44 protein-coding genes (2 of these 44 running past the window's edge) are annotated in these 57,671 nt (G+C 68.7%); 31 read left to right on the top strand and 13 right to left on the bottom strand.

All coding sequences use genetic code 11. The features are described from left to right. On the top strand, positions 1–684 hold the 3' portion of the coding sequence (locus G4D83_RS15930; RefSeq protein WP_163865611.1) for a serine/threonine-protein kinase. The gene continues 309 nt to the left of window position 1, outside the view; only the last 684 of its 993 coding nucleotides appear in the window; its start codon lies off the left edge, out of view; the stop codon is at positions 682–684. A gap of 110 nt (positions 685–794) precedes the next feature. Next, complete coding sequence (locus tag G4D83_RS15925; RefSeq protein WP_163865610.1) at positions 795–980, top strand: hypothetical protein; 186 nt, start codon at positions 795–797, stop codon at positions 978–980. Here G4D83_RS15925 and G4D83_RS15920 read toward each other — a convergent pair. From G4D83_RS15920 to G4D83_RS15885, 8 genes are all read right to left on the bottom strand, one after another. Further along, positions 957–2,546, bottom strand: a complete 1,590-nt coding sequence (locus G4D83_RS15920; RefSeq protein ID WP_163865609.1) for a right-handed parallel beta-helix repeat-containing protein — start codon at positions 2,544–2,546, stop codon at positions 957–959. The two genes, G4D83_RS15925 and G4D83_RS15920, sit on opposite strands and share 24 nt — an antisense overlap. 180 nt (positions 2,547–2,726) lie before the next feature. After that, entirely contained in the window at positions 2,727–3,872 is a 1,146-nt protein-coding gene (locus tag G4D83_RS15915; RefSeq protein ID WP_163865608.1) for a cysteine desulfurase family protein, read from the bottom strand. After that, positions 3,869–4,990, bottom strand: coding sequence for a DHH family phosphoesterase (locus G4D83_RS15910; protein ID WP_163865607.1), 1,122 nt, complete (start codon positions 4,988–4,990; stop codon positions 3,869–3,871). Before G4D83_RS15910 ends, G4D83_RS15915 begins: the two co-directional genes overlap by 4 nt. Positions 4,991–5,178: 188 nt before the next feature. Then, positions 5,179–6,021 carry a Fic family protein gene (locus G4D83_RS15905; protein WP_163865606.1) on the bottom strand — a complete coding sequence of 281 codons (843 nt, stop codon included), beginning with the start codon at positions 6,019–6,021 and terminating at the stop codon, positions 5,179–5,181. A 116-nt stretch (positions 6,022–6,137) separates the two neighbouring features. Further along, a complete protein-coding gene (locus G4D83_RS15900; RefSeq protein WP_163865605.1) occupies positions 6,138–7,475 on the bottom strand; it encodes an AAA family ATPase in 1,338 nt (445 codons plus the stop codon). A 126-nt stretch (positions 7,476–7,601) separates the two neighbouring features. Beyond that, positions 7,602–8,552, bottom strand: coding sequence for a branched-chain amino acid transaminase (locus G4D83_RS15895; RefSeq protein WP_163865604.1), 951 nt, complete (start codon positions 8,550–8,552; stop codon positions 7,602–7,604). A 95-nt stretch (positions 8,553–8,647) separates the two neighbouring features. Next, positions 8,648–10,102 (bottom strand): patatin-like phospholipase family protein, encoded by a 1,455-nt coding sequence (locus G4D83_RS15890; RefSeq protein ID WP_163865603.1) that lies wholly within the window; start codon positions 10,100–10,102, stop codon positions 8,648–8,650. Between the two features lie 58 nt (positions 10,103–10,160). After that, positions 10,161–11,099, bottom strand: a complete 939-nt coding sequence (locus tag G4D83_RS15885) for an AAA family ATPase (protein ID WP_163865602.1) — start codon at positions 11,097–11,099, stop codon at positions 10,161–10,163. A 223-nt stretch (positions 11,100–11,322) separates the two neighbouring features. On the opposite strand from G4D83_RS15885, the gene G4D83_RS15880 reads away from it, so the two are divergent. After that, positions 11,323–11,517 (top strand): hypothetical protein, encoded by a 195-nt coding sequence (locus tag G4D83_RS15880; protein ID WP_407667154.1) that lies wholly within the window; start codon positions 11,323–11,325, stop codon positions 11,515–11,517. 169 nt (positions 11,518–11,686) lie between these two features. Here the strand turns inward: G4D83_RS15880 and G4D83_RS15875 are convergent, their stop codons facing one another. Continuing rightward, the gene (locus G4D83_RS15875; RefSeq protein ID WP_163865601.1) at positions 11,687–15,910 is read right to left on the bottom strand and encodes a response regulator; all 4,224 of its coding nucleotides are present in this window, start codon (positions 15,908–15,910) and stop codon (positions 11,687–11,689) included. A gap of 99 nt (positions 15,911–16,009) precedes the next feature. Further along, positions 16,010–19,651 carry a glycosyltransferase gene (locus G4D83_RS15870; RefSeq protein WP_163865600.1) on the bottom strand — a complete coding sequence of 1,214 codons (3,642 nt, stop codon included), beginning with the start codon at positions 19,649–19,651 and terminating at the stop codon, positions 16,010–16,012. Between the two features lie 132 nt (positions 19,652–19,783). On the opposite strand from G4D83_RS15870, the gene G4D83_RS15865 reads away from it, so the two are divergent. The 4 genes from G4D83_RS15865 to G4D83_RS15850 all read left to right on the top strand — a co-directional run bounded on the left by G4D83_RS15865 (position 19,784) and on the right by G4D83_RS15850 (position 25,824). Beyond that, positions 19,784–22,036, top strand: coding sequence for a DUF4912 domain-containing protein (locus G4D83_RS15865; protein ID WP_163865599.1), 2,253 nt, complete (start codon positions 19,784–19,786; stop codon positions 22,034–22,036). 25 nt (positions 22,037–22,061) lie between these two features. Next, the gene (locus G4D83_RS15860) at positions 22,062–23,651 is read left to right on the top strand and encodes a glycoside hydrolase family 57 protein (RefSeq protein ID WP_163865598.1); all 1,590 of its coding nucleotides are present in this window, start codon (positions 22,062–22,064) and stop codon (positions 23,649–23,651) included. 99 nt (positions 23,652–23,750) lie between these two features. After that, on the top strand, positions 23,751–25,217 hold the full coding sequence (locus tag G4D83_RS15855) for a trypsin-like peptidase domain-containing protein (RefSeq protein WP_163865597.1): 1,467 nt from the start codon (positions 23,751–23,753) through the stop codon (positions 25,215–25,217). Positions 25,218–25,230: 13 nt separating this feature from the next. Beyond that, the gene (locus G4D83_RS15850; protein ID WP_163865596.1) at positions 25,231–25,824 is read left to right on the top strand and encodes an SGNH/GDSL hydrolase family protein; all 594 of its coding nucleotides are present in this window, start codon (positions 25,231–25,233) and stop codon (positions 25,822–25,824) included. Between the two features lie 17 nt (positions 25,825–25,841). On the opposite strand, the gene G4D83_RS15845 is transcribed toward G4D83_RS15850, so the two are convergent. Further along, on the bottom strand, positions 25,842–27,767 hold the full coding sequence (locus tag G4D83_RS15845) for a GGDEF domain-containing protein (RefSeq protein WP_163865595.1): 1,926 nt from the start codon (positions 27,765–27,767) through the stop codon (positions 25,842–25,844). Between the two features lie 193 nt (positions 27,768–27,960). Here G4D83_RS15845 and pgeF point away from each other — a divergent pair, with 193 nt between their 5' ends. The 8 genes from pgeF (at position 27,961) to G4D83_RS15805 (ending at position 36,730) form a co-directional block, all read left to right on the top strand. After that, entirely contained in the window at positions 27,961–28,740 is a 780-nt protein-coding gene (gene pgeF / locus G4D83_RS15840) for a peptidoglycan editing factor PgeF (RefSeq protein ID WP_163865594.1), read from the top strand. Between the two features lie 80 nt (positions 28,741–28,820). Then, positions 28,821–29,687: a tetratricopeptide repeat protein gene (locus tag G4D83_RS15835; RefSeq protein ID WP_163865593.1), complete on the top strand. Its 867-nt coding sequence runs from the start codon at positions 28,821–28,823 to the stop codon at positions 29,685–29,687. 26 nt (positions 29,688–29,713) lie between these two features. Next, complete coding sequence (locus G4D83_RS15830; protein ID WP_176437234.1) at positions 29,714–30,931, top strand: LysM peptidoglycan-binding domain-containing protein; 1,218 nt, start codon at positions 29,714–29,716, stop codon at positions 30,929–30,931. Positions 30,932–31,066: 135 nt separating this feature from the next. Then, a complete protein-coding gene (locus G4D83_RS15825; protein ID WP_163865591.1) occupies positions 31,067–32,188 on the top strand; it encodes a DNA-processing protein DprA in 1,122 nt (373 codons plus the stop codon). Between the two features lie 11 nt (positions 32,189–32,199). After that, positions 32,200–34,782, top strand: a complete 2,583-nt coding sequence (topA, locus tag G4D83_RS15820) for a type I DNA topoisomerase (protein ID WP_163865590.1) — start codon at positions 32,200–32,202, stop codon at positions 34,780–34,782. A gap of 75 nt (positions 34,783–34,857) precedes the next feature. Continuing rightward, positions 34,858–35,598, top strand: a complete 741-nt coding sequence (locus G4D83_RS15815; RefSeq protein WP_163865589.1) for a MotA/TolQ/ExbB proton channel family protein — start codon at positions 34,858–34,860, stop codon at positions 35,596–35,598. Positions 35,599–35,617: 19 nt separating this feature from the next. Then, positions 35,618–36,139 (top strand): ExbD/TolR family protein, encoded by a 522-nt coding sequence (locus tag G4D83_RS15810; RefSeq protein ID WP_163865588.1) that lies wholly within the window; start codon positions 35,618–35,620, stop codon positions 36,137–36,139. Between the two features lie 3 nt (positions 36,140–36,142). Continuing rightward, positions 36,143–36,730, top strand: coding sequence for an ExbD/TolR family protein (locus G4D83_RS15805; RefSeq protein WP_240356349.1), 588 nt, complete (start codon positions 36,143–36,145; stop codon positions 36,728–36,730). A 60-nt stretch (positions 36,731–36,790) separates the two neighbouring features. On the opposite strand, the gene G4D83_RS15800 is transcribed toward G4D83_RS15805, so the two are convergent. Further along, positions 36,791–37,177 (bottom strand): TraR/DksA family transcriptional regulator, encoded by a 387-nt coding sequence (locus G4D83_RS15800; protein ID WP_163865587.1) that lies wholly within the window; start codon positions 37,175–37,177, stop codon positions 36,791–36,793. Between the two features lie 282 nt (positions 37,178–37,459). Here G4D83_RS15800 and trmFO point away from each other — a divergent pair, with 282 nt between their 5' ends. Then, positions 37,460–38,836, top strand: a complete 1,377-nt coding sequence (gene trmFO / locus G4D83_RS15795; RefSeq protein WP_163865586.1) for a methylenetetrahydrofolate--tRNA-(uracil(54)-C(5))-methyltransferase (FADH(2)-oxidizing) TrmFO — start codon at positions 37,460–37,462, stop codon at positions 38,834–38,836. Continuing rightward, the gene (locus G4D83_RS15790; protein WP_420826640.1) at positions 38,836–40,503 is read left to right on the top strand and encodes a gliding motility protein; all 1,668 of its coding nucleotides are present in this window, start codon (positions 38,836–38,838) and stop codon (positions 40,501–40,503) included. The genes trmFO and G4D83_RS15790 overlap by 1 nt, the downstream gene beginning before the upstream one ends. A gap of 18 nt (positions 40,504–40,521) precedes the next feature. On the opposite strand, the gene G4D83_RS15785 is transcribed toward G4D83_RS15790, so the two are convergent. Beyond that, complete coding sequence (locus G4D83_RS15785; RefSeq protein ID WP_163865584.1) at positions 40,522–40,827, bottom strand: hypothetical protein; 306 nt, start codon at positions 40,825–40,827, stop codon at positions 40,522–40,524. Between the two features lie 217 nt (positions 40,828–41,044). On the opposite strand from G4D83_RS15785, the gene G4D83_RS15780 reads away from it, so the two are divergent. The 14 genes from G4D83_RS15780 to G4D83_RS15715 form a co-directional block, all read left to right on the top strand. Beyond that, a complete protein-coding gene (locus tag G4D83_RS15780; protein WP_176437378.1) occupies positions 41,045–43,285 on the top strand; it encodes a kinesin in 2,241 nt (746 codons plus the stop codon). A 59-nt stretch (positions 43,286–43,344) separates the two neighbouring features. Next, complete coding sequence (locus G4D83_RS15775) at positions 43,345–44,247, top strand: tyrosine recombinase XerC (RefSeq protein ID WP_163865582.1); 903 nt, start codon at positions 43,345–43,347, stop codon at positions 44,245–44,247. Positions 44,248–44,346: 99 nt separating this feature from the next. Then, positions 44,347–44,874 (top strand): ATP-dependent protease subunit HslV, encoded by a 528-nt coding sequence (gene hslV, locus G4D83_RS15770; protein WP_163865581.1) that lies wholly within the window; start codon positions 44,347–44,349, stop codon positions 44,872–44,874. Positions 44,875–44,884: 10 nt separating this feature from the next. Beyond that, positions 44,885–46,288 (top strand): ATP-dependent protease ATPase subunit HslU, encoded by a 1,404-nt coding sequence (gene hslU, locus G4D83_RS15765; protein ID WP_163865580.1) that lies wholly within the window; start codon positions 44,885–44,887, stop codon positions 46,286–46,288. Between the two features lie 56 nt (positions 46,289–46,344). Continuing rightward, complete coding sequence (locus tag G4D83_RS15760) at positions 46,345–47,574, top strand: aspartate aminotransferase family protein (protein WP_163865579.1); 1,230 nt, start codon at positions 46,345–46,347, stop codon at positions 47,572–47,574. Between the two features lie 109 nt (positions 47,575–47,683). After that, on the top strand, positions 47,684–49,009 hold the full coding sequence (locus G4D83_RS15755) for a DnaJ domain-containing protein (RefSeq protein WP_163865578.1): 1,326 nt from the start codon (positions 47,684–47,686) through the stop codon (positions 49,007–49,009). Positions 49,010–49,026: 17 nt separating this feature from the next. Next, positions 49,027–50,868: a molecular chaperone DnaK gene (gene dnaK, locus G4D83_RS15750; RefSeq protein WP_163865577.1), complete on the top strand. Its 1,842-nt coding sequence runs from the start codon at positions 49,027–49,029 to the stop codon at positions 50,866–50,868. Further along, positions 50,869–51,687 (top strand): tetratricopeptide repeat protein, encoded by an 819-nt coding sequence (locus G4D83_RS15745; protein ID WP_163865576.1) that lies wholly within the window; start codon positions 50,869–50,871, stop codon positions 51,685–51,687. Positions 51,688–51,822: 135 nt separating this feature from the next. After that, the gene (locus tag G4D83_RS15740) at positions 51,823–52,530 is read left to right on the top strand and encodes a VOC family protein (protein ID WP_163865575.1); all 708 of its coding nucleotides are present in this window, start codon (positions 51,823–51,825) and stop codon (positions 52,528–52,530) included. A 179-nt stretch (positions 52,531–52,709) separates the two neighbouring features. After that, positions 52,710–54,017 (top strand): TIGR02270 family protein, encoded by a 1,308-nt coding sequence (locus tag G4D83_RS15735; protein ID WP_163865574.1) that lies wholly within the window; start codon positions 52,710–52,712, stop codon positions 54,015–54,017. 8 nt (positions 54,018–54,025) lie between these two features. Continuing rightward, positions 54,026–55,063 (top strand): DUF2169 family type VI secretion system accessory protein, encoded by a 1,038-nt coding sequence (locus G4D83_RS15730; protein ID WP_163865573.1) that lies wholly within the window; start codon positions 54,026–54,028, stop codon positions 55,061–55,063. Then, positions 55,060–56,172, top strand: a complete 1,113-nt coding sequence (locus G4D83_RS15725) for a beta-ketoacyl synthase N-terminal-like domain-containing protein (protein ID WP_163865572.1) — start codon at positions 55,060–55,062, stop codon at positions 56,170–56,172. The genes G4D83_RS15730 and G4D83_RS15725 overlap by 4 nt, the downstream gene beginning before the upstream one ends. Further along, positions 56,133–57,158, top strand: a complete 1,026-nt coding sequence (locus tag G4D83_RS15720) for a PAAR-like domain-containing protein (RefSeq protein WP_163865571.1) — start codon at positions 56,133–56,135, stop codon at positions 57,156–57,158. The genes G4D83_RS15725 and G4D83_RS15720 overlap by 40 nt, the downstream gene beginning before the upstream one ends. Before the next feature lie 15 nt (positions 57,159–57,173). Further along, positions 57,174–57,671, top strand: the 5' portion of a protein-coding gene (locus G4D83_RS15715) for a type VI immunity family protein (protein ID WP_163865570.1). It continues 447 nt past the right edge of the window; only the first 498 of its 945 coding nucleotides appear in the window; the start codon lies at positions 57,174–57,176; its stop codon lies off the right edge, out of view.

The following is a 57,671-nucleotide window of genomic DNA, read 5'->3' as shown; positions in this document are numbered from 1 at the left end:
GACCTTGGCCAGATTCTCCGCCGCTGCAAGGTGCGAGGAATCCCCCTGCCGTTGGACTTCGCGGTGTACCTGGGCAAGGTGCTGCTGGAGGCGCTCGCATACGCGCACGCCGCCACCGGACCGCAGGGTGAGCCGCTGGGCATCGTCCACTGTGACGTGTCCCCCTCCAACCTCTTCATCTCCCGCGTGGGGGAGATCAAGCTGGGCGACTTCGGCGTCTCCCGTGTGCTCGTCGACGGCAAGCTCCAGGAGGGCGAGGTGCTGGGCAAGCCGTACTACCTCTCTCCGGAGTCGCTGCTCGGCCAGGTGAGTCCAGAGGCCGACCTCTGGGCGGCGACGGTGGTGCTCTACGAGCTGTTGACGCTGGAGCGCCCCTTCACCGGCGCCACGCCGGACGAGGTGTTCCAGGCCATCCGCTCCCGGCGCTACCGGCCGTTGCGCGAGCTGCGCCCGGACGTCCCGGAGGCGCTCGAGGACGTGGTTCGACGCGCCTTCTCGGAGCGCCCCGAGGACCGCTTCACCTCCGCCGAGTCCTTCGCCCAGGCGCTCGCGCCGCACTACGACGAGCGCGTGGGGACGCCCCTGGCCATCGCCGCCGTGGTGCGAGGCCTGTTCGGCGCCAGTGACGAAGCGCCCGCGAGCACGCCTCCGGCGGCGCCCACCGGCACCTCGCGCGTGGAGTAGACGAGCGGGCACGTGCCTGCCCGGTGCGTCGCGTCCCCCAGTCCCCTCCGGCCAGGGGGATGGCGAGATTTCCTGTCGAGCGCGCAGGTCCGCGCCCCCGAGGAATCGCCATGGCCACCCAGCCTCAGCCACCGAAGCCCCAGCCCGAAGAGCCCGCCCCCGAGCGCAAGGCGCGCGAGGACCTGCCCCAGCGGCTTCCTCCCAAGCCGGAGGAACCTCGCGAGGATGGAATGCCGGGCTACGGACAGCCGGACGAAGAGGTCCGGGAGAAGTCACTCCCCGACCAGCATTGGTAGGGGTTCTTCGTCCGGGTCGTCTCCCGGGGTGACGCGCACGGAGTTCTTTTCGAAGCCGTAGGGCGTGAGCCGTTCGCGCCAGGCCGTGAAGTCGCCGTCGGACAGGAGCCCGAAGGCGCTGAACCTTCCGGTGGCGCCCTCGTAGCGGTTGCGGTCCATCCGAAGGCCGGGGCGGGCGGTGTCGCGGCCCAGCTTCACGAAGCTGCGCATGTCCCGCAGCGTGTTGTCGAGGACCGTGAGATTCGTGACGACGAGAGGCTCATCCGCGGCCAGCCGCAGGCCCGAGTCCACGGTGCGCTCGATGAGGTTGCCGAGCACGCGCACCCCATGCGCCCTCGCGATGCGGATGCCCTGGCCGTTGCCCCGATTCGCGAAGTTGTAGATGTCCGTCACGACGTTGCCCTGCACCAGCACGTTGACGGGGGTGTCCACCAGGGCCAGCCCTCCGATGGAGATGCCGCGGCCGGCCTGGAAGACGAGGTTGCCGACAATCTGGATGTTCGTCGCGTCCTCGTGGACCAGCACCGCCTCGGCGGCGGACGTCGTGGCCTGCCACGGGTATCGCTCCAGGTTGGGGAAGCCGAAGAGCACGTTCTCGTGGATGGCGACGTCGTCGCAGGCCTTCACGTCGATGCCGTTCTCCCCGCAGTCGTACATCTGGTTGCGCTCGATGAAGACGGTGGACGGCCTGCCCAGGTTGGGCTGGCACTGCACTCCGTCACCCGAGGCATCGTGGATGTTGTTCTCCGTGATGAAGACTTCGCGTGAGACGCCCTTCACCGCGACGCCGTGGGAGTCGAGGCCCGTCCTGGAGAAGTCGAATATCGAATTGCCGTCGATGAGCACCCGGCTCGCGTCACTGACGACGACGCCTCCGCCCGCCCTGCCTCCATGGAGCACGGAGTCGGTCAGCTGCGAGCACGTGGTGCTGTCCTCGAAGAGCGCGGCGAAGGAGGGGCGCTCCTCCACGTCCACCTCGACGGCCTGGACAATCCAGTAGGGCTGGCTCACCACCAGCAAGCTGCCCACGTCGGTGGAGGAGGGGACGATGCGGGGGCGGCGGTACTGCTCTCCACGCAGGACGATGGGCGCCGTGGCCGTGCCGGGGCGCGCCTTCAGCGGATTGATGGCGACCTGCTCGGGATAGGTCCCCTCGCGGACCTGGATGACGTAACCCGGCTGCGCCACCTTCACCGCCGCCATGATGGTGAAGAAGGGGTTGGCCACGGAGCCCAGCGGGGCCTCGAAATCCCGCGGTCCGGTGTTCGCGACGTACAGCGTGGGCCCTTGCGCATCGTCCGCGGAGGGGCAGCGCTGCCGGAAACGCTCCTCCGCGTTGAGCGGCGTCATCTGCTCCTCCCACAGCACCGAGCCCCCGGCAGTGGTGCTCGTGCTCGCGTCACCTGGATGTGACAGGGCTCGCGTTGAGCCCGACTCCGTGGACTCGGGCCGCGCGTCATCGCCACCGCGCTCCTGAGGGCTGGGGCCGCATGCCAGCGCGAGCCCGTACACGAGCACCGCGAACCGATTCCTCAAAAACCCCAGCCCCTTCGAACCCTGACCCATGTGCAGCCCCCCTCGGGTGTGTCGGCAGTGGGGGAGATGCTTTCCACCGGAGGTGGCTTCATCAAGCGCTCATGCCCCCAAGGGGGACGCGGCATTCACAGGAGGATGCTCGGGGTTCGGCGGGCGCGGCCTTCCGTCAAGTGCACCCGGCGTACGTAGCGGCGCGGGCCGGAACGGGCTTCAGCCCGCGAGGGCGCGAACCCGGGGGAGGTGATGACGGAGTGCGTCGACGACGCGGCGCACATCGTCCTCGCGGGTGTCGGGCCCCAGGCTGAAGCGGAGGCTTCCACGCGCCTGGGCCGCGGACAGGCCCATGGCTCGGAGCACGTGCGAGGGGGTCAACGTTCCGGACGCGCAGGCCGCGCCCATCGACACGCAGATGCCATCCAGGTCCAACGCGATGAGCAGCGCCTCGCCCTCCGCGCCGTCGAAGCGCAGGTTGCTGGTGTTGGGCACGCGGGGCACCCCCGCACCGTTCACCGTCACGCCCGTCACCGCCTCCAGCACCGCGCGCTCGAAGTCGTCCCGCAGCGCGCCGACTCGCGCCTCCAACGCGGGCTGCTCCCGCGTCGCCAGCTCCAACGCGAGCGCGAGCGCCTCCGCGTAGGGGATGTTCTGCGTTCCCCCCCGCCGGCCCCCTTCCTGGTGTCCGGGCGTGAGGGCCCGCACGTCCACGCCCTTGCGCACCACCAGCACGCCCACGCCCGCGGGCCCGCCGAACTTGTGCGCCGACAACGAGAGCAGGTCCGCGTCCACCTCGCGCAGCGACAGCGGCACCTTGCCCGCCACCTGCACCGCGTCCGTGTGGAAGAGCACGCCCTGCTTGCGGCACGCCCGAGCGACTTCCGCCACGGGCTGCACCACGCCCGTCTCGTTGTTGGCCCACATCAGCGAGCACAGCGCCGTGTCCGGCGTCAGCGCCGCGAGCACGTCCTCCACGCGCACGCGGCCCTCCGGACCGGGCTCCACGCGCACCACCTGCGCGCCTTCCCGCTCGAGCTGCGCCGCCGCGCCCAGCAGGGCAGGGTGCTCGATGGTGGAGGTCACCACTCGTCGTCGCTCCGGCGAGGGACGCGCATGCCACGCGCCCACCAGGGCCAGCGCGTCCGCCTCGCTGCCCGACGCGGTGAACGTCACTTCCTTCGGCTCGCAGCCCAGCACCCGCGCCACCCGGGCTCGCGCGGCGTCCAGCCGGGCCCGGGCCTCACGTCCGGCGGCGTGCACGCTGGAGGCATTGCCATGGCCACCGTGCACGAGCGCGCGCGCCAGCTCAGTCAGGACTTCCGAGCGCACCGGCGCGGCGGCGTTGTAGTCCCAGTAGATCACGAGTCCTGCGCGGAGAGCAGCGACACGGGCCGCTCGTCCGAGACGCCGAACGCCTCCAGGAAGCGACTCACCAGCTCACGCTTGAGCGCCTTGCGCTGCGCGGCCTTGCCCGACAGCGGAAGCCTCGCGCCCGCCATGCTGCCGTGGCCTCCGGACGAGCCGCCGTAGTCCTCGAAGATTTCGCGGATGAGCCGGCCCGCGTTCATCCGCCGGTCCTTCACGCGCAGGCTGAAGTAGAGCTGGTTGCGGTACGTGCCGAAGGCCAGCGACCACTTCGTGCCCTCCAGGAACATCAGCCGCTCGGCGACCTCCGCCACCATGTCCGGGGAGTAGACCTCCTCCAGGTCGGTGACGATGGCGGTGCCGTAGACTTTCGCCCGCTCGAAGGCCGTGTGGTAGAGCTGGAAGTAGCGCGCCGGCAGCTCCGGGTGCTCGATCTGCGCGAGCATCGACTTGTCCATGCGCGGGAACAGCCACAGGTAGCTGTCGATGTCCGTCTGGGTCGTCTCGCGGCCCAAGTCCCGCGTGTCCGCCTTGATTCCGTAGAACAGCGCGGTGGCCACTTCGACGGAGGGCTCCACGCGCGCGGCGCGCAGGTACTCCACCAGCATCGTGGACGTCGCTCCAAAGTCACCGCCCACGTCCGCGAAGGGCGACGCCAGGCTCTCCTCACGCAGCGGGTGGTGGTCCACCACGAGGTGCGCCTCCAGCCGCGCGGGCAGCGAGTGGTTGCCCACCTTCGGCTGCGTATCCACCAGGCCGAAGAGGTCGTACTCGTCGAAGTCGATCTGCGACACGTGCGAAATCGGCAGCCGCAGCACCTTCACGAAGGCGATGTTCTCCGCCCGGCCGATGATGCCCCCGTAGCCCACGTGGGCCTCCACGTCCGCTCGGCGCTCCAGCAGGTGGGCGAGTGCCACCGCGGCGGCCAGCGAGTCCGGGTCCGGGTTGTCGTGCGTGAGGATGAGCGCCTTGCGGTGCCCCTTGGCCACCTGGAGCAGCCGGTCCAGCTTGTCGCGAGCGGACAGCTGGGCCAGGCGTGGTGGCGGAGGCTCCGTCAGCTCGCCCCCGAGGGTTGCCTGGGCACGGCGGCTGTTGAAGGACTGGGTCACGGGCATGGAGAGTCTTCTTTACTTCCTCCGGCCTCGGGTTTCGAGATGCCGGATGTTGTCTGCTCGACATCGAGGGCGCGGTGTCACCCGCACACCAATGGTGCAAACGCCCCCTCCGACGTTCACGGAGGGGCGGAAGGCCGTGTGCCCGGACGCCTTCCTGCCCCCTTGGGTTCCAACTTGAGGAGGTCCAACTAGTTGTTGATGGCCTTGTACTTGCGGCCGAGGTCCCTGAAGTACTTCACCCCGTTGTCGAGCGAGTTCTCCATGGCGTCCATCAGCACCGTGCGGAACTGCGCCACGGGGCCGCGGAAGCACTCGTAGTAGCGCTGCCGGTCGATGGAGTGGATGACGGCGGGCATGTAGCCGTTGCGCAGCAGGATGAGGTTGCTGCACATGCGCCCCACCTTCCCGCTGTGCTCGGTGAAGGGGAAGATCTGCAGGAAGCTGTGCTGCACGGTGGCGGCCTGCTTTATCGGATGGAACTCGCGGAACTCGGCGCTGGCCGTGTAGTCCACGAGCTTCTCCAGCGCCGGTTGGATCTTCACGGGCTGGTGGATGTCGTGGAAGTACGTGCGGTGCAGCGGCATGTCCTTGCGCAGTCCCGAGCGCTCGCGCTCCTTGGCGAGCTCCTTCTCCGTGCGCTCCCGTCGCTCCATGCGCGCGCGCTCGGCCAGTGCCTCCGGGGTGTTCCCCAGGAAGAGGTCGTGCATCCGCTTGATGGTGGTGAGGGTGATCTGCGCCTGCTTCTTGGCGCCCGCGGCTTCTTCGCGAAGGAAGTCGCAGACCGCCTTGTGATTCCGAATCTCAAGCACCACCGGAATCATGGAGGCCTCGGCGCTGGCCCGTCCGGGGAACAGCGCCGCCTTCAGTTCCTGATGGGTGTAGACCACGCCTTCCAGCGCGGCGTCGTGGTAGATCCACGACATCTCGAACTGCTCGAGGAACTCACGCGCGGGCTGCTTGTCCTTGTAGATGTCGAGGTACTCGCGCAGCGCCTCGTTCTTCTCGTCGATGTCCTGGTAGCGTTCCTTCACGGACTGCGGCTCCTTCTTGCGTCGTATCTTCGCGAGCGAAGACCGAAGCGTGCGGCCGAGCGATACAACGGCATGCGGATTCTAGAAATTCCGCACGGTTGTAACAACGAAATCCACTAGAGATTGACGAGGAAGACCTCGCACGCCTGGTCGAGCAGGTCCTTGGACAGGGCCGGCGGTATCTGCCGGTACCGGGCCGCGTCCTTGATGAGCCCCACCAAATCGCGGGGATGGCACGCGCGAAGCTGCATCGTCCGGGGCTTGTAGTAGTGCTCGACAAGGTACGTGACGGCCTGGTCCACATAGGGGATGCCCGCCGCCTCGCACACCCGGCGGAAGATCTCCCGGTAGGACTCTTCGTCGGGATTGCCCACCTCGATTTTGTACTTGATGCGGCGCAGGAACGCCTCGTCGACCAGCTCCTTGGGGTCCAAATTCGTGGAAAAGACGAGAAGCTGATCAAACGGGATTTCGAACTTCTTGCCGGTGTGGAGGGTGAGGAAGTCCACCCGCTTTTCGAGGGGAACGATCCACCGGTTGAGAAGGTCTGTCGGGTGGACCTTCTGGCGGCCGAAGTCGTCGATGAGGAGCATGCCGCCGTTGGCCTTCACCTGGAACGGGGCTTCGTAGAAGCGGGTGCTCTCCGAGTAGATGAGGTCCAGCGTCTCCAGCGTGAGCTCGCCACCGACGACGACGGCGGGGCGGCGGCAGAGCATCCACCGGTTGTCCATCTCGAAGGACTGCCGGCGGCCGGACGCATCTCCGCCCATCTCCAGCTTGACGGGGGTGTGGATGAGGTGGTCGTGCACCTGGATGATCTGATTGCCGATCTCCAGGCAGTGCGGCACGAAGACCTCGCCGCCGAACATGTGTGAGACGGCCTCCGCGAGGCTCGTCTTGCCGTTGCCAGGGGGACCGTAGAGGAAGAGCGAGCGCCCGGAGTTCACCGCGGGGCCCAGCTTGTCCATCAGCTCCGCGGGGACGGTGAGGTGGCTGAGCGCCATCACCAGCTCCTCCTGGCTGACGACGGGCGTCTCCTCGGTCTGGCTGGTGATGAGCGCGTTGTACTGCTCAATCGGCACGGGTGCGGGGCCCACGTACGTCGTGCGGGTGAGCGCGTCGCGCGCGTACTCGCGGCCCTTCTCCGTGAGGATGAACTCCACGGAGGCGCGGCCGAAGCCCTTGCCGCCACGCAGGTCCACCAGCTTCTCCGTGGCGATGAAGTCCACCACGTGCTCGATGACGCCCGACCACGGCAGGCGCATCTCGTCCGCGATGACCATGCCGGTGCCGGTGCCGGTGTAATAGAGGAACTTCAGCGCGATGTCCGCGAGCAGTCCCATCTTGAGCCCCGTCTCCTCCACCGACTTCGGCTCGGCGGGAGCGATGTCGAGGATGGACGGGTTCTCGAGCTTGAACGGATTGTCGTCGTAGGCGTGTCCGGCGGGAGCCATCGGGGCCCTTTCTAGCCCAAAACCCGTCCTGGGAGGGCAGAAGGGATGGTCATTCCCGGGAGACCCGAGGGGCGAGGAGGCAGGCTCCCCACCCCGGGGGCGCCGGAGACCCGGCGCGTAGGGGCATCAGTCGACGTAGGTGAGCCACTCGGCGTAGCGCGGCTCCTGGCCCCGGACGGTGCGGAAGTACATCTCCTGCACGAAGGTGCCGATGGGGCCGGGCTTGCCGGTGCCGACGGCGCGGTCGTCCACTTCGCGCACGGGGGTGATTTCCGCGGCGGTGCCGGTGAAGAAGATCTCGTTGGAGATGTAGAGCGCGTCGCGGGTGAAGGTGACCTCCTCCACGGCGCGGCCGCTGTCGCGCAGAATCTTCAGGACGGTGTCGCGGGTGATGCCGTCGAGGATGGGCGAGGAGAGGGGCGGCGTCTTGATGATGCCCTTCTTGTTCACCATGAAGAGGTTCTCGCCGGACGCTTCCGCCACGAAGCCGCTGATGTCCAGGAGGATGGCCTCGTCGTAGCCCGCCATCACCACCTCGCGCTTGGCGAGGATGGAGTTGACGTACTGGCCGGAAATCTTGCCGCGCACCATGTTGACGTTGACGTGCATGCGCGTGAAGGAACTCACCTTGGCGCGGATGCCCTCGCGGATGCCCTTGTCGCCCAGGTACGCGCCCCAATCCCACGCCGTCACGGCCACGCGTGTGGGGTTCACCGCGCCCAGGCCCATGGCGCCGTCGCCCATGAAGGCCACCGGCCGCAGGTACGCGCCGTTGGCGAACTGCGCCTTCTGCTTGCGCAAGAGGTCCAGGCACGCCTCGACGAGCTCGTCCTCGGAGTACGGCATCTTCAACATGATGATGTGCGCCGAGTCGAGCAGCCGGCGGATGTGCTCGCGCAGGCGGAACACCGCGAGCCGGCCATCATGCGTCTTGTAGGCGCGGATGCCCTCGAAGACGCCCAGCCCGTAGTGGAGGGCGTGCGTCATCACATGCACCTGGCCCTCGTCCCATTTCACCAATTTGCCGTCGAGCCATATCTGGTCGGCACGCAAAACACTGGTCGAGGTCGAGCTCATGCGGGGGTTCCTTCGGCCTGTAAGAAGTGGGACTGCCCGCCCCTTCTAGCCACAGGTCCCTATGAGGTCAAAGCGTGAAAGCCACTTCAGGGAAATCAGAGCACGTGTGGCAGTGGGGCCAGCATGCGTCGAAGGAATGGCAGGTCCTCGGCGAGTGCCTTGCGACCCAAGTGCAGCGCCTTGGAGGCAAGCTCCACGGAGGGCACGACATCCAGTGGTGACAGCGTGCGCGAGAAGCGCTTGATGTGATGCGCGTAGGGCAGGTTGGGCGCCACCGTCATGGCGGCCAGGCGTTGGAGCGGAAGCCAGAACGGCGTGGTGAGCCGGGGCGCGAAGCCATCCAACGCGAGGATGAGCGTGTTGCGCGTGCCGATGCGTCCGCGCGCGACGGCCTTCCACGCGGCCTTCGCCGGCAGGTTGTCCACGAGGCCCCCGTCGATGAGGCGCGCCACGCCGTGGTGGGCGAGCATCCCGTCCAGGAGCGAGTGCATGCGAGGGTCCTCGCGCAGCACGTCGTAGTGGATGACGCCGGGCAGGGCGGAGGAGAAGCCCGCGGCGTCCAGCGCGTCGAATTCGCCGGTGGCGTCGTCTGCGCCCAGGTGCAGGCGCACGGTGATTTCGGGGCGGGTGAACAGCTCTCCAATCGCGCCCATGGCGGCCTGGATTCTGCGCGCCACGCCCGCGGGGTTGAGCAGGCCCAGGGGGCTGGTGCCCAGCAGGCGCTCGTAATACTCGAGCGGGCGGGGGAGCATGCCTCGGCGGATGCCGCCCACGGTGATGATGGTGGGCACCGGAAGGTCCTTGAGGCGCATGCCGCTGCCCTCGGGCCCCGCGCCGAAGAAGCGTCCCAGACCCGCGCGCAGGAACAGGCGCAGCGCCGCGGGCAGGCCGTAGCGGCTCTCCGTGGAGATGAAGCGGAAGAGCTTCCGGAAGGACAGCCCCCGGACGATGTTGGTCATCTCCGTGGGGTCGAAGCGGGCCATGCGCGAGCGCATGATGGCGAGGATGGCGCCCATGGACGCGCCCGCGAGCAGCTTCGGCTCCAGGCCGTGCTCGGCCAGAAGGCTCATCACCCCCAGGTACACGAAGGCGGTGCCGCCGCCGCCGCCCGTCACCATCACCAGCTCCTTGTGACGCAGCTCGCGGTCCAACGCCTCGGGTGGCACGCGTCCGCGCAGCCTCGCCACCACTCCGTCACGCGCCTTCGCGGCGTGCTCGCGCAAGTCCCTCACGTGGGGCACCAGCCTGTCTCTCGTCGGAGGCCGGAGTCCTCCCAGCACGGGCGTGAGGCGGCGCTCCACCTCTTCGCGGAACGGCGTGAGCAGCGCGCCCACGCCCACGTCGAGTCCTCCGTGCTGAACCTTGTAGAGCCGGGCGAGGGATAGCGCCGTGCGAAGGATGGCCTCCTCGCGCGCGTCGAGCAGGCCGGGGGACGCCAGGGAGGCGCGCACGAGCGACAGCTCCAGCTCCTCGAGCGGCCGGGTGATCTGGAAGCGTTCCTTCAGGAGCACGGGTGGGCCAGGGCCTCGGTGGGCGCGAACCCCGAGCATACACCGCGCGTCGGACCTCCTCCCGCCGCCCTCGGGAGGGCGGGCGTCATGAAGGACCTCACGCCTGGGCGATCTGCGGCAGGTTGGCGCGGGCCTTCTCGATGTCGCCCTCGTACTTGAGGACGAGATTGAGCGTGGAGGCCACGACGTCCGAGGTGAGCTGCTCCGCGTTGAGCAGCACCAGGCTCTGCGCCCAGTCCAGCGTCTCGCTGATGGAGGGCGCCTTCTTCAAGTCGAGCGCGCGGATGGCGGCGACGGCTTCCACCACCTGCTCGGCCAGCACCTGCGGCACGTGGGGCAGCCGCGAGCGGACGATGCGCAGCTCCCGCTCCCGGTCCGGGAAGTCGATGTGCAGGTGCAGGCAGCGGCGCTTGAGCGCGTCGGACAGCTCGCGCGCGTTGTTGGACGTCAGCAGCACCCGGGGGATGTGCTTCGCGTGGAAGGTGCCCAGCTCGGGGATGGTGACGGCGTTGTCGGAGAGGACCTCCAGCAGGAAGGCCTCGAACTCCGGGTCCGCCTTGTCGATTTCGTCCACCAGCAGCAGGGCGGGGCGCTCGGAGAGCTGGGCGCGGAGGATGGGACGCGGCAGGAGGAAGCGCTCGGAGAAGAAGACGGCGTCGCTCGAGGCCAGCCGGTCCGCCGCCTCCGACAGCGTGGACGTGCCCTGCACCATCTCCCCAATCTTGTCCTTGAGGAGCTGGGTGTAGAGCAGCTGCTTGGCGTACTCCCACTCGTAGAGAGCCTTGGCCTCGTCCAGGCCCTCGTAGCACTGGAGGCGGATGAGTTCGCGGCCCAGCGCCGTGGCCATGGCCCGCGCCAGCTCCGTCTTGCCCACGCCCGCGGGTCCTTCGACGAGGATGGGCTTGTCCATCCGGTCGGCCAGGAAGGCCGCCGTGGCGATCTCCGGGGAGGGCAGGTATCCCACCTGCTCCAGGTGTTTCTCCGCGTCCGCCACGCTGGTGAAGGTGCGGATTTCTGCCGTCGAAGGGGGGCTCACCCGGCTGAACTTAACCGACGGCCCCCCAGGCGACTGCGGCAAAAATGCCAGGGTCCGTGGACCCGGTCCCCAACCTTCCTGCCCCGCTGCCCTCCAACCCTGCGGAAAAACGCGGGGAAATTATTTGCGCACCGTGGGCACACGTCATGCATCTCTACGGCGCAACTCACGAAGGAAAGCAGCGAGGTCCGTGGTCATGGTGTGGGCGTGGATGAGGATGGTGATGGCGGTGGCAATCATCCTGTTGCCGGGTGGTTTCCCCCTGCTGTTGTCGTACATCGCCGTGCGGACGCTGGTGAGCCGCTGGCGGGAGGCGCAGTCGCAGGCGCACAGCGTCGGCCGCGAGGCTTCCCTCCGCGACGTCCTCGCCACGCTGCACTTCAAGGAGCTGGTGCGCGACGCGCGCGCGGCCCTCTGAGTTTTCCGCCTCGGTAGGGCATGGATGTCGCGGCCGGACGGCTCGCGACGCTGCCCGAGGCACCCCGGCCCCGTGCCGGCCTTCCGGCGGGTGCCGGGATTCCAGACAGCACGAGGTGGGGATTTCCAGCGGAGGGCCGCCACCATGGCGGCGGCCCCCGGGAAGCGGGCTACTTGTCCAGCTCGTCCACCAGCGCCGTCCAGTCGTCGTCTTCCTTCACGCCGCCGACGGGGATCTGCATGACCATGGTGCGGTCGGTGGGCTCCGACTCGTCGCCACCCAGCGGTGCGGGGGCGGGGGCGGCGGCCTTCTTGGCGGCGGGGGCGGGCTTCGCGGCGGCCTTGGCGGCCTTGGCGGGAGCCGCCGCCGCGGCGGGGATGACCTGATTGAGCTGCGGCCTGGTCGCGAGCTCGTCGTCCTCGGGGGCTGGAGCGGCCTTGGCGGCCTTGGCGGCCACCGGGGCGGGCGTGGCGGGTGACTTGCTCTTGAATCGAGCCAGTTCCAGCTCCGCGACCTTGAGCGCCTTGCTCTTCTCCTGCACGGACTGCTGCAGGCGGGTGACTTCCTGCGTCTTGATGGCCTCGCGGCGTTCCAGCTCCGCCTTCTGCTTGGCGCCCAGCTCCTCGATTTCGCGCAGCTGCCGCGTCTCCAGGTCCTTGCGCTCCTTCTGGGCGGTGGCCAGTCGGGCGGCGGCCTCGTTGGCCTTGCCCTCGGCGGCGGCGACCTTGGCGGCCAGGTCCTTCTCCGCGCGGGCCTTGGCGCCCTGGGCGTTCTCCAGTGCCAGCTCCAGGTCCTGCGCCTTCTTGGCGCGGGTGGCGAGCTGGGCCTGCATGTCCTTGGCCTTCGCCTCGGCGTCGGCGGCCTTCGCCTGGGCCTCCTGGGTGAGCTGCGCGACGCGCTGCTCGGACTTGGCCAGCTTCGCCGCCAGCTCGTCGGAGGCGCGCTTCGCCTCGGCGCGCTCCTGCTGCGCCTGCTGTGCCTGCTGCTGGAGGCGGGCCTCGGATTGCTGGAGCTGACCGTTGATGCCGTCGCGCTCCTGCGTCAGCTTCTGGTGCTGGGCACCCGCCGCGCGCAGCTGCTCCTCGCGCTCGCCGAGCGTCTTCTTCGCCAGCTCGAACTGGTTGTTGAGCCCGGCCATCTGCTGGCCGAGTCCGTCCGCGTGGCGCTTGGCGTCGGCGGCCTGGGTCTGGAGCTTGGTCTCCATCGCCTTGAGCTGCTCGGTGCGGGTGGCGACCTCGCGGTTGAGCACCTCGGCCTGACGCATCTTCTCCTGCGTCACCTGGGTGAGCTTGCGCAGCGTGTCCGACAGCTCCTTGCCCTTGGTGGCCAGGTCGTTCTGGAGCAGCTCCTCGCGGCGCTGGGACTCCTCGGTGAGCGCGTCCAGCCGCTCCTTGAGGGTCGCCCGTGTGTCCTCCACCTGCGCGAGCTGGGAGGACAACTGGGTGACTTCCGCCACCCGGGCGCCCAGCTCGTGCTTGGTGATGGTGAGCTGTTCGCCCAGCTCCTCCACCTGGTTGCGCGTTTCGTTGAGGTCCGCTTCCAGCGCGGCCTGGGTGTTGGCGGCCTGCTGACGGCTGTTGGAGTGGGCCTGCTGCTCGCGCGACAGGGCGTCGCTCGTCGCGGCGAGCTGTCCCTGCACCTGCTCCAGCGACTGGCTGGTGGCCTCCAGCTCCGAGCGCAGCCCGTCGCGCTCACCCGTGAGCGCCTCGATGCTCGCGCTCGTCTCGGCGGCGAGCTTCTCGTGCGCGGCCCGCTCCGCCTCGTAGTTGCCCAGCGTCTCCGCGAGCTCTCCGCGCAGATTCCCGATCTGGCCGGTGAGCAGTTGCTCCAGAGCGTCCTTGGCCTCGCTCAGGGCCTGCAGCTCGGCGATGCGCTGGTCCCGCTCGCCCGTCGTCCTGGCCAGCGCGGCCTGGGTCGTCCGCAGCGTCTCGTGCGTGTCATCCAGCTCGACCTTGAGGCCGTCGCGCTGCGCGGTGGTGGTGCCCAGCGCGTCGCGCGTCTCCTCCAGCGTGTTCTGCGTCTGGGTGAGCGTCTGGCTGGTGGCCTCCAGCTCGCCGCGCGTCTCGGCCAGCGTGCCCTCTGTCTGGGCCAGCGTGCCTTGCGTGTCCGCGAGCTGCTGCTCCGTGCGCGACAGCGTGTCCTGCGTCTGCGAGAGCGTCTGGCTGGTGGCCTCCAACTCGCCGCGCGTCGTCGACAGCGCCTCTTCCGTCTGGGCCAGCCGCGTCTGCGTCTCGCTCAGCGACTGGCTGGTGGCCTCCAGCTCGCCCCGCGTCTCGGAGAGCGACTGCTCCGTGCTCGCCAGGGTGTTCTGCGTGTCCGCGAGCTGCTGCTCGGTGCGGGCCAGCGTGTCCTGCGTCTGCGAGAGCGTCTGGCTGGTGGCTTCCAGGTCTCCCGTCAGCTCGGAGATGCGCTGATCCCTCGCCGCGACGTCGCCCTGGAGCCCCTCGATGGTGGACTCGCGCTGGGCGACGGTGTCCTCCAGCGACACGACGCGCGCCTGGAGCTGATCTCCAATGCGCTGCGACTCCTCGAGCTGCGAGGTGAGGGCTTGAATCTGGCCGGTGAGGTCGGCCTCCAGCTCGGCCTTCGCCGCGCGAAGCTCCTCGAGCTGCCGGGTGAGGTCCTCGTCCAGCGCGTCCTTGGCGATTTGAAGCGCCTCGAGACGGCCGGTGAGGTCCTCTTCCAGCGCGTTCTTCGCGTCGGTGAGCGCCTGGAGTTCGCCGGACAGCTCGGCTTCGCGGTCGGCCAGGTGCGCCTTGACGGCCTCGACCTCGCCCTCCAACTCGCCGATGCGCTCCAGTTGCTGCTGGATGTTGGAGTTGAGGTCGGCCTCGGTGCGCTCGTTGCGCTCGATGGCCTCCGCCAGCTCGCGGTCCAGGGAGGAGATCTTCGCGTCGCGGTCATCGACGCGCTGATTGAGCTCCGTCTCCTGCGCGTCCTTGTCCATCCGGAGCTGCTCGCGCTCGCTCGTGGTGCGCGCGAGGTCCGCCTCCAGATCCGCCACCTGCTGACTGAGGCGCGCCTCCAGCGAGTCGCGCTCCGCGTTCAGCCGGATGATCTCCGCGTCGCCCCGGGCGCCGTGCTCCTCGGCGGAGGCGGCCCGGGTCTCCAGGCCGCGGACGGTGGTGTCGCGCTCCTGCTCCGTCTGCTGCAGCCGCTCCTGGAGGGCCTGAATCTCTCCGTCCAGCTCGGCATAGCGCTGATCCCGCTCGCTGACGGTGCGGCCCAGCTCCGACTCGAAGTCGTCGCCGCGCTTGCCCAACTGGGCGATCTCCGCCTCGTTCGCGCGGACGGTGTCCTGGAGCTTCTGCTCCTTGACCTCGAACTCCAGCGTGACGACGTTGTGGAGCTTCTCGAGCTTGTCGAACTCGGCTCGCAGGTGCTCCAGGTCGGTGCCACGCCGCGCGATTTCGTCCTCGCGGTTGTGGACCTCCTTGCGGAGCACGTTGATGTCCTTCTCCTTGGATGCGACGACCTCGATGAGGTCCTTCTCCGAGGAGAACTTCTGCAGCAGCAGGTCATCGACGGTGGCGCCGTGCTCGCGTTCCTTCTGGAGCATGGCTTGCTGCGCTTCATTGAAGCGGCGCAGCAGGTCGTCCACCTGCATCTTGAGGCCTTGCAGCTCCACGTCCTTCTCGTGGAGCCGGTCCTCGCCGGACAGGAGCTCGCGCTCGCGCACGCTCCAGATTTCGGAGAGGCGGGCGAGCTGGGCCTCGCGCGTCTTGAGCTCGTCGCGGAGGATTTGGATCTTCCCCTCCGGCGTGCCCATCAGCTCGCGGCGAGGAGGCGGGCGCTTGAGCTGACGCGACTCCGCCAGCAGCTCCGCCTTGCGGTCGGCGATGGATTGGAACGCGCGGTCGAGGAACGCGCGGTCCTCTTCCGTCATCGCACTGCGTCGTTCGCGCTTGGGGAGCTTGGGTGGGCCGCCGGGACTGGTGCGGATGGCGGGCATCGGAGGCGGAGCCTCGCGCGGGTTGCCGGAGAGCGCGGCGTCGAGGTCCGCGTCGGATTCCTCCGCACCCGTGGGGACGATGCCGGTGCTCAACGAGGCGAGCTCTCCCATTTCGAAGGGGATGACGAGGTAGCCGTCCGCGGCGCCCGGCGTCTGCCGGTGCTGCGTCAAGCCTTCGACTCCCGTGTCGGAGGACAGGAGCAGGACCTTGAGATTCTGGCCCCACTTGCCCTTCTTGATCTGCCCGCACAGCGTGAACCCGGATTGATCCGGCAGCTCGGCTCGGAGGACGACGAGATCCGGCCGGCGTTTCTCCAGCTCGCGCTGCGCATCCGTGGCAGTCGCCGCCATGGCGGTCTGGTAGCCCGCGCTCTTGAGCACGGTCGCCATGCTGAGGGCGAAGTCGTTTTGGCTTTCAACGATGAGGACGCGGCGCTCCATGAAGCCCTTCCACCCGCAAAAAGTGCAGTGAAAACCGCAACATCCTACTGGGCGGGCCCGAGGCTTGGAAAGTTTCCGGAGGGTGCTCGGTTGGCTGCTTCACGAGCCCTTGCCGCGAACGGTGCCTTGTGCACGGGGCGTGGGGGGCAACCTGGACGGATCCGTGTCGTCGTCCCGCCCCGGGAAGGTGGTGGGGGGAGTGTGACGGGCGAACCGAGTGCCTTCCGGCGGACAGTACCCGTGGGCGAGCTGGGCGAACCAGGGGTTGAGCGTCGAGGAGAGCGGCTCGGGGGCGGGGCCGTCTTCTTCCGCCGTCTCCTCGGGGAGGGCCTCGTCGGGTTCGGCCTCCTGGAGGTCGTCCTCGTCTTCGATCAGCTGGGCGGCGCTGCTGACGGAGACCTCGGCCTCCTCGACCTCGTCGCTGCTGATTTCGTCGGGTTCGTCGAGACGTGGGTGCGAGTGGGATGGGGTAGGTCCTGCTTCGTCACCATCCTCGATGGCCTGGGCTTCGTCTTCGGAGATCTCCTCGGGCTCGTCCTCGGGCTCGGCGGGCTTCAGGGAGGGGCGGGCGGCGGCCCCTTCGATGGGTTCCAGCCGGGGCGGCCCGTCCACGGACATCAGGCGAGGCGGACGCTGGCGAGGGGGGACGGGAGGCGGGGCGCTGGCGCGAGGGGGGAGTGCCGGCGGGCGATCAACCTCGCTCGGGCCGCCAGGTCGGAGCATCTGTGGGCCGCGCTCCGTGTCTGGCGCGTGGTCTCCGAGGGCCGGACGATCCGTGATGGCGGGGACGGGGCCTGGGGTCAGGACGGGAGGCGGACGCTCCGGGTCGGAGGCGCTTCCACGGAGCGAGACGGCGCGGCCGGGCTCGGTGGGTGGGGTGGGGCGAACCAGTGGAGGGAGGCGATCGGTGTCCGAGGTCCCTCGCGGGCGTTCGGGCTCGACGACTCCCGAGGGGCGTGGCGTGCGGCGCTCGGGATCCGTGGCTCGTGGCGGAAGCTCGGGGACGGCCGTGCGGCCCGACGGACGCTCGGGGTCGGTGGTCGTACCCGTGTGAGCCGAAGCGCGCTCCGCGTCGACCACGGAAGAGGTCCGGCCCGAGGGCCGCTCGGGTTCGGGGACCGGTGTACCGCGAGCTGACGGACGCTCCGAGTCGGTAGAGGAGCCCGAGCGGGTCGAGGGCCGCTCAGGCTCGGGGACCGGTGTACCGCGCGCCGACGGACGCTCCGAGTCGGTAGAGGAACTCGTGCGACCCGTTGAACGCTCAGCGTCGGAGACCGAGTGCGTACGTCCCGATGGGCGATCCGCGCCGCGTTCCGAGTCGAGGGACTGAGTCCCCTTCGTCGGCGTGGTGAGGGACGACATCCGACGGGACGGTGTCTCCACTCTCGACGAGGTGCTGCGGCTGGCGAGCACAGAGCGCGCTGGGATGATCGGCGTCGGCGCGGGCGCTTCGTCATCGTGCCTCGCCGCGATGGGGCTGCGGACGATGGGCGTAGGCGAAGGCGGCTCGTCCCGCTGAAGCGGCGCGGGTGCCCGGACGATGGGCGTTGGCGAAGGATGCTCGTCGAACGGAAGCGGCGCAGGCGCTCGAACGATGGGGGTAGGCGAGGGCGGCTCTTCGCGAGGAATCGGCGCGGGCGCCCGAACGATGGGCGTAGGTGAAGGAGGTTCTTCGCGAGGAATCGGCGCGGGCGCCCGAACGATGGGCGTAGGCGAAGGCGGCTCGTCCCGCTGAAGGGGCGCGGGCGCCCGAACGATGGGCGTAGGCGAAGGCGGCTCGTCGAGCGGAAGCGGTGCGGGCGTCCGTACAACTGGCGTGGGCGAAGGCGCCTCGTCGATGCCCAGCGCGGCCGGTGCGCGGACGACCGGCGTGGGTGAGGGCGATTCCCCCGTGCGCTCACTCTCCTCCACGGGTGAGCCCGCCTCAGAGCGCGCGCGGGATTCATCAGAGGACTTCGAGGACTGCGGCTCCACCGGCGTCGGGCCAGGGGGCGCATCCTCCAGCAGCGGTGTCGCGGACTTGCTGGACACCTCGTCCTTCTCGTCCTGCGCGCGCTCCTCGCGTGCCTCCACCGGATCCGCGGAAGACTTCTCGTCGGCTCCCACCACCTCGGGCGACACCGCGCGAGTGGGCGTGACAGGTGTCGGATCCGCCGTCATCGCCGGGGTGGCGAGGGGTGTCGGCTCGGAATGCGAGGGCGCCGCCATTCCATTCGACGCCGAGGACTCCGTGCTCGACGTCGTCGCGGCGGGCGGGGCCGCTCGCTCGCGCAGGGGCAGGCCCATCACGACGGGCGGCTCAATGGGACGTGCGTCCGGCTCCGTCTTGACGAGCCGCGTATCGAACCCGTCCTCCAGAACCATCCCCATCACCACGGGCGGGTCGTCGCTGGGGGCGTCGTCCGACGACGGCGCCGTGTTCTCCGCGACGGGCTCCCGCTTCTCCGGCTGGGGAATCTTCACCCGACCGCTGTCCGGAGGCAGCAGCGTCGCGAGCCGGCTGGTCGGCGTCCCCGTCACCATCGTCGCCGCCGGGAGATCGTCCTCGCTCGTGCTTGTCACCGGACCCGTGCGCTTCTCCAGCAGCGAGTCGTAGAGGTCCAGCAACTGACCTCGGATGACGCCGGCGTCGAGCGCGGCCTCGGCATGCTCACGGGCCCGATTGCCCAGCTCGACGCGGCGCGGAATGTCGCGCGCCAGCTCGATGATGCGGTCGGCCATGGCCCGGCTGTCCCCTGCCGGGAAGAAGAGGGCGGCGTCCTCCGGAATCAGCTCCCGGCAGACAGGCAGGTCGGCGGCGATGACCGGGCGGCCCGCGGCGAAGTACTCGGACACCTTCGCCAGGGGTCCTCCCTGGAGCCGGTTGCGCTCCACGTCGTCGAGCGCGAGCACGCCCACGTCCGCCAGCGCGAGCACCTTGGCCACGTCGTCATGGTGCACGGGCGGCTGGAACTCCACCCGGTCCTTGAGCCCCAGCTCCTTCACGAGCTCGTCCAGATGGGGCTGCCAGTCCGGGTGCTGCGCTCCCACCAGGGTGAGGCGCACCTCGACCTGCTTCGCCGCAAGCGCGACCGCGCGCAGCAGCGTCGGCAGGCCCTGCCAGCCCACGTGGCTGCCCAGGTACATCAACCGCAGGGGCTCGCCATCCGGCGCCCCCAGCGCGTCGGGGACGTAGGGCGCCAGGTCCACCGGCGCGCGGACGACCCGGATGAGCTCCTCGCTCGCGCCGAGCGACTGGATGTACGAGCGCGTCGTCTGGGAGCCGGTGACGATGAGGTCCGCGTTCATCAGGCAGAACAGCTCCTGCCTGCGGACCTTCGACAGGAAGCGCCGGTCGCCCTCCGTCTGCGGATGCGTGTAGCGCAGCTCCTGCGAGGGGAACGTCTGCGCCTCATAGATGAGGCGGTAGCCGTAGTCCCCCTTCAGCTCGCACAGGGCATAGCCGCCGAAGGGGTCAGTGAAGTGGCAGAGCGCGTAGTCCTCGCTCTCGAGCTGACGGCGCACGGCCCGCTCGAACGCCTGGATTCGCGAGGCAAGGTCTCCCGAGCCTACTGGGACGCGCAGCAGTCGAGCACCCTGGTACTTCTCGATATGGGAGTGGTCGGGCGTCTTCGCCGACAGCACCACCACGGAGAAGCGATCCGGTAACGCCTTGAGGTACTCGGTCAAACGACGTGACGAGCCGGAAGGGCCGGGGATGACGTCGAAGCTGCACAGGAGCAGTCTGGGCAGGTCGCTCAAAGCGGGAGCAGAATACCGAGGTGCATCCTGGGTGTCATCGGGTGAGGTGGTGGGAAGGGGGTCGGGCGACGAACACAAGCAATGCTGGCACGTTGACCCACCACGGCCGGCGACCTAAAGGCGACCTTGCCCATGGACGACCTCAAGAGCGTCACCGTCGGCTCCCTGAGAGAGCTGGCCCGGAAGCACCTGGGGAGCGGATACAGCAAGCTCAATAAGGAGGAGTTGATTGCCGCCCTGGCCGGGTTCGTGCCCTCGCTCGCCAGGCTTGCCCGGTTGGTCGGCATCGAGCTTCCTCGCAAGGGCCCCGCCGCGAAAAAGTCCTCTTCCGGGCCCGCCCGGCCCGTGACGCCCTCCGCCAGGTCCAAGCAGGTGACCCGGAGCGCGCCCAAGGCCGCTCCCTCGGTGAAAGTCTCCGCGAAGGCTTCCAAGGCCAAGGCCGAACCCACGGTGAAGGGGAGGGCGGCGGCGGCAAAGGCGAAGGGCGCGGCGACGGCTGGGGCGACACCAGCCCGGGCGAAGGCACAGGGCCCGGTGAAAGTTCCGGCCACGCCATCCAGGGAGAAGGCCCCGGCGAAGGTCGCTGCGGCGGCATCCAAGGAGAAGGCCCCGCGCGATTCTCCATCGAAGGTCGTGGCGGCGGCAGCCAAGGCGCTGGGCAAGCTCCCCGCGAAGGTCGCGGCGGCGGCGTCCAGGGCCTTGGGCAAGCTCCCTGGGAAGGTCGCGGCGCCCCCCATCGCCCCCCTCGTCGAGGCGAGAACGTCCTCGGCCCCACTCGCCACGGACACGCCGCGTGCAAAGACTCCACGAAAGGCGGCCACCGAGATGTCGGAGCAGGGACGTGTCACCGCACCCAAGCGCGTGGCGGCCAAGCGCGCCTCAGAGAAGTCCGACAGCTCACCTTCCGCACGCCCGGCCCACATCGTGAACTTCCCTCCCAAGCCTCGTGGTTCGCGCGACACCGTGACGTCGACCGAGCCCGAAGCCGTGCTCGGTTCCAACCCTGACGCGGCGCGGCCCTTCAGCCCGTCCGCCTCCAGCACCGAGGCTCCACCAGACGAGCCCGTGGAACAGCACCCCGCCGAGCCGCTCGTCGAGGGCTTCTTCGTCGCGCGCGTCCGAGGCGAGGCCGAGGCCCGTCGCCATCACCTCCAGCAGCCACCCGCGCCCACGCCGGAAGCGTCCCTCCTCGCCGCGCCGGAGCCCGAAGCGCAGGAGCCGCTTTCCCGCGAGTACCACGACGACACCGCGCTGCTGCTCCCGCGCGACCCGCATACCCTCTTCGCCCTCTGGGATTTCAGCCCCGCGACGAGGTCTCGCGCGATGCAGGGACTGGAGGAGCCGCGGTCCGTCCTGCGTGTCTTCGATGGGGAGTCCCTCGTGCGCGAGGTGGACTGCTCACTGGAGTCACGCAGTTACTACATCCATGGACTTCCACCGGGGCGCCCGTACCGCGTCGAAGCCCATTTCGTCGGCCGCGATGGCAAGGCGCATCGCATCGGCCCCTCCAGCAATCGCGTGGCGCTCCCTCCCTCGGGCGTATCGACGGACACGTCCGTGCGCTTCCTGCGTCGGCCCGTCCCGGTGGAGCCCGAGGCCCCCGTCGCTGTAGCCCCAGTCCCCACGCTGGCGCCGGAGAATCACGAGCGCGAGTACATCACGTGGCACCGGGTCAACCTGCCCGGGAGCGCGGGAGTGAAGGACATCCCCGTGGTCCACCGCGAAGGTGTCGGTCCCGGTGCTCCTCCCTCACCCGAGGGCCCCGGCTCCCAGGCGGGCTCCGGCACCTATCTGCAAGGCATCGAGCGCGCGCCGGGTGCCTCGGACCAGCGCTATCTCGCCTCGCATCGCTACCTGGATGCACAGGAGCGCGCGCCCGGCGCCTCGGACATGCGGTACGGCGAAGGCACGGTGCGCCCCGCGTCGTCGCCGCGTGCGTTCGAATACCTCGAACTCGGGCAGGTGCGTGCACCGGGCTCCTCCGAACAGCGCTATTCGGAAGGCGCGGCACAGGCCTCGCAAAAGGACGCCCGTCCTCCGTACCAGTACCTGGACATCGCTCGCGCGCCGGGCGCCTCGGACATGCGCTACGCCGAGCCTCCTCCCAGGTCCGCCGGACCCATGGACGCAGGTGGCCTCGAGGCACCTCTTCGCCCCACGGGCACCACGGGCTCCACGGAGCTGCACTACTTCGAGGCCCCCGCGCGTGCGCCCGGTGCCTCTGACATGCGCTACTTCGAGTCGCCGCCCCGCGCTCCCGGAGCTTCGGACCGGCGCTACTCGGACCTGGTGGGAGGCTCGAGTCCAGAGCCGGTGACGATGGGGACAGGCAGCTCGGACCAGGACTCGAACCGGAAGCCGCCCTCGGGCGGGGGCCGCTCGTGAACCCGCAAGGACACCTCCACCAACCATGAGCCTGGGCTCCCTCTCACTCGTCCTTCACGCGCATCTCCCGTTCGTCCGACACCCCGAGCACGAGGACTTCCTCGAGGAAGACTGGCTCTACGAGGCCATCTCCGAGACGTACCTCCCGCTGCTCCTCGCCTTCGACTCCCTGGCGGAGGATGGCGTCCCGTTCCGACTGGCGATGACGCTGTCGCCCACGCTCGTCACCATGCTGCGCGACGAGCTTTTGATGACGCGCTACGCACGGAAGCTGGACCAGCTCTGCGAACTGGGCGCGCGCGAGGTCCACCGCACCCGGACCGACGCGACCTTCGGGGCCCTGGCGCGCTTCTATCGGGACCACTTCGAGACGCTGCGCCGCGCCTTCCACGACCGCTACCGCGGAGACCTCGTCGCCGCGTTCCGGCGCCTCCAGGACGCGGGATATCTGGACATCCTCACGTGCAACGCGACGCACGGGTTCCTGCCGCTCATGCAGCAGGTGCCCGAGGCCGTGCGCGCCCAGGTGATGGTGGCCTCCAACCACTACCGTCAGCACTTCGGAAGAGACCCGGCCGGCATCTGGCTGGCCGAGTGTGGCTACTACCCGGGCCTGGAGCGCATCCTCGCCGCCGAGCGCATCCGCTACTTCTTCGTGGACACGCATGGCCTGACGGACGCCACGCCGCGTCCGCTGCACGGCCCCTACGCGCCCATCTTCACCGAGGCCGGTGTCGCCGCCTTCGCGCGGGACCCCGAGAGCAGCCAGCAGGTCTGGAGCTCCGAGTACGGCTATCCCGGCGACCCGGACTACCGCGAGTTCTATCGGGACATCGGCTGGGACCTGGACCTCGACTACATCCGTCCCTTCATCCAGCCGACGGGCGACCGGAAGAACACGGGCTTCAAGTACTACCGCATCACCGGGAAGACGGACGACAAGCGCCCCTATGACCCCGCGCTGGCGCGAGAGCGCGCCGCCGTGCATGCCGGCAACTTCCTCTTCAACCGGCAGCGGCAGATAGAGCACCTGGCCTCGCGCCTTGGCGGTCGCAAGCCCGTGGTCGTCTCGCCCTACGACGCGGAGCTGTTCGGCCACTGGTGGTTCGAGGGGCCGTGGTTCCTGGAGGCCTTCATCCGCAAGGCGGCACGCGAGCAGTCCACCTTCGACCTGGTGACGCCGTTGGATGACCTGCGAGAGAACCCAGAGAACCAGGTGGCCACGCCGCCGATGTCCTCGTGGGGCGCGGGGGGCTATGCCCACATGTGGCTGGATGGCACCAACGACTGGGTCTACCGCCATCTGACCCACTGCGCGCGGAAGATGGTGGAGCTCGCGCGTGACTTTCCGGACGCTCCGGCGCTCCAGCGTCGTGCGCTCAACCAGGCCGCGCGGGAGCTGTTGCTCGCGCAGAGCTCCGACTGGGCCTTCATCCTGAAGACGGGCACCATGGTGGAGTACGCGAAGCGGCGCACCCAGGAGCACGTCCAGCACTTCCTCCGGCTGCATGACGAGCTGAGGGCGGGCACCATCGACGAGGGCTGGCTTGCTCAGTTGGAAGGGCGCGACAATCTCTTCCCGGAGCTCGACTACCGCCTCTATCGACTGGGATGAACTCAGGGGCTCGCGGGTGTCGGGCCCCGATTGTTTCGGTGGATGACCGTCGGCCGTTTCGCTTGCCGGACCGCATTTCGGCTTTAGCTTGGGGAGCATATGACCCGTTCTTCCGTCGCGTTCCGGAGCGCCCTGGCCACCGCGCTGCTCCTCGCCGTCCCGTCGGCTTCGTGGGCGCAGACCGCGGCGCCCGCTCCCGCGCAAGGCCGGCCCGGCAACCTCCAGCCGGCCACGCGCGAGGCGCAGGCGCTTCCGTCGCTGGCGCCGCTGGTGGACTCGGTGAAGTCGGCCGTCGTCAACGTGGACGTGCAGGCGCGCGGCGGTGGAGGCGCGAGGGGCATGGAGGACAACCCGCTCTTCGACCGGTTCTTCGGTGGAGGCGCGGGGGGCAGGGGAGGCAAGGAGCAGCTCCGTCAGGGCGCGGGCTCCGGCTTCATCATCGAGCCGACGGGCATCGTCCTCACCAACAACCACGTGGTGGAGGACGCCGTCTCCATCACCGTGCGACTGGATGACGGGCGCTCGTTCTCCGCTTCGGTGGTGGGAAGAGATCCTCTCACCGACGTCGCGGTGGTGAAGATCAAGGACAAGGTGGAGGGCCTGCCCACGGTGAAGCTGGGCGACTCCGACGGACTGCGCGTGGGGGACTGGGTCGTCGCCATCGGCAATCCCTTCGGACTCGCGTCCAGCGTGAGCCTGGGCATCGTCTCCGCTCGCGCGCGCGACATCGGCGCGGGGCCGTACGACGAGTTCCTCCAGACGGACGCGGCCATCAACCCGGGCAACTCCGGCGGTCCGCTGTTCAACATGCGAGGCGAGGTCGTCGGCATCAACACGGCCATCGTCGGCGGTGGCACGGGCATCGGCTTCGCGGTGCCCAGCAACCTGGTGAAGGCGCTGGTGCCGGCGCTGGAGAAGGAAGGCTCCGTCACGCGCGCGTGGCTGGGCGTGGGCATCCAGGACTTGACGCGGGACCTGGCGAGCGCACTCAAGCTGCCGGTGACGGAGGGGGCCATCCTCACGCAAGTCAATCCGGACTCTCCGGCGGCGAAGGCGGGCCTGAAGTCGGACGACGTCGTCACCGCCATCGACGGGCAGACGGTGACGTCCAGTGGCCAGCTCACGCGCACCGTGGCGCTCAAGCGTCCGGGCAGCACCTCCACGCTGACGTTGTTCCGCGAGGGCAAGAAGCAGGACGTGAAGGTGATGCTCGGCACCCGGCCCGACCTGGAGGGCGTCACCGCGCGCAAGCCGCAGGGGGAGGACTCGCAGGAGAGCTCTCGCCGCGTGGGCGTCAGCCTCCAGAACCTGGATGCGCGCACCGCGCAGCAGGCGGGCTTCAACGAGCGCCAGGGCGCCCTCATCACCGACGTGATTCCGGGCTCTCCGGCGGACCGCGCGCAGCTCGAGCCGGGCATGGTGGTGGTGGAAGCCAACCGCAAGCCGGTGAAGAACGCGGACGACCTGGCCAAGTCGATTCGCGCCGCGCCCGAGGGCAGCACGTTGCTGTTGCGCGTGGCGACTCCCGGAGGCGGTCGCATGCTGCGCGCGCTGCGCATGCCGTAGTGGAGCGACGGACATGAGCGTCAACTACGTCGCGCTCGGAGACAGCACGGCCGTGGGCGTGGGAGCGACGCGCGGCGGCGGCTACCCCGAGCGCCTCGCCTCGCGACTGCGCAAGGACGGGCTCTCCGTGGGCCTCACCAACCTGGGCGTCAGCGGGGCGCGCATCCGCGACGTCTTCACCGGGCAGGTGAAGGCCGCGGTGGCCGCGCACCCCACGCTGGTGACGCTGGGCGTGGGCACCAACGACATCTGGCGTGGCACTGCGGTGGAGGACTTCCAGGAGGACCTGGAGCGCATCGCCCGCCGGCTGAAGCAGACGGGCTCGCCGCTGGTGCTGGTGAACATCGCGGACCTGGCCCTGGCACCCGTCGCGAAGCTGGTGCCCAGTGCCCTCTACGAAGGCCGCATCGAGCCCTTCAACGCCGCCATCGCCCAGGTGGCGCGCACGGAGGGGTTGCACCTGGTGGACCTGTACACCGCGAGCCAGGAGATGTTTCCCCGCGCGCCGCGGTTCTTCTCGGGCGACGGCTTCCACCCGTCCGCGGAAGGTTACGAGGAGTGGGCGGACCTGATGCTTCCCACGGTGCGCACGCTCGTGTCCCGCTGAGCCGTGCGCGGTTCGTCCTACGCCTTGGCCACGCCGCTCGGAGGAACGGGGCCGGTGGCCTCGGCGGGAGGCGTGTGGGGCCCGCGCTCGCGGCCGGGGTGGATTTCCATCCCCATCTCGAACGGCGTGGTGCGGTTGCGGCCCGTGCGCTTGCTGCAATAGAGGGCCGCGTCCGCGCTGTCGACGAGCCCCTCCTGCGTGTTGGCGTCCGTGGGGAAGTGGGACACGCCCACGGACACGGTGACGTGGCCGCCCGGGAGGCCCGGCTGCGAGAGGACGATGGTCTCCGCCACCGCGCGGCGCAGCTTCTCCGCCACCTCCACCGCGTCCTGCTTGGTGGCATGGGGAAGCAGGAGCACGAACTCCTCGCCGCCGTAGCGCGCGAGCGTGTCCACCTTGCGCACGCGCGAGCGGAGGATGTCGCAGACGCGGCGGAGCGTCTCGTCACCCGCCCGGTGGCCGGCCAGGTCGTTGAGGCGCTTGAAGTGGTCCACGTCCACCATGAGCAGCCCCAGCGGCGTGCCGAAGCGCTGCGCGCGCGCCAGCTCCAGCTCCATTCGCTGGAAGAGGTGACGGCGGTTGGGCACCCCCGTCAGCGGGTCCGTCATGGTGAGCTTCACCGTCTCCGCGTGCAGCCGAGCGTTCTTCACCGCCGCCGCCGCGATGTCCGCCACGGCGGTGAGCAGCTCGATTTCCCCCGCGGAGAAGCTGGCGATGAGCGGACGCTGGAAGTTCACCACGCCCATGAGCGTGCCCGCATGCACCATGGGCACCGCGAGCAGCGCGCCCGTGACGAGCGCGTCCTTCTCCAGTCCCCGGCGCGCGAAGATGCTGGTGGGGTCCCCGACGTCCGGCAGGTACACCGCCTTGTGCGTCTGCGCCGCCCGGCCACAGGCGCCTTCGCCCACCGAGAAGATGAGGCCCTCCGAGCCACGCCCCTCCGGCCACGCCTGGCGCACCTCCAGCGTGCCCTCCGCGCTGACGAGCATGATGGAGAACTCCGGAATCTGGAGCCGCTCCACCACCAGCCGCGTGACACCCTCCAGCAGCTCGTCCAGCTCCAGCGTGGAGCTGAGGGAGCGCGTCACGTCGAACAGCAGCGACAGCTCGCGCAGGCGCTCTTCCAGCTCGTCCTTGAGCGCGAGCTTCTCCTTCACCAGCTCCAAGTCCCGGTGGGTGTCGATCTCCTCCGCCTTCATGGTGGTGAGCCGCGCCAGCATCTGGTTGAAGGCCGCGCCCAGGCGCGCGATTTCATCCGTGCCGCGCACGTCCGCGCGCACCAAGAGGTCTCCCGCCTCCGCGCGCCCCATGGCCGCGCTCAGCCGGCGCAGCGGACGCGTCAGGTTGAAGTGCAAGGACAGCGCGATGACGAGCGCGAGGATGACGGCGAACACCGCCATGGACCCCAGCGCGCCACCGAACACCCGCGTCAGTTGCTGGTGCAGCGCGGGCTCCGTCATCCGCATCTGCAGGACACTGGCGCCGGGCACTTCTCCGCGCGAGTGACAGCTCCCGCACTCCGGACCGCCCAGGGGCCGCACCACCTCCGTCACCCCGTCCGCGGAGCGCGCCGTCTCAGGGCCGGGGCGGGTGAGGCGCGAGGCCTCCGGGTGCACGGTGCCAATCTCGGAGGGCGCGCGGGACCAGCGCACCCGTCCATCCGGCGTCAGCACGCGCACATCCGCCACCGAGCGGAACAACCGCGTGTCCGAGTGGAGCACCTCCGTCACCGCGCCATGCGCGTGGGAACCGGGACCCTGCGGCAACAGGAACGTCGAGGCGACGAACTCCGCGAGTGCGAGCGACTCCACCTGTGTGGCGTCCTGCACCGCCACCCGCGCCTCGCGCCAGAAGTGGCCCACGCCCAGCAACGTCACCACCAACCCAGGCAGAGCGATGCTCCAGAGGAGCTTGCGGCCTACGGTGTCGGGACCCAGGGGCATGCGCGCGTTCGCGTCACTTCGTTCGAAAGGATTCAACCCGTTTCACGAAGAGTCAGAGGAATTGTCAATGGGCTGACGCGGACTGTCAAACGTACTTGCATGGGAATTTTATCATTCCGTTGGCGCATCCAGCTGACGCACGTCGACGTCCGCATGCGTCGCGCCAGGCCTGACGGATATGAAGGACCTCCTCATGGCAACCGAGCTGCTCACGTCCTCGCTGCTCCCCGTTCCACACGGCTTCGCGACGCGCGCGGGCGGTGTGTCGGAGGGGCCCTTCGCCTCGCTCAACCTCGGCTTCTCCACGGGAGACGACCGGGAGAAGGTGGAGGAGAACCTCCGCAGGCTCGCCGTGGCGGCGGGCGCTCCGCTGGGCTTGCTGTCGCGCGTGTCCCAGGTGCACGGAGACCGGGTGCTGGAGGCTCGAGTGGAGGAGGCTCTGGTGGCGGAGGAGGGCGCCGACACGCTGCGGCCTCCCGAGGGCGAGGCGGACGCGCTATGGACCGGCGTGCCCGGGACGTGGGTGGCGGTGGGCACGGCGGACTGCGTCCCGGTGTTGCTGGTGGACCCGGACGGGCGGCGCGTGGCCGCGGTGCACTCGGGGTGGAAGGGGACGGACGCGGACATCAGCGCACGTGCCGTGGAGGCGCTGGTGGCGCGGGGGGCCCGGCCGGAGCGGCTGCTCGCCGCCGTGGGGCCGGCGATTCAGCGCTGTTGCTATGAAGTCTCCGCCGAGTTGGGACAGCGCTTCACGGCGCGCTTCGGCTCGGAAGTGGTGGTGGAGGAGGGCGGGCGCATCCGGTTGGACCTGTCACGCGCGGTGCGGCTGACGCTGCTGGGCGCGGGGCTGCGGGCGGCCCATGTGGACGTGCTACAGGTCTGTACCGCGTGTGAGCCCTCGCGGTTCTTCTCCCACCGGCGTGATGCGGGGCGGACCGGACGGCACCTCAACCTGGTGGTAAACCGGTTCTAGAAGGGGAGCGACGGCCGTTTTCTTGACGCTCTCCGACGTGCCTTCCTATCCTCGCAAGGGACTTTCATCCGTCGAGGCCCGTGCTCGAGCGCTCCGCCATCTTCCGATTGCTCGCCGCAGCGCCGCTCTGCGCGCTGTGCGCCTGTGCCACGACTTCCGCCTCCCAGGCGGAGGTCGGGGCCCTGCAGGCGGAGCTTCGCGCGCTGCGCGAGTCGCAGACCCGCCTCGTCGACCGGCTGGAGCGGCTGGAGGCCCATGCCGCCGTCGAGCGCGCACGGACCCCGGGTTCCTCCCCCGCGACGAAGCAGGCCATCCCCGCGTCCGTGCGAGTCGCCGCCCCCGCGCAGGATGAGGCGCTGACGATGACTCCGGAGTTGTCGGTGGTGAAGCTCAAGCCGCGCTTCGAGCCCGCGCCCAGACTGGCCACGCAGGTGGCCGTGGTGGAGCCCGAGTCCGAGCAGGTGGAGATGTTCATCAGCAATGTGCCGGACGGCGCGCCGGAGTCCGGGTCGGGCGGGGCCACGATGGTGACCACGCGCGAGGATGACCCGGCGGATCAGCCGGACCCCGACGTGCTGGAGGCGGACTACGAGAAGTCCGTGTCGCTCCTGCGCACCGGCAACGTGGAGGGCGGCGTGCAGCGCCTGCGCCGCTTCTCCGAGGAGAACCCCCGCCACCCGCGCGCGGACAACGCGCTGTACTTCAGCGGGCTGGGGCAGATGGGGCTCAACGAGTTCAAGGACGCCGCCAGGACGTTCGAGCGGCTGATCGCCACCTATCCCGCCGGGGATGCCATGCTGGACGGCATGCTCCGGCTCGCCGAGTGCCGGATGCGGCTCAACCAGGCCGCGGATGCCCGGGCTCTCTACACGCGCGTCGTCACCCAGTTTCCGGGGACGGCCGCCGCCACGCAGGCGGAGCAGCGGCTCGCCGCGCTCCCGCAGTGAAGTCTTCTTCGAAAGGATGTCGTGCGATGCGCTCCCGGATCCTCACCTCGCTGATGCTGAGCCTCGCCGTCGCCCCCGCCTGGAGCGCACTCGCGCAGCAGGAGGGCGGCGACCCGGACGAGACCGAGGCTGGCAGCGAGACGGAAGGCGCCGAGGTCATGGACGAGGTGGCGCCCGAGCGTCCCTCCGGCACCAACGTGACGCTGCCCCCGGGCGCCGCCAAGGGCCGTGAGAGCGCCCCCGGCGTGGTCCACACCGTCGAGTCCGGTGACACGCTGTGGGATTTGTCCCAGCGCTACCTGGGCAGCCCCTGGTACTGGCCGAAGGTCTGGTCCTACAACCCGGAGATCGCCAACCCGCATTGGATCTACCCGGGCAACCAGGTGAGCTTCTTCGGTGGGGGCGAGGAAGTGCCCCAGCGCGTGGAGACCGACGACACCGTCGACGTGGCCGCGCCCACGGACCTGTCCGGTGGGGACATGGTCACCGTGTCGGGCAAGATTGGCTACGACGTGTCCTCATCGCGGCCGGTGACGACGCAGGGCTTCGTCACCCCGCGCGAGCTGGAGGAGGCGGGCCGCATCGAGGGCTCTCCGAACGGCGCGCTGATGCTGTCCTTCCCGGACAACGTCTACGTGCGGTTCAAGCGCAACGCCACCGCCAAGGTCGGTGACCGCTACGTCGTCTTCCACACCACGCAGGCGGTGAAGCACCCGCGCTCGCACAAGCAGCTCGGCTACCTCACGGACTTCGTGGGCACGCTGCGCGTGGTGCGCGTGGACAAGGGCGTCGTCACCGCGCAGATCGTCGACACCTGGGACGGCATCGAGCGTGGCGACCTGGTGGGCCCCTACGGCGAGAAGCTCAGCGAGCGCGTCGCCCCCCGGCCCAACACGAAGGAGCTCAACGCCACCGTCGTGACGGCGCTGGTGCCCTACCTGTCGCTGCTCGGTGAGCACAACACCGTGGTGCTGGACAAGGGCAGCGCGGACGGCGTCCAGCTGGGCAACACCTTCCTCATCCTCCGCCAGGGCGACCCGTCCCGGCAGGTGCTGGGCAAGCCGGAGCTGCCGCCCCCGCCCGCGTCCGACAAGGCGCTGCCGTGGGAGAACATCGGCATGTGCATGGTCACCGAGGTGAAGGAGCGCACCAACAACTGTCTGATGATGCGCTCCACCGAGGAGATCAACACCGGCGACCGCGCGTACATGCGCGTGAACTCCGCCCCCACCGCCAGCCGGTAGCTCCGGCAGGAAAAGTGCATCCCCTCCCGTCCAGGAGGGGTTGAGTGCTTGACCGGTGGCGGTCCGGTGTTTATGTGTCGCGCCCCTCCCTGCGGACCCCATCTTCTATATAGGCGGGAATCGAGGGGGGTCGGTATGGCGGACGCTGAGACGGACAGCCTCACGGCGGAGCAGCAGGCATGCCTGGCGCTCTGGGCCGTTCCCGGCCTGGGGCCGAGGACGCTGGCCGCCTTGCGCGCATTCGCCGACGGCCGGCTCGCCCCGCTGGCCACGACTCCGGTAGGAGACTGGGTGTCCGAAGCGCCGGTTTCCCCACAGGTCCGTCGACGGCTGGCGACGCTGGAGCGGCTCCCCGTCGTCGCGGAGCGGCTGCAGGAGGCGTGTCGCGGCGGAGGCATGCGGGTGGCGTTCGCCGAGCAACGGGCCTATCCGGAGCGCCTCAGGCAGGTGGAGGACGCGCCGCCCCTGCTCTTCCACCGGGGCCAGCCTGGGCCGCCGCGCAGGCGGGTGGCCATGGTGGGCAGCCGACATCCGGACCAGGGGTTCCTGCCTTTTGCCCGTGCCTTCGCCCGTCAGGTGGCCGAGGGTGGGGTGGGGGTGGTGTCGGGCGCGGCGGCGGGGGTGGACAGGGCGTGCCACTGGGGTGCACTGGACGTGGGCGCGGAGACGTGGGCTTTTCTGGGGTCCGCGCTGGATGCGTTGGATCCGGCGCAAGCCCGCCTGCTGCCTCACTTTTTGGAGAGGGGCGGGGTGTTCTTCAGCGAGCTGCCGCCTGGGGTGCGGGCAAGCACCTCCACGTTTCCCCGGCGCAACCGGCTCATCTCCGGCGCATCGGATGCGGTCCTGGTGATGAGGGCGGGGGCGGAGTCGGGCAGTTTGCACACGGCGAAGGCGGGGCGGGCGCAGGGGCGGCCCGTGCTGGCGATGCCGGGGGATGTACGTCAGGCGGATGCGGCAGGCTGCAACGCCCTGCTGCGAGAGGGGCACGCGAGTGCGTGCCTGGATGCGAAGGACGTCTGGCGGGCGGTGGGTGTTGACCCCGGGTGGATGGTGGCGCCGGGAAAGGTTGATTCGTGGGATGGGCTCTCCCCGGAAGCGCGGGGCGCCTATGCGGTGTTGGACCGGATTCCCCGGACGTTCGATGAGGTGCTGACCGGGAGCACCCTCTCACCCGCGGCGCTCGTCAGCGCGCTGGTGGAGCTGGAGATGACGGGGCTGGTCGTCCAGCACCCGGGCAGGCTGTACGAGAAGATCTAGGTAGGAGAGTCATGGCCACGCGGACGAAGAAGAAGGCGGAAGAGACCGAGGCGACCGAGGAGAAGGCGCCCCGCGAGGCGACCGGTCGCACGGCCGCCAAGAAGAAGACTGCGGCCAAGAAGAAGCCCGCGGCCAAGAAGGCCGCGGCCAAGAAGACCGCGGCCCGCCGGCGCACCACCAAGAAGGGTGATGACGACTCGCTGCCCGCCGTGGACGCGGACGCCGAGGAAGAGGCCACGCCGCGCGGCAAGGGGCCGCACTACCTGGTCGTCGTGGAGTCGCCCGCCAAGGCGAAGACCATCAAGAAGTACCTGGGCTCCGGCTACACGGTGAAGGCGTCCGTGGGGCACGTGAAGGATTTGCCCAAGAGCAAGATTGGCGTCGACGTGGAGCACGACTTCCAGCCCGAGTACGAGGTCATCAAGGGCAAGGAGAAGGTGCTCAACGAGCTGAAGAAGATGGCGAAGTCCGCCGACAAGGTCTTCCTGGCCACGGACCCCGACCGCGAGGGCGAGGCCATTGCGTGGCACATCAAGGAAGAGCTGGCGCATCCGGACGCGATGCGGGTGACCTTCAACGAAATCACCAAGAAGGCCATCCAGGAGGCCATCGCCCAGCCGCGCGAGCTGAACCAGGACAACTACGACTCGCAGCAGACGCGTCGCATCCTGGACCGGCTGGTGGGCTATCAAATCTCGCCGCTGCTCTGGCAGAAGATCCGCCGGGGCCTGTCGGCCGGACGCGTGCAGTCGGTCGCGGTGCGGCTCATCGTGGAGCGCGAGGCGGAGATCAAGGCCTTCGTCCCCGTGGAGTACTGGACGCTGGACGCGCTGTTGGAGGGCCCCTCCGGCCCGCCGCCGTTCAAGGCCAAGCTGTCCAAGGTCGACGGCAAGAAGGTGGAGCTGAAGGACCGGGCCATCACCGAGGGCCTGGTCAACGAGCTGAAGGACGCCGCGTTCTCCGTGTCCAAGGTGGACCGCCGCGAGCGGCGCCGCAACGCGCCCGCGCCCTTCATCACCTCCAAGCTCCAGCAGGAGGCGGCCAACCGGCTGTCCTTCACCGCGAAGAAGACGATGACGCTGGCGCAGAAGCTCTACGAGGGCGTGCCCCTCGGCGAGGAAGGCCAGACGGCGCTCATCACCTATATGCGCACGGACTCCACGCGTCTGTCGGACGACGCCGTGAAGCAGGTGCGGGAGATGATCGGCTCCAAGTACGGCGCGGAGTACCTGCCGGAAGAGGCCGTGGTCTACAAGTCGCGGAAGAGCGCGCAGGACGCGCACGAGGCCATCCGCCCCACGTCGCTGGAGTACCCGCCGGAGCGGGTGCGTCCCTTCTTCGACGCGATGGACGAGCAGGACATGTTCCGGCTCTACGAGCTCATCTACAACCGCTTCGTGGCGTGCCAGATGAAGCCCGCCGTGTATGACCAGACGAGCGCGGACATCGCCGCGGGCCGGGCCACGTTCCGCGCCTCCGGCAGCACGCTGAAGTTCCCCGGCTACCTCGCGGTGTACGGCGCGGGCCTGACGCCGGAAGAGGAGTCGGAGAAGGAGAAGGCCAAGGCCGCGGGCGAAGAGGGCGCGGATGGCGCCGACGCCGTGGGCGACCTGCCGTTGCTCAACGACAACGACAAGCTGGGCCTGCAGAAGATCCTGCACGAGCAGCACTTCACCCAGCCGCCCCCGCGCTTCAGCGAGGCCACGCTGGTGAAGGAGCTGGAAGAGAAGGGCATTGGCCGCCCGTCCACCTACGCGGCGATTCTGTCCACCATCCAGGACAAGAAGTACGTGGAGAAGCTGGAGAGCCGCTTCCGGCCCACGGACCTGGGGCAGATGACCAACGAGATGTTGGTCAAGCACTTCCCCCATGAGCTGGACGTCACCTTCACGGCGACGATGGAGGAGAAGCTCGATCAGATCTCCGAGGGCGAAGCGAAGTGGGTGTCGGTGCTGCGCGACTTCTACGGGCCCTTCAAGGACACGCTCGAGAAGGCGAAGGCGGAGATGCGCGACGTCAAGCGCGAGGAGATCAAGACCGACATCGCCTGTGAGAAGTGCGGCAACCACTTCGTCATCAAGTTCGGAAAGATGGGGCACTTCCTCGCCTGTTCGAACTACCCCGACTGCAAGAACACCAAGGACTTCAAGCGGGACGCCGAGGGGAAGATCGTCATCGTCGAGGAAGAGACGACGGACGAGCTGTGCGAGAAGTGCACCAAGCCCATGGTCATCAAGCGGGGCCGGTTCGGCCGCTTCATGGCGTGCTCGGGCTACCCGGACTGCAAGACGTCCAAGCCCATCTCCATCGGCGTGGGGTGCCCGGAGTGCAAGCAGGGCTACCTGACCGAGCGCCGCAGCGGCCGCGGGAAGATCTTCTTCGGCTGCAACCGCTACCCGGACTGCCGCTTCGCCGCGTGGGACCGGCCCCTGGCGGAGGCGTGCCCGGACTGCGCGTCGCCGTACCTCCTGCAGAAGTTCTCCAAGCGGGACGGCGCGTTCGTCGCCTGCCCGAACAAGGAGTGCGGCTACCGGCGGGAGGTCGCTGAGCAGGCAGGTGCCCCCACGGACCCGGGAACGTCGTCGGCGGCCTGAAAACCCAAGTGTTTACGGGGGGCTGGCCCGTCCGTGGCTTGACAGCTTCGGCGGGCCCGCCCTACAACCCGGGCAATGATTTCCTCGGTGGTCAGCGAGTTGCTGGTCAACGCGAGCCTCGCGGCCGCGGACGCCGGAAAGCTCGGCGTCACGGACTCCGTCATCAAGTTCTTCAAGGATGGCGGTCCGTTCATGTTCGTGAACCTGTTCTGGCTGGCATGCGCGCTGGCGGTGTCCATCGAGCGCATCGTCACGCTGGTGTTCCGTTACAACCTCAACCCGGCGCCCTTCATGGAGCAGATCTCCAAGCTGGTGCGGGGCGGCAACCTGGACCGCGCGGTGAAGGTGTGCGGCATGGCGCCCACCGCGCCCCTGGCCAAGATCATCCGCGCGGGGCTGGTGAACGCGAACCGGGGTGAAATCGAGGTGGCCAAGGCAGTGGAGGAGGCCATCATCGAGCACAGCCCGCATGTCTCGAAGCGCATCCCCTGGCTGTGGTCCCTGGCGAACATCGCCACGCTGGTGGGCCTGGTGGGCACCATCTTCGGCCTCATCGGCACCTTCCAGGCGCTCGGTGACGTGCCGGCGGACCAGAAGCAGCGGCTGCTGTCGGACGGTATCTCCAAGGCGATGAACAACACCGCCTTCGCGCTCTCCATCGCGGTGGTGTGCATCATCTTCCACCTGTTCCTCACGTCGTACGCGAAGAGCATGGTGGAGAGCCTGGAGCTCAACGCGCTGAAGCTGGAGAACCTCCTGTCGCGTCGCGGCAGTGTGGACCCTGCCTCCACGGAGCTCGAAGCCCGCGCGTCGTAGGGCGGGGCGAGCGCGCGCCATGGCGTTCCACTACTCCCGCCGCAAGCTGAAGGTCCGCGAGGAAGAAGAGTCGGGCGAGCTGAACGTCGTCCCGTACCTCGACATCCTCATGAACCTCATCATCTTCATGCTGCTGTCGATCACGGGGCTGACCTCGTTCGGCATCCTCAACGTGAGCGCGCCGGGCTACGGCGCGCCGTCCACGGGGATGACGCCGGACTCGCCTTCCGACGAGCCGAAGCTCACGCTGTCCGTGCTCATCTCCCGCAAGGGCCACTTCGTCAGCAGCGAGAACGCCATCCTCGGTGAGGGCGGCGCGCCCACGGTGCCGACGAACGCGGCGGGCGACTACGACTACGCCGCGCTCAACGCGTGGATGGTGAAGATCAAGACGGAGTTTCCCAAGGAGACGAAGGTCATCGTCGGCGCGGACGCGGACGTGCCCTACGAGGCGCTCATCCAGACGATGGATGCGCTGCGCGAGGAACTGGGCCCCCAGCGCCGGTTGCTGTTCCCCGACGTCACCCTGGCGGGGACCTGAGCCATGTCGTCTTCCGAGCCCATGTCGCCCGTGCCGGACGCCGTCGACGAGGAGGCCCTGGCGCGGCTGCGCTATCGCCGGGCCCTGGCGCGCAAGAAGCGCAAGGAGCGCGACGCGGCGGGGGAGATCAAGGAGCTGAACATCACCGCGATGATGGACATGATGACCATCCTCCTGGTGTTCCTGCTCAAGTCCTTCGCCTCGTCCTCCGCCGCGGTGACGGCGTCCGAGGACGTGCGGCCGCCCATCTCCACCACCCGCGCCACGCCGCAGGACACCATCGCCGTGACGATTACGTCCAAGAGCGTGCTGGTGGGTGAGCGTGAGGTGCTGCGCCTGGTGAACGGTCAGCTCCCCGCCGAGGCCCTCCAGGGCCGGCTGGTGCTCCCGCTCGACGCGCGGTTCAAGAAGGAAGTGGAGAAGCTGAAGTACATCGCCGAGCGCAACCCGCAGGCGCCCTTCAGCAAGGAGCTGTCCGTCATCGCGGACCGAAAGGTCCCCTACGACATGCTCCTGAGCGTGCTCTACACGGCGGGACAGAACGAGCTGGAGAACTACCGCTTCGTCGTCCTCAAGAAAGAGGGCGACTGAACGCGCGGCGCTCCCCGGCGGAACCAGGGAGCGCCCGCCCGTCACGTCAGCGAAGCCGGGCTACAGCGACGGCGTCGCGTAGTGTCCGCCGCGAATGTCCTGCTCGTGCTGCTCGGCGTCCTCCGCGCAGCGGATGGCGAAGGGCATGGCCTCCAGGCGGTCCATGGAGATCTCCAGGCCGCAGTCCACGCACTCACCGAAGACGCCCGTGTCCATGCGCAGCAGCGCGGCGTCGATGAGCATGACCTCTCGGCGCTGGGCCTCCATCAGGCTGGACAGGGTGTAGTCCGCCAGCTCCGACTGGGCGTTCTCCTCGTACTCGGGATCCCTCTCCTGGTCCTTGAGCGCGGTCAGCTCCCGGTGCGTGCCGCTGCTGGTGGTGAGGATGTCCCGCCTGCGGCGCTGAAGAATCTCGCGAACCTTCAGCAAGTCTTGGGCTCGGCTCATGGTGGCCTCGTTTCCGTGTTGCTGTCTTCGAGTGCGTTGTGCGCTCGCTCGGATGAACGCTGCCTCGAGCGATGAACGCGAGAAACGTAGGGGTTCAACCCAGGTGGGGAAACCGCGCCTTCCCACCGGGGGGGAAGGTGGCTCGGGGAGCAGGCTGCCGGACATGGGGCCCTGGACAGGACACCGGGTTGACGCCCATGGCTTCGCGAGTGGGACAGGGCGTGCCAGTCCTGCTAACTGTTCGCTGACGGGCTTGCGCTCGGCGCTCCCGGGAGGAACAGGATGGCGGACGTGAAGCAGCAGCGGGTGACGGTGATTGGCGGCGGCCTGGCCGGTACGGAGTGCGCATACCAGCTTGCCCGCCGGGGCGTGCCGGTGGTGCTGCGCGAGATGAAGCCCCACAAGCGTTCTCCGGCGCACAAGACGGATCAGCTCGCGGAGCTGGTGTGCAGCAACTCGCTGCGCTCGGACAACCCGGAGAGCGCCATTGGCCTGCTGCACGCGGAGCTGCGCTCGCTGGGCTCGCTGATTCTGGGCAGCGCGGATGCCCACCGGGTGCCCGCCGGAGACGCGCTGGCGGTGGAGCGCGAGGGCTTCTCCAAGGCGATTACCGACGCCCTGCTGCGCCAGGCGGGCGTGGAGTTCGTGGCGGGCGAGGTGGAGACGCTGCCGGAGGAGGGCCCCGTCGTCGTGGCCACCGGACCCCTGACGTCGGACGCCCTCACGCGCGAGCTGGAGCGGCACGTGGGGCAGAAGCTCTATTTCTACGACTCCATCGCCCCCATCCTCTCCGGGGACTCCATCGACCTGACGGTGGCCTTCCGGCAGAGCCGCTACGGCAAGGGCGGCGGGGACGACTACCTGAACCTGCCGATGAACCGGGAGGAGTACTACCGCTTCATCGCCGAGCTGAAGGCGGGGCAGAAGGTGGTTCCGCACAGTTTCGAGGAACCGAAGTACTTCGAAGGCTGTCTGCCCATCGAGGTCATGGCGGAACGCGGCGACGACACCCTGGCCTATGGGCCGATGAAGCCGGTGGGACTCCGGGACCCGCGCACGGGCCAGGAGCCCCACGCGGTGGTGCAGTTGCGCATGGAGGACCGCGCTGGCACGTCCTGGAACATGGTGGGCTTCCAGACGCGCCTGACGTGGGGTGAGCAGAAGCGCATCTTCGTCTCCTGCATCCCGGGCCTGCAGAACGCGGAGTTCCTCCGGATGGGGCAGATCCACCGCAATACCTTCATCGACTCGCCCCGGCTGCTGTCGGCTGACTTGTCCCTGAAGACGGAGCCCCGGGTGTTCTTCGCGGGGCAGGTCTCCGGCGTGGAGGGCTATGTGGAGAGCGCGGCGTGCGGCTACCTGGTGGCGCTGGCGCTGCATGCGCGGCTGAGCGGGAAGGAGTGGGTGCCGCCCCCGGCGACGACGGCGCTGGGCTCGCTGTTCCGTCATGTGACGGGCGAAGCGCACCCGCCGGACTACCCGCATCAGCCCTCCAACATCATCTATGGCCTCTTCCCGCCGCTGACCGGGCGGATGAAGAAGGCGGACAAGCGGGCGGCGTACTCGGCCCGCGCGAAGCAGGACCTGGCGGCGTGGCTGCCGCACGCGGGTGTCCCCACGTCGGGCACCCCGGAGCTTGAGGAGCAGAGGAGCGCATGATGCGGCCGAGGCTGGGACGACTTCTGGGCGCGGGGCTGGTGGCCTCGCTCATGCTGGCGGGTACGGGGTGCAAGAAGGGCGAGGACAGCGGCGCGAAGTCGGGTGCGCCCGCCGCCACGCCGGCCTCGAGTGGGTCCGCGGCGCCGAGCCGTGCATCCGCGCCGAGCAGCGCGGGACGGGGCGCGCCCGCTGGGGCGGGGCAGGGCTTGCTGCTGGCCGCGGGTCGCGCGGCGGACCTGAGGCTGACGTCCGATGGCCGCTTCGCCACCTATCTGCTGAACGGGCAGAAGCCCCGGCTGGATGGCGTGCCTCCGCAGATGTTGCTCGGAGCGCTGTACGTGGTGGCCGTGGACGGGGGCGAGCCTCGCAAGCTGGGCGACAGCGTGACGAACGTGCCGGGCGGGCTTCTCTTCTCGACGGACTCGAAGCACGCGCTGTACCTCACGGGCTACAACCCGGCCTCGCAGTCCGGCACGCTCAACGTGGCGGTGCTGGATGACCCGAAGGCGGAGCCGTCGGTGCTGGGCACGGCGGTCAGCTACATGCTGCCGTCCCCGGACGGGACGAAGCTGGCCTTCGTGGACGGCGGCAAGCTGAAGCTGGGGCCGCTGCCCTCGGGGCCGTTCGTCGACGTGGCGGCCGAGGTGAGCACCGCGCAGTTCACCTCCGACAGCAAGACGCTGCTGCTCAAGCGCCGGCTGACCGCGGCGGGTGGACTGGCGGCGGTGTCGGTGGACAAGCCCGAGGAGGCACCGCGCAAGCTGGCGGACCAGGTGGGCGACTATGCCGTGTCTCCGGATGGCCAGCGCGTGGCCTTCCAGGTGCGCAGCGAGTCGGTGCGCGGCCTCTACGACTTGTACCTGGCGGAGCTGCCGGCGCAGAAGCCGAAGCGGCTGGCCGTGGCGGCGCAGGCCTTCGGGTTTTCTCCGGATGGCAAGTGGCTGGCGCGCTCGGAGAACGGCAAGCCGGACGTGCCGGGTGACTTGTACGTGGGCCCCGCCTCCGGTGGCCCCGGCCGCAAGGTGGGCGAGCGCGTGGAGATCTTCTCCTTCTCCCCGGACTCGCAGGCGGTGGGCTTCCTGGACAAGTACGACGTGACGGCGCGCGCGGGGTTGATGGCCGTGGCCTCATTGCCGGATGGCGCGCCGAAGCGGGTCGGGGACCGCGTGCCCAACTTCGTGTGGGGCTCGGACGCGCGCTACGTGGCCTTCCTCTCGCGCTTCCTCAAGCCGGAGTACTCGGTGGACCTGATGCTCTATCCGCTGGGCGCGGAGAAGGCGGAGAAGGTGCACCGGGGTGTCTTCGGCTACGGCTTCGTGCCGGGCAACGGGCAGGTGGTGTTCCGCGCCAACTGCATCCGCAACGGACGCGCGTGCGACTTCAAGGCGCTGGAGCTGCCGCAGAAGGAGGACCCGAAGACGTGGCTCCAGGGCATCTTCAGCTACAAGCTGTCCGCGGATGGGCAGCGCGTGCTGGCGACGTCGGCGCGGATGGACTCGGACACGTACGACATCGCCGTGTACGACGCGAAGACGCAGGCGCGGAAGCCGCTGGACCAGGGCGTCCAGGTGCCGGTGTACTTCGGTGGCAAGGACGACGCGCGCGCCGTGTACATCATCGCCCAGGGCCCCAAGGCCGGTGTCTACAGCGTGTCGGCCCTGCCGTAGTCGTCTGTTGCTGCGGGTTCACCGGAGCGTGAGGTCGAAGCTCACGCCTCCGGGCCCGACGCTGAAGCCCGCGTGGGGCCCGAAGAGGAGCAGGGAGAACAGGGCCAGGCCCAGGCAGGCGAGGGCGACCTTCCGGCCCGTGCGCAGGGAGTGGAAGAACGTCGTCTCGTAGTTCGCCCCCACGAAGCGCAGGGCGAAGAGCAGACCAATGGGCAGCAGCGGCGTCTCGTTCACCGTGAACCAGAGGGTGGAGAGCGCGAGCAGTTGGTAGTAGCGCTTGCGGCTCAGGTGGAAGCGGTCGTCGTATTCGGCGGCGGTGTGCATCGTCTCCCCTTCGGGGTGGAGGGCTGGTGTGCCGCCGCGCCGATTGCAGGGGACTCGCCACTCGCATGGGCGTGTCGTTCCGGTGCCTTGGCTCGCGCCGTCGTCCGGGTGTCGAGACACCCGGTCCCATGTGAAAGCCGAGCGGCTGGCCGCATGAAGTGACGCTGCTGCGGAGCCGTGCGAGGTGACGTCGGGTGTGCTTAGGTCCGCCGCCTGTATGACTTCGACTCCGCTCACCTATCGCCGCTATGGCGGCTCGCTCCAGGTCGACATTCCCTCCTTCGACGTGCTCGTGGAGGCAGCGACCATTCCCGAGACGCAGTGGATCGCCACGGCGTGTCCGTTGGAGGGGCTGAGCTGCGACCCCGCCTTCCTCAAGTTCCTGGACACGGACGGCAATACCCGCATCCGCGTCGCGGAGGTTCGCGCCGCCGTGGCCTGGGCCGCGAAGCACTTGAAGGACAGGCGCGGCGCGGACGCCAGCAGTGACGTGCTGGAGCTGAGCGCGCTGTCCGCGGATGCGGCGTCCCTGCGCGTGGCGGCGGAGATGATTCTGCGCACGGTGGGCGCGCCCGACATGGGACGCATCTCCCTGGCCCAGGTGCGCGCGAGCGACCAGGAGCTGCGCAAGTCCGGGCAGAACGGCGATGGCATCATCGCCCCGGAGCGCCTGCCGGAGTCGCTGCGCCCGCTCGCCAAGGACGTCATGGCGTCCTTCCCCGAGCTGAAGAACCGCTCGGGCGAGGCGGGTGTGGACAAGCCGATGTTGCAGCGCTTCCGTGAGGCTCGCGAGGCCCTGCTGTCCCACGTGGGCAAGCGCGGCGAGGTCTTCGTGTGGGGCGAGGACAGCGAGACGCGCGCGCGTCGCATCCGCGAGGTGGCTCCGCTGCTGGACACCTACTTCCTCCAGTGCCGACTGGTGGCGGTGCAGCCGGAGGCGGCGGCGAGTCTGCGGCTGCGCGCGGAGCGGGTGGAGAGCTCGCTGGGCGACACGGCCGCGCTGGGCAAGGCCGCGGGCGACCTGCCCATCGCCATGCCTGACGCGTCGGGCGTGCTGGAGTGGTCCAAGCTGCTGCGCGGTCCCTCCTACGAGCAGCTCCAGGCCTTCCGTCGCGATGTCGCTACTCCGGTGACGGGTGACTCGGAGCGCTTGTCGGACACGGCGTGGCGCGAACTGGTGGCCAAGGCGGACGCGGTGCTCGCGTGGTTCGCCGCGCGTGACGCCAACCCGGTGCACAAGCTGGCCGACTCACTGGCCACCGTGTCGCCGACGGACCTGGACGCCATCGACGCGGCCTCGCAGGCGGACCTCGCGCTGGCGCCCACGCTGGCCGCCATCGTCGAGTTGGAGCGCCTGGTGCTCTACCAGCGCTGGCTCCTGGTGTTCGCCAACAACTTCATCAGCATGCCCAACCTCTATCTCCCCAAGGCGCCCGCGCTGATGGAGAAGGGGACGCTCATCCTCGGTGGGCGCAAGTACACGCTGTCGGTGCTCGCGAAGAACCGCGCGGAGCACGCGGCGCTGACGAGCCAGGGCACCACGTGCATCCTCTACGTGCTCGTCGCTCCCAAGGATGGCACGCCCGGCTACGAAGTCGCGGTGCCCGTGACGCGCGGTCGGAGCACGGACCTCATCGTGGGCAAGCGCGGCGTCTTCTACGACGTGGAGGGCCAGGAGCACGACGCCACGGTGACGCATATCGTCCGCCAGCCCGTGTCGCTGTGGGAGTCGATGACCATGCCCTTCACGCGCATGGCCTCGTTCATCACCGGCAAGATTGAAGGGCTCGCGTCGGCGGGGGAGAAGACCTTCGACTCGACGCTGGAGCAGGGTTACGCGCAGACCGTGGCGGCGGCTCCCGCTCCGGCTCCTGCCCCGGCGGCGGCCCCGGCCCCGTCTCCCGGTGGACTCGCGGGCGTCATCGCGGCGGGCAGCATCGCGGCGGCGGCGCTGGGCTCGTCCTTCGCGTTCATCGTCACGCAGGTGAAGTCGTTGACGATGGGGGACGTCATCACCGCCACGTCCCTCATCGCCATCGTCGTCATGGCGCCAGCGGGACTGCTCGGCTGGCTGAAGCTGCGTCGGCGCAACCTGGCGCTGCTCCTGGAGGGCTCCGGCTGGGCGCTCAATGACCGCCTGATGTTGACGCACGGACTGTCCACGCTGGTGACTCGGCGTCCCCGGCTCCCCAAGGGCGCGCGCGTGGACCGTCGCGACATGATTCGTCCGGCGATGCTCGCCCAGCAGGACGAGGATGGCGAGACGGAGGGGCTGTCCGGCTGGGCGCGGTTCGGGCTCGGAGCGCTCATCTTCTTCGTGCTGCTCTGGCAGGTGCGCAACCCTGTCCTCACGTGGATGTGTGGGAAGTCCTGGCTGTCGGACGCCACGTGTGTCGCGCTGCTGCCCGCGCCGACGCCCGTTGCTCCCGCCGTGCCACCCGCCGCGCCGACGAAGTAGGGGTTTCGCGGGGCCCGGAATCTTGCGAGCCTCTCCGGGCCCCCTACGCTGGCCTCGCCATGACGACCCTCTCGCCGCTGCTGGAGAAGTTCCGCGTCCACCTGGAGGACGAGAAGGGGTCGTCGCCGCACACGGTGCGCAACTACCTCATCGACCTGGTGGACTACGAGCGCTACCTCGTCGAGCGGATGAAGCTCTCGCTCCTGGCCGGCTCCCACGCCGCCATCCGCGGCTACCTGGGCACGCTGAGCGTGGACCATGCCCCCGCCAGCCGCGCCCGCCGGCTCGCGTCCATCAAGTCCTTCTACAAGTACCTGGTGCGCCAGAAGCTCCTGCCCGCCAGTCCCGCGAAGCTGGTGAAGAGCCCCAAGCTGCCCAAGGCGCTGCCCAAGGTGCTTCCGGTGGAGGAGGTCTTCGCCCTCCTGGACGTGCACGACTTGAAGACGGTGCTGGGCCTTCGCGACAAGGCCATCCTGGAGCTGCTCTACGGCGGCGGGCTTCGCATCAGCGAGCTGTGTGATTTGGACCTGCTCGCCGTGGACCGGAGCGGGCGCATCGTCCGGGTCATGGGCAAGGGGAGCAAGGAGCGCCTCGTGCCCGTCAACGCGCAGGCCATCCGCTCGCTGGAGGCGTACCTCGCCCGGCGCGGAGAGCTGCTCGCGGAGCCGAAGCCGAACCAGGCGCCGGAGGCCATCTTCCTCAACTTCCGAGGGGGACGGCTGACGCCCCGGAGCATCCGGCGGCACCTGGACGCGCACGTGCTCAAGTGCGCGCTGGCGCGCAAGGTGAGTCCGCACGCGCTGCGTCACTCCTTCGCCACGCACCTGCTCGGCGGGGGCGCGGACATCCGCAGCATCCAGGAGCTGCTGGGCCACGCGAGCCTGTCCACCACGCAGCGGTATACCCACGTGAGCTGGGAGCAGCTCCAGCAGGTCTACGACGCCGCCCATCCCCGGGCGTGAGGCGCGCGCCGCTTCCGAAAGCACGAGGAAACGGTGCGGGAGCGGACAGGCAGGCGGTGTTCCTTGGAAACGCGGGGCGCGGCTTGTTAAACCCGCTCCATGTTCCACGGAACCACCATCCTCTGTGTGCGGCGTGACGGGAAGGTCGCCATCGCCAGCGACGGGCAGGTCTCCCTCGACAAGACGGTGATGAAGAACACGGCGAAGAAGGTCCGCAAGCTGGGCGACGGCCAGGTGCTCGCCGGCTTCGCGGGCAGCACCGCCGATGCCTTCACCCTCTTCGAGCGCTTCGAGGGCAAGCTCAAGGAGCACCAGAAGAACATGGCGCGCGCCTGCGTGGAGCTGGGCAAGGACTGGCGCACCGACAGATTCCTGCGCCGCCTGGAGGCCCTGCTCGTCGTCGCGGACAAGGACAAGACGTTCATCCTCTCCGGCGCCGGCGACGTGATTGAGCCCGACTACGGCATCGCCGCGGTGGGCAGCGGAGGCCCGTACGCGCTCGCCGCCGCGCGCGCCCTCATGGCGCACACGCAGATGCCCGCTCGCGACGTGGCGCGGGAGTCGCTCTCCATCGCCGGCGAAATCGACATCTACACCAACTCCAACATCTCCCTCGAAGAGCTCTAGGAGCCACCCCGTGGCCGAATCGCGCAAGCCGTCCGCCTTCACGCCTCGCGAGGTGGTGAGCGAGCTGGACCGTTACATCGTCGGGCAGAACGCCGCCAAGCGCGCGGTGGCCATCGCCCTGCGCAACCGGTGGCGCCGTCAGCAGGTCAACGACGACCTGCGCGACGAAATCCACCCGAAGAACATCATCATGATTGGCCCCACCGGCGTGGGGAAGACGGAGATTGCCCGCCGGCTGGCGAAGCTCGCGCAGGCGCCCTTCGTGAAGGTGGAGGCCTCCAAGTTCACCGAGGTCGGCTACGTGGGCCGCGACGTGGAGTCGATGATTCGCGACCTCGTCGAGAACGCCATCGCCCTGGTGCGCGAGGAGGAGACAGAGAAGGTCCGCCCCCGTGCCGAGGAGCTGGCCGAGGACCGGTTGATGGAGCTGCTCCACAGCGGTTCCCGTCCTCCTCCACCCCCGCCGCCGCCCTTCGGTTTCTCGCCCCCGCCGCCTCCTCCGCCCGCGCCGCAGCGCCTGGGAGAGTCCGAGCGGGAGAAGCTCCGCGCCCAGCTCCGCACGGGCACGTTGGATGACCAGTACGTGGACGTGGAGACGAGCGACAGCGGGCAGACGTTCATGCGCGGCTTCTCCGGCCAGGGCATGGAGGAGATTGGCGTCAACCTGCAGGACCTCTTCAAGAACATGCCGGGCATGAGCAAGACGCGTCGACGTCGCGTGCGCGTGCCAGAGGCACTGCAACTGCTGCGTCAGGAAGAGGCCCAGAAGCTGGTGGACCCGGACCGCGTGCAGCGCGAGGCCGTCGTCCGCGCCGAGTCGAGCGGCATCGTCTTCATCGATGAAATCGACAAGATCGCCAGCCGCGAGGGCGCCAAGGGCAGCGGCGGCCCGGACGTCTCGCGCGAGGGCGTGCAACGCGACATCCTGCCCATCGTCGAGGGCTCCACCGTCAACACCAAGTACGGCATGGTGAAGACGGACCACATGCTCTTCATCGCCGCGGGCGCCTTCCACGTCTCCAAGCCCAGCGACTTGATTCCGGAGCTGCAGGGGCGCTTCCCCATCCGCGTGGAGCTGGAGCCGCTCTCCGGTGACGACCTCATCCGCATCCTCCGCGAGCCGAAGAACTCCCTCCTGCGCCAGTACACCGCGCTGCTCCACACCGAGGGCGTGCGCCTGTCCTTCACCGACGACGCGGTGACGGAGCTGGCGCGCATCGCCCAGCAGGCGAACGAGCGCACGCAGGACATCGGCGCTCGCCGCCTGCACACCGTGCTGGAGCGACTGCTCGACGAGGTGTCCTTCGCCGCCAGTGAGCTGGGGCCTCGAGACTTCCAGGTGGACGGCAATTATGTGCGTGAGCGCTTGAGTTCCATCGTCCAGGACGAGGACCTGTCGCGCTACATCCTCTAGCGCGGTATATGGCGCGTTCGCAGCCGCTCCCTCACCACCAAGGAAGGTAGACAGCCTTGCCGCAGCCCGTGCCCTCCGCCGCCGACTCGACTTCCAACGACACCCTCATCTCCAAGGCCAAGAGCCACCTGCTGCAGAACTACAAGCAGCAGCCCATCGTCCTGGTCAAAGGTCGGGGTACGCGCGTGTGGGACGCGGATGGCCGTGAGTATCTGGACCTCATCGGCGGGGTGGCGACGTGCGCGCTGGGGCATTGTCATCCGGACCTGGTGGCGGCGGCGCACGCGCAGCTGGACTCGCTGTGGCATGTGTCGAACGCGTTCTACTCGCAGCCGCAGATCGACCTGGCGGCGCAGCTGTGTGAGTGGAGTGGGTTCCAGCGCGCCTTCTTCTGCAACTCCGGCGCGGAGGCCAACGAGGCGCTGCTGAAGCTGGCCCGCAAGGTGATGAAGGACCGGGGCACCCCGGAGCGCTATGAGGTCATCACCTTCGAGCGCAGCTTCCACGGCCGCACCCTCGCCACCGTCACCGCGACGGGGCAGCCGAAGTACCATGCGGGCTTCGAGCCGCTGCCGGCGGGCTTCCAGCACGTGCCCTACGGTGACGTGGACGCCGTGCGCCGCGCCATCGGTCCCGCCACCGCCGCCATCCTGGTGGAGCCCATCCAGGGCGAGGGTGGCGTGCGCCTGGCTCCCGCGGGCTTCCTCAAGGGGCTGCGCGCCCTGTGCGACGAGAAGGGCCTGTTGCTCCTCGTCGATGAAATCCAGACGGGCATGGGCCGCACCGGCATCCCCTTCGGCTTCATGCGCGACGGCATCCAGCCGGACGCCATCAGCATGGCGAAGGCGCTCGGCAACGGCCTGCCCATTGGCGCCATGTTGTGCCGCGAGGACGTGGGCGCCAGCCTGTCCCCGGGCAGCCACGGCTCCACGTTCGGTGGCAACCTGGTGGCCGCCGCCGCCGCCAACGCCGCCCTGAAGGTCATCCGTCAGCCGGGCTTCCTGGATGAGGTGACGTCCAAGGGCGCGTACTTCCTGGACCGCCTGCGGGAGATTCAGGGTCGGCTGCCGGCCGGCCGTGTGGTGGAGGTCCGGGGGCAGGGCCTGCTGGTGGGCCTGGAGATGGACCGGGAGGCGCCCCAGGTGCTCGGCAAGCTGCGCGAGGCGGGGGTGCTGGGCAACGCGGCTGGTGAGCGGACGGTCCGCTTCGCCCCTCCGTTCACCATCTCCCGGGAGGAGATGGATCAGAGCCTCGCCATCATCGAGCGGGTGCTGACCGCCCTCTGAGTCTGGATTTTCCCCTGGCAGGGGCCTGGGCGGGGACACTGGGTGTTTGACGCCCCGCGTCCCCAAAACCTAGGCTCGACCTTTCGGCAACCCATCCGTGGACCGTCCTGTGAGCGCGCCAAATACGATTGTCGGCCTGGGGGCCCGGACGGACCACATCGCCACGGTGCCCAACCTGGACTTTGCGCGCCTCCAGCTCTCCTCGGAGGAGTCGTCCGTCCTGTCGCTCGTCGGCCGGGTGGAGCGCATCGACCAGGTGCTGTCACGCTCCACCCTGGGTGAAGCGCGCACCATCGCCGTGCTGCTCGCGCTGCGGGCCAAGGGCGCCATCGTCCCCGCGCGCGTGGTGCAGCGAAACCAGCCCGCTCCCGCGGTGGACGCCGCGCTGGCCGAGGACGTGGACCTGGAGCCGGAGCGGAAGAAGGAGATCATCGACCTGGAGCGGGCGCTGGACGGGATGGACCACTTCGCCGTCCTGGGCTTGCGCCCCGGCGCCCCGGCGGCCGAGGCGAAGCAGGCGTACTACAACGCGTCGCGCCGCTTTCACCCGGACCGCTACTTCGGAAAGAACCTGGGCAGCTTCCGCGCGCGCATGGAGCGCATCTTCCGGAGGCTCACGGACGCCCACAACGTCCTCACCCAGCAGGACAAGCGGGACGCGTACCTCAAGGCGCACCCGGCGCTCGCGACGGCTTCCGCGGCCGCCACGCCTCCCGCCCCCGCGCCCGCGCCCATTCCGACGGCGGACCCGACCCAGGAGCTGATGCCGTTCTCTCCCACGCCGCGACCCTTCCGCCTCGAGTCCCCGTTGCAGGCGCCCGCCCCGTCGATGCCGCCTCCGGTGCAGGACGCGGCGTCCGAGGCGCGGAAGGCGGAGCGGCAGGCGCGCCTCGCCCGGCACCCGTACATGGCGCGCAACGTGCGGCTGTCGGAGCTGGTGGCGCGCGGCAAGGCGGCCGTCGCCCGAGGCGACTGGGAGCGGGCCTACCAGGACTTCAACCAGGTCCAGACGTTGGACCCGAAGAACCGCGAGGTACCGCCGTTGCTGGTGGAGGCGCGCCGCCGCCACGACGAGCAGCGCGCGTCCGTCGAAGTGGCTCGAGGGAAGGAATTGGAGCAGCACGGCGACGACGTCGGGGCGCTCGCGGCCTACCGGCTGGCCTATTCCCTGGATGGACAGAACGCGGAGGCCGCCTTCCGTGCGGCCAGACTGGGACTTCAACAGGGCCAGGATGCGGGCGAGGTGCGCGTCCTGGCACAGCGCGCCGTGGACGTTCAGGGAGGGCGAATCGAGCACCAGTTGTTGCTGGGACGAGTACTCGCCGACTCGGGAGCGAAGAAGCAGGCCAAGCGCGTCTATGAAGACGCGGCGAAGTTGGACCCGGACAACGCCGAGGCCAAGGCGGCGCTCAAGAAGCTGCGCTGGACGTTCTAGGATGAGCACGCTCTCTCATGGCTGAGTCCGAACCCCTCATAGGCATCGACCTGGGGACGACGAACAGCATCGTCGCCACCGTCCAGGACGGCCAGCCCGTCGTCATCAAGAACCGCACGGGCCAGGCGCTGACGCCGTCGGTCATCGCCATGGCCAAGAATGGCAAGCGGCTGGTGGGCGGCATCGCCAAGCGTCAGGCCATCACCAATCCCCAGGAGACGGTGTACGCGGCCAAGCGGCTCATCGGCCGGAAGTTCTCCTCGCACGAGGTGCAGGACGCGCTGCGCTCGCTGCCCTACGAAGTGGTGCCGGGGCAGCACGATGACCTGCGCATCCGCATGGGGGGCAAGGACCTGTCGGTTCCGGAGATCAGCGCCATGATTCTCCAGGAGCTGAAGGCGGACGCGGAGGCGCACTTCGGCAGGCCGGTGAGCAAGGCCGTCGTCACGGTGCCGGCGTACTTCAACGACGCCCAGCGGCAGGCCACCAAGGACGCGGGGCGCATCGCCGGGCTGGACGTGCTGCGCATCATCAACGAGCCCACGGCGGCGGCGCTGGCGTATGGCTTCAGCCGCACCGTGAATGGCCGCGTGGCCGTGCTCGATTTGGGCGGTGGCACCTTCGACGTGTCGGTGCTGGAGATCAACCAGGGCGTCTTCGACGTGGTGGGCACCGGCGGCGACACGTACCTGGGCGGCGAGGACTGGGACAACCGCATCATCGAGTGGCTCGTCTTCGGCTTCGCGAAGGAGCATGGCATCGACCTGCGCAAGGACCGCATGGCGTTGCAGCGGCTCAAGGACGCGGCGGAGAAGGCGAAGGTGGAGCTGTCCAGCGTGAAGGAGACGCAGCTCAACCTGCCGTTCATCAGCACGCCGCCCGGGGGTGGCGCGGCGCTGCACCTCCAGGCCGCGCTGTCGCGCGAGAAGCTGGATGACCTGACGGCGGACCTGGCCGAGCGCGTGGTGGGCATCACCACGGAGGTGCTGGGCGAGGCGGGTGTGCGGGCCTCGGAGCTGAAGGAAGTCATCCTCGTCGGCGGCATGTCGCGCATGCCGAAAATCATCGAGGCGGTGCGCGGCTATTTCCGTCGCGAGCCGTGCAAGGGCGTGCATCCGGACGAGGTGGTGGCGCTGGGCGCCGCGGTGCAGGCACACGCGCTGCTGGCGCAGGAGGGCGAGCTGCTGCTCCTGGACGTCACGCCGCAGAGCCTGGGCGTGGCCATCGCCGGTGGTTACGTGCGGCGCATCATCCCGAAGAACACGACGGTGCCCACGTCGGCGACGGAGGTCTTCGCGACGTCGAAGGACTTCCAGCGACTGGTGAAGATCATGGTGCTCCAGGGCGAGCACGAGCTGGCGCACCAGAACGAGCTGTTGGGCGAGTTCGTCCTCACCGGGCTGCGCGAGGCGCCTCGCGGGCAGGTGGAGATAGAGGTGACGTTCGACATCAACGCGGAGGGCATCGTCTCCGTCTCCGCGCGAGACAGGGAGACGGGCCTTCGCCAGTCCATCACCGTCACCGCATCCAGCGGGCTCACGGAAGAGGAGCTCAAGCGCATCATGGACGAGCAGCGCGGCTACCTCATGGCCGCGCGCATCTCCGAGGACCTCAAGGTCAAGCGCATGGAGCTGGACTCGCTCGCTCGTGACGTCATGGATGCGCTGACGCGAGCGAGGCTGCTGCCGGGTGGGGGAGGCCTTCCCGTCGACGCGGTGCCTCGGGCGGAGCAGGTGCTGGAGCATGCGCGGCAGGTCCGCGCGGGGGAGGATGTGGGGGCGCTGGGGCGCGCGTGTGAGTTGCTGGCGGGGTGCCTGGCCCAGCTCAGGGGGCCGGCGCGCAGTGGCACGGGGCGATAGATGAGCACCCAGCGCGCCAACCAGCTCGTCGAAGCGGGACAGTGGCTGCGCCTGAGTGGCGACGCCCAGGGCGCGCAGAAGCTGTTCGAGCGGGCGCTCGTGTTGGACCCCGACAATGTCCGGGCGCGCGAGAGTCTGGCCGCGCTGGCGACGCCCTCGGGGCGTGGGACTCCCTTCGACGCGTCATCAGCGGGCGCGTCCTCGCGAGGGACACCGCTGCCGTCGCTGGATGGCGACTGGGGGGCGTGGGCGGAAGGCGAGGGCGGTCCGCTGGATGAAGAGGACGAGGAGCGCTCGCCCAGCGTGCTGATTCCGGAGGGAGATGGACCTCCGGCCGAGGGCGACGTGTTGGACCTGCTCTCTCGCGACGAGCCCACCACGCAGGAGTACGGGGTCCCCGAGGGCAACACCGACGAGTACGGTGTCCCCATCACGGAGAGCGAGCTGGAGCGGTTGCTGCGCGGCGCGGCCGACCTGCTGGAGCTGGATGACCACTCGGGCGCGGTGGACTTGTTGTTCAAGGCGCAGGAGCTGGCACCGGGAGACCCGCGCGTGGATGTGCTGCTCATCCGCAGTGAGCGCATGCTGATGGCCATGCTGGAGTCGAAGCTGGGCGACCTGGGCCGCGTGCCCCGCGTGCGCCTCCAGCCGGACGACATCATCTGGCTCAGCCTGGACCACCGCGCGGGCTTCGTGCTCGCGCAGATTGATGGCGCCGTGACGTTCGAGGACCTCTTCTCGCTGTCCGGGATGACGCGGCTGGATACCGCCCGCATCCTCGCTCAGCTCCTCGACGAAGGCGTCATCGCCGCTGCCTGACCTCCCTGCTCACGATGTTCCCTGAGAGGGAGTCATTCCGGTCATATTGACAGGAGGCTGTCATGGTGACAGGTTTTTTCTGTTCGCGAGTGGGTCGAGGCCAGTTTCGGGCCCGTGTCGCGCGGGAGGCACCCCATGAAGCATGACGCCAGCATCCCGGCGCTCCCCTGTGTGGAGTTGGAGCCGACGCTCGAGTTCTATGGCCGGCTGGGCTTCGAGGTGACGTATCGGCAGCGCGCGCCAAACCCATACGCGGCGACGCGCAGAGGGGGTGCCCACCTCCACTTCTTCGGCTTGAAGGAGTTGAAGCCCGAGGAGGTCTATAGCTGCTGCCTCATCATCGTGGAGGAGGTGGAGAAGCTGCATGAGGGCTTCTCGGCCGTGCTGCGCGAGGCATACGGCAAGATCCCCGTGCGAGGCATTCCACGCATCACCCGGATGAAGAAAGGGCAGACGCGCTTCACGCTCGTCGACCCGTCTGGAAACAGCGTCATGTTCATCCGTCGCGATGAGCCGAATGGCTACGGTGACGACGAAGACGCCTCCGCTACGCACCTGGGCAAGGCCCTGAAGACCGCGCGGAGGCTTCGTGACTTCAAGAGTGATGACGCCACCGCCGCGAAGGTTCTCGACGCCGCGCTGAGGAAGCCCGATGCCGGGACGACGCTTGAGCGGGCGAGGGCGCTCGTGGCGCGTGTGGAGCTGGCCGTGGCCCTGGATGAGCCGGCCCGTGCTCGCGAGTGTCTTCATGCCATCGATGGACTCGGGCTCTCCAGACTGGAGTGCGAATCGCTGCGAGAAGAACTGGAAGCCGTCGACAAGCTGGTTCGCGCCCAAGCATGAGGAGCGCCAGCCCGACGTTCATGGGCCTCCCTGTCATTTGACGGACAGTCCGCGGGATGCCAGGGGATGGTCTGACGGCGGCCATCCTAGACTTGTCCGAAGAGGATGGGGGCGAGCCGCAGATGAGCGGGTGAGGTGGGGGGCGCGTCCGTGTCCGGCACTGTCTGGTGGGTGTGCGCATGGAAGCCGTCCTCCTGGATGTTTTTGAGGAGCACCTCAGCGAAGCCGCCTTTCTCTGGACGCAGTGGGAACAGACCCTGGATGCGCCGGATTTCAACTTCGAGGAGAGCCTCTCGCTGGAGGGGCGGCTGCGGGCCCACCTGGATGGCCTTGTTGTCGGTGATGCGCCCGTGGCCGAGTTGTTGTTGACGCCTTCGCTCGACTCAGAAGATCCGTCCCTGATTTTCTCCGCCACCTTCGCTCTGTTGGCGGCCCCTGGAAATACGCGACCGTTAGAGGCCCTGTCCGCGGGGTCCGAGGAGCTTCGGCCTCCGATTCAGCGTGCGTGGGAGTTGAGTGAGGGGGATTCCATGGCGAGGCGCCTGAAGGCGCTGTTGGCCCGCACCAACGCGGATCCTCTGTCCATGTCCCTGGACGTGCTCGCATTCCACCACCTCACGCCCATGACAGACGTCGTGGACGGGCTTCTGGGCGGCACGGATGAGCGGCTTCTCGCCGTGGCCTCGCGCTGTTTGCAGGTGCTCCCGCCGCAGCGGATGCGGATACAGCTTGCACGCTTGTTGAGGGACTCCCGTCCCGAGGTTCTCGATGCGGCCATCGAGGCGGGATTGATGGCGGGCGCTCGCTCGGCCTGGGACCGTTGCCTCGATGGGGCTTCGGTCAAGGCGTCGCCTAGTCGTCATCAATTGCTGTTGCTGGGGTTCGGTGGAGACAGCACGGGACTGTCGCGACTGCTGGGACTGATGGGGGAGGAGCGCCTCCGTGCGGACGTCCTATGGGCACTGGGCTTCAGCGGCCACCCCGCCGCGGCCGAAGCCTGTCTCGAATGGTTGGAGCATCCGCGCTTCGCCCCGCTGGCGGGCGAGTCCTTCAGCGCCATCACCGGCCTGTCGCTGAAGGACGGCTTCGCTCTCGAACGCGAGGAGTCTCCCCGTGAGGAGCCCATCCCGCTGGAAGAGGAGGACCTGGACGCGGACCTGACGCCTCGACCCGAGGATGCCCTGCCCATTCCCAATCCAGGGGCGGTGCGCGCCTGGTGGCAGAACGAGCGCAAGGGATTCACAGCGGGCCAGCGCTACCTCCGAGGCAAGCCATTCTCCGTGGAGCTGCTCCTCTCGGAGCTGGAGGTGGGCCCCATGCGCCGACGCCATGCCCATGCATTGGAGCTGGCCTTGCGCAGTCGCGGGGCCTGCAGGCTTCAGACGCGCGCCTTCTCTCCGAGACAGAACCGCGAGCTGGCCGCGCTGCGAAGCGGGGCCCTGAGCCTGTCGTCCCGCCCGCTTCCTGGGCTGTTGGAAGGGTGGTGAGTCTGGCCATGTGGACTCTCGAAAACCACACCCCGTTCGCGGCGGATCGAACCTGGGTCCTCGACAAGGACGGCGCCAAACGCTGGGTGGTCGTCGTCAAGGGGACCTACGATCTCCAGGAGAATCAGCGCACCTGTCTGAGCGAGACCCAGCCTCCGCCGCTGTTGCTACCGACGTATCGCGGGGAACCTGGTGCTTCCAGCCTGCTTCATGTCATGGACCTGACGGCGCCCAAGCTGGCGACGGATGTCGTCGTCAATGCCCTGGCCCATGCTCCCGGTGGCAAGCCCACCACCGTCCTGGATGTCTCGCTTCAAGTGGGCGCGCTCAAGAAACAACTGCGCGTCTTCGGTGACCGCGAGTGGAAGCGAGCGGTGCTCGGTGGCCCGGCGATGAGTGCTCCGCGGCCCTTCGTCACCCTTCCTGTCTGTTATGAGCGGGCCTTCGGAGGATGGGACAGGAAGGCCGAGGATGCAGCGGAGCATCGCGTCCACCCTGACAATCCCGTGGGCACTGGCTTCGTCACACAGGCCTCCCACTCCGGGGAGGTGGCGCTGCCCAACGTGGAGTCTCCTCGCCACCTCATCCGTTCTTGGAAGGACCGTCCTCCCCTTGCGGGATTGGGAGCCATCCCCAGCGATTGGTCTCCTCGTCGGGAACTGGCGGGCACGTGCGACGAGCGGTGGAAGAAGACGCGTTTCCCATTGCTGCCGGAGGACTTCGACGAGCGCTTCCACCAGTGTGCTCCCGTGGACCAGCAGGTTCCTGGATTCCTGAAGGGAGGCGAGCGCGTCGAGTTGGTCAATCTCTCCCGGTGGTCTCGACTGGGGTTCGAGCTGCCGAAGGTCTGGTTGGCCTTCAAGACCTTCTTCGGGCGGAAGAGCGTGGAGCATCGTGCTCGCCTCCACACGGTCATCCTGGAGCCGGAACTGCCACAGGTCACCCTGGTCTGGCATACCAGCCTCTCGTGTCACCATGACGCGGACAAGCTGGACGTCACGGTCATCAACCAGAAGGAGTACCTGTCCATGCAGAGGTCCGCATGAGTCAGGACATCGGCATCATCACCCTGGGGGCGAGGACCGCGGTGGGACTCAAGGCCCACCATGTGGCGGCGGCCGTGCGAGCCGGCATCAGTCGTCGAGGGGACCACCCCTTCATGGTTGACCAGCGGGGCCAGCCGATGATGGTGGCGAGGGACTCCCTGCTGCCAGCCGAGCTGAGAGGTGTGAAGCGAGTGGAGACGCTGGCGAAGAGCGCCATGGAGGAGGCGCTGGCTCCGGTGAGGCCGTCGCCCCGGGAGCGTTTGTCGCTTGCGGCGATGGTGGCGGTGTCCGAGGCTCGCGCTTCCTTGTCGGGGCTGGAGGCCGAGTCACCGGCCCGCTGGTTGCGCGACGTAGCACCCTCGGGACTTCATCTCACCCAGGTGGAGGTGCTTCCCCAGGGGCATGCCGCTGGATTGATGGCGCTCGAGCGTGGGTGGAAGTGCCTCCAGTCTGGCCGGGCCGACCTCTGCCTGGTGGGCGGCGTGGATTCGTACCTGGATGCCGAGACGCTGGAGTCGCTTGATGCGCGGGGACTCTTGAAGTCGCCTGTCAATCGCTCCGGCTTCACGCCGGGAGAAGGCGCGGGCTTCTGTCTGCTGGCCTCGTCGCGCGTGACGCGTCACCTGGGGCTGACACCGCTGGCTCGGATTGCCTCCGCGGTGACTCGGCGTGAGGAACATCACTTCGGGACGCAGGGCATCAACGTGGGCAGGGGGCTCTCCGACGCCATCGCCGGTGCGACGAGTGTCCTGGGAAGCCCGCCCACTCCGTTGGCGGACACGATGTACTGTGACCTCAACGGTGAACCCCATCGCACCGAGGAGTTCACCTACGCCAGCTTGCGGTGTCAGTTGGCGTTCGCGGACCACTCGGACTACGTGACACCCAGTGATTGCTGGGGGGATGTCGGAGCGGCGACGGGCCCGTTGTTGGCGTGCCTGGCCGTGGCTTCCGGACAAAGGAACTATGCGCGAGGGCCTCGGCCACTGTTGTGGGCCAGCTCGCGCGGAGGAGAGCGCTCCGCGGTGCTCCTCCATCTCGACCACGTCGCTGAAAGGCAGGTGCCAGCATGGGCACGGTCTCGGTCAACTCCCCCAAGACACCCGTGACGGAGGGCAGTGATGGCAAGGCCCCCGCCACGACTCCCAACTTCTGCAAGATGCCCGGGCCCCCCGCGCCCTTCGTACCCGTCGTGCTTCCCAACGTCGGGATGTCCGGAGAGGGGCTCACGAAGGGCACCAAGAAGGTTTTCATCGAAGGCCACAAGGTCGCCATCAAGGGCTCGTACTTCATGAGCAAGGGCGACATGGCGAGCAAGGCTCAAGGAGGCGGTGTCGTCTCGGGGCAGACCCACGGAAAGACCGAGTGGGTCGCGCCCGGCTCGATGGACACCAAGGCGGAGGGGAAGAACATCCAGTTGCTGGGCGATGCGATGACGAATAACGGAGGAAGCCCCGCCAACGCTGCGACGCTTCCCGGAGAAGGGCAGGGGGCTGCGGTTCCTCTTCAGACCGCTGAGGAAAAACTGCGGGAGATTGCGTGTAAGTGCGACAAGGATGTGAAGGCCAACAAGCAGAGCACATGCATGGAGCTCGGCAACAAGAAGCATGACTGCTGCGAGGAGGCGCTGAAGAAACACGCGGGTAGCGGCAATCCCCCCCAACTTTGCGGAGAGCGTGGCTATGACGTGCGTTGCAATCCGCCCCAGTCGCTCGGGATGACGCGCAAGGGACTCGCGCAACGCATCTCGGCGGATGTCAGGGAGGGGGGCTTGTTCCCTGGAGCGTCGGAGGCGACGATAGGACGGAAGGTTTGGGGCCGGTTGATGCAAGCTCTGAGAGGCACTTGTTGGCCCGATGCCTGTTCGCTGGATGCTCGGGGTAACCCATCTCAGTTCTTTGACTTCAAGTTCCGCTGCCCTGAAGGAACACCTATTCGTCGCAAGAAAGGCGGTGGCTGGGTCACCGCTTCGGGAGAGTCTGCTTGCGCTTGGGGTAAAGGACAGCAAGTCAAGTATGTGGCTCTGAGCAGTGCGCTGGGGATCAACGCCAAAACGAATCCGCCCGTCATCATCGGAAATGATCTCTGCCCCTGAGGAATGGCTTCATTCATGGAAATACTCACCCGTACATTGAGATTGAAGGACAAGGATTTCGTGCTCGTCCGTCCAGGGCTCGTCCTCAATTTCTTTCTGGATGCGACGTTGCCAGATTGCGCCCCTGCCTGTGCGGACGCCATCGAGGCCTATCTGACGTACGTTGGGGCGGAGACCTTGCGCACCTACGTCGCGGACAGCGGTCAATTCCGGCCCCTGACGTCTCGGCAGACAGCCAAGGATTTGCGGAACCTGCGGGGCCGTCCGACGGACGAGGACGGCTATCGGGTTCATTACGGCCAGGGCGCGGTTGGAGGAGAGCCGGGAACCCACTCGCTTTTTTTCGAGGGCGATGGCCCTTTGGTGGAACCCGTGGTCCTTCCTGATGCAGTCAACCTGTTGCGTATGGAATTTCCCCCGCCGCCTTCCGATGATGAATCTTGGATGGCCCCTTTTCTCGAGTGGGTCCGGAAGATTGCCAATCTCATTCCGTTCCAGTCAGGGAATGCGGGA

Origin of the sequence: Myxococcus eversor (assembly GCF_010894455.1) — a bacterium.
Lineage (GTDB): Bacteria > Myxococcota > Myxococcia > Myxococcales > Myxococcaceae > Myxococcus > Myxococcus eversor.
This window is presented reverse-complemented; position numbering and strand designations above follow the sequence as displayed.

Coding starts and splice junctions, on each gene's coding strand:
- G4D83_RS15925 (WP_163865610.1), top strand. CDS start 795: ATGGCCACCCAGCCTCAGCCACCGAAGCCCCAGCCCGAAGAGCCCGCC.
- G4D83_RS15920 (WP_163865609.1), bottom strand. CDS start 2,546: ATGGGTCAGGGTTCGAAGGGGCTGGGGTTTTTGAGGAATCGGTTCGCG.
- G4D83_RS15910 (WP_163865607.1), bottom strand. CDS start 4,990: ATGCCCGTGACCCAGTCCTTCAACAGCCGCCGTGCCCAGGCAACCCTC.
- G4D83_RS15900 (WP_163865605.1), bottom strand. CDS start 7,475: ATGGCTCCCGCCGGACACGCCTACGACGACAATCCGTTCAAGCTCGAG.
- G4D83_RS15895 (WP_163865604.1), bottom strand. CDS start 8,552: ATGAGCTCGACCTCGACCAGTGTTTTGCGTGCCGACCAGATATGGCTC.
- G4D83_RS15890 (WP_163865603.1), bottom strand. CDS start 10,102: ATGCTCGGGGTTCGCGCCCACCGAGGCCCTGGCCCACCCGTGCTCCTG.
- G4D83_RS15880 (WP_407667154.1), top strand. CDS start 11,323: ATGGCGGTGGCAATCATCCTGTTGCCGGGTGGTTTCCCCCTGCTGTTG.
- G4D83_RS15875 (WP_163865601.1), bottom strand. CDS start 15,910: ATGGAGCGCCGCGTCCTCATCGTTGAAAGCCAAAACGACTTCGCCCTC.
- G4D83_RS15865 (WP_163865599.1), top strand. CDS start 19,784: ATGGACGACCTCAAGAGCGTCACCGTCGGCTCCCTGAGAGAGCTGGCC.
- G4D83_RS15860 (WP_163865598.1), top strand. CDS start 22,062: ATGAGCCTGGGCTCCCTCTCACTCGTCCTTCACGCGCATCTCCCGTTC.
- G4D83_RS15855 (WP_163865597.1), top strand. CDS start 23,751: ATGACCCGTTCTTCCGTCGCGTTCCGGAGCGCCCTGGCCACCGCGCTG.
- G4D83_RS15850 (WP_163865596.1), top strand. CDS start 25,231: ATGAGCGTCAACTACGTCGCGCTCGGAGACAGCACGGCCGTGGGCGTG.
- G4D83_RS15845 (WP_163865595.1), bottom strand. CDS start 27,767: ATGCCCCTGGGTCCCGACACCGTAGGCCGCAAGCTCCTCTGGAGCATC.
- pgeF (WP_163865594.1), top strand. CDS start 27,961: ATGGCAACCGAGCTGCTCACGTCCTCGCTGCTCCCCGTTCCACACGGC.
- G4D83_RS15830 (WP_176437234.1), top strand. CDS start 29,714: ATGCGCTCCCGGATCCTCACCTCGCTGATGCTGAGCCTCGCCGTCGCC.
- G4D83_RS15825 (WP_163865591.1), top strand. CDS start 31,067: ATGGCGGACGCTGAGACGGACAGCCTCACGGCGGAGCAGCAGGCATGC.
- topA (WP_163865590.1), top strand. CDS start 32,200: ATGGCCACGCGGACGAAGAAGAAGGCGGAAGAGACCGAGGCGACCGAG.
- G4D83_RS15815 (WP_163865589.1), top strand. CDS start 34,858: ATGATTTCCTCGGTGGTCAGCGAGTTGCTGGTCAACGCGAGCCTCGCG.
- G4D83_RS15810 (WP_163865588.1), top strand. CDS start 35,618: ATGGCGTTCCACTACTCCCGCCGCAAGCTGAAGGTCCGCGAGGAAGAA.
- G4D83_RS15805 (WP_240356349.1), top strand. CDS start 36,143: ATGTCGTCTTCCGAGCCCATGTCGCCCGTGCCGGACGCCGTCGACGAG.
- G4D83_RS15800 (WP_163865587.1), bottom strand. CDS start 37,177: ATGAGCCGAGCCCAAGACTTGCTGAAGGTTCGCGAGATTCTTCAGCGC.
- trmFO (WP_163865586.1), top strand. CDS start 37,460: ATGGCGGACGTGAAGCAGCAGCGGGTGACGGTGATTGGCGGCGGCCTG.
- G4D83_RS15790 (WP_420826640.1), top strand. CDS start 38,836: ATGCGGCCGAGGCTGGGACGACTTCTGGGCGCGGGGCTGGTGGCCTCG.
- G4D83_RS15785 (WP_163865584.1), bottom strand. CDS start 40,827: ATGCACACCGCCGCCGAATACGACGACCGCTTCCACCTGAGCCGCAAG.
- G4D83_RS15780 (WP_176437378.1), top strand. CDS start 41,045: ATGACTTCGACTCCGCTCACCTATCGCCGCTATGGCGGCTCGCTCCAG.
- G4D83_RS15775 (WP_163865582.1), top strand. CDS start 43,345: ATGACGACCCTCTCGCCGCTGCTGGAGAAGTTCCGCGTCCACCTGGAG.
- hslV (WP_163865581.1), top strand. CDS start 44,347: ATGTTCCACGGAACCACCATCCTCTGTGTGCGGCGTGACGGGAAGGTC.
- dnaK (WP_163865577.1), top strand. CDS start 49,027: ATGGCTGAGTCCGAACCCCTCATAGGCATCGACCTGGGGACGACGAAC.
- G4D83_RS15745 (WP_163865576.1), top strand. CDS start 50,869: ATGAGCACCCAGCGCGCCAACCAGCTCGTCGAAGCGGGACAGTGGCTG.
- G4D83_RS15740 (WP_163865575.1), top strand. CDS start 51,823: ATGAAGCATGACGCCAGCATCCCGGCGCTCCCCTGTGTGGAGTTGGAG.
- G4D83_RS15735 (WP_163865574.1), top strand. CDS start 52,710: ATGGAAGCCGTCCTCCTGGATGTTTTTGAGGAGCACCTCAGCGAAGCC.
- G4D83_RS15730 (WP_163865573.1), top strand. CDS start 54,026: ATGTGGACTCTCGAAAACCACACCCCGTTCGCGGCGGATCGAACCTGG.
- G4D83_RS15725 (WP_163865572.1), top strand. CDS start 55,060: ATGAGTCAGGACATCGGCATCATCACCCTGGGGGCGAGGACCGCGGTG.
- G4D83_RS15720 (WP_163865571.1), top strand. CDS start 56,133: ATGGGCACGGTCTCGGTCAACTCCCCCAAGACACCCGTGACGGAGGGC.